Annotated in this window: 55 protein-coding genes, 1 tRNA gene and 2 riboswitches (2 of these 58 cut by a window edge); of the genes, 3 read left to right on the top strand and 53 right to left on the bottom strand. The window is 38.8% G+C overall.

Translation table 11 applies throughout. The features are described 5' to 3' along the window. The 7 genes from rpoN to ACFSUL_RS01395 all read right to left on the bottom strand — a co-directional run. Positions 1 to 40: the 5' end (the start) of an RNA polymerase factor sigma-54 gene (rpoN, locus tag ACFSUL_RS01425; RefSeq protein WP_377932010.1), read on the bottom strand. The gene continues 1,298 nt to the left of window position 1, outside the view; only the first 40 of its 1,338 coding nucleotides appear in the window; the start codon lies at positions 38 to 40; its stop codon lies off the left edge, out of view. A 482-nt stretch (positions 41 to 522) separates the two neighbouring features. After that, a complete protein-coding gene (locus ACFSUL_RS01420) occupies positions 523 to 2,070 on the bottom strand; it encodes a polyamine aminopropyltransferase (protein ID WP_377932008.1) in 1,548 nt (515 codons plus the stop codon). Positions 2,071 to 2,095: 25 nt separating this feature from the next. Beyond that, on the bottom strand, positions 2,096 to 2,491 hold the full coding sequence (locus ACFSUL_RS01415) for a DUF350 domain-containing protein (protein WP_377932006.1): 396 nt from the start codon (positions 2,489 to 2,491) through the stop codon (positions 2,096 to 2,098). A gap of 17 nt (positions 2,492 to 2,508) precedes the next feature. Beyond that, positions 2,509 to 3,111: a DUF4247 domain-containing protein gene (locus ACFSUL_RS01410; protein ID WP_377932004.1), complete on the bottom strand. Its 603-nt coding sequence runs from the start codon at positions 3,109 to 3,111 to the stop codon at positions 2,509 to 2,511. 60 nt (positions 3,112 to 3,171) lie between these two features. Beyond that, a complete protein-coding gene (locus ACFSUL_RS01405; RefSeq protein ID WP_377932002.1) occupies positions 3,172 to 3,849 on the bottom strand; it encodes a PspA/IM30 family protein in 678 nt (225 codons plus the stop codon). A gap of 23 nt (positions 3,850 to 3,872) precedes the next feature. Continuing rightward, positions 3,873 to 4,382 carry a DUF4178 domain-containing protein gene (locus ACFSUL_RS01400; protein WP_377932000.1) on the bottom strand — a complete coding sequence of 170 codons (510 nt, stop codon included), beginning with the start codon at positions 4,380 to 4,382 and terminating at the stop codon, positions 3,873 to 3,875. A gap of 588 nt (positions 4,383 to 4,970) precedes the next feature. Next, positions 4,971 to 5,042 (bottom strand) — tRNA-Arg (locus tag ACFSUL_RS01395). Positions 5,043 to 5,592: 550 nt separating this feature from the next. Between ACFSUL_RS01395 and clpP the strand changes: the two genes are divergently transcribed. Then, complete coding sequence (gene clpP, locus ACFSUL_RS01390; protein WP_377931998.1) at positions 5,593 to 6,189, top strand: ATP-dependent Clp endopeptidase proteolytic subunit ClpP; 597 nt, start codon at positions 5,593 to 5,595, stop codon at positions 6,187 to 6,189. Positions 6,190 to 6,438: 249 nt separating this feature from the next. On the opposite strand, the gene ACFSUL_RS01385 is transcribed toward clpP, so the two are convergent. From ACFSUL_RS01385 to ACFSUL_RS01355, 7 genes are all read right to left on the bottom strand, one after another. Beyond that, on the bottom strand, positions 6,439 to 6,696 hold the full coding sequence (locus ACFSUL_RS01385) for an HPr family phosphocarrier protein (protein ID WP_377931996.1): 258 nt from the start codon (positions 6,694 to 6,696) through the stop codon (positions 6,439 to 6,441). A 187-nt stretch (positions 6,697 to 6,883) separates the two neighbouring features. Beyond that, positions 6,884 to 7,828, bottom strand: coding sequence for a DNA-binding protein WhiA (whiA, locus tag ACFSUL_RS01380; RefSeq protein WP_377931994.1), 945 nt, complete (start codon positions 7,826 to 7,828; stop codon positions 6,884 to 6,886). Between the two features lie 42 nt (positions 7,829 to 7,870). Continuing rightward, a complete protein-coding gene (locus ACFSUL_RS01375) occupies positions 7,871 to 8,830 on the bottom strand; it encodes a gluconeogenesis factor YvcK family protein (RefSeq protein WP_377931993.1) in 960 nt (319 codons plus the stop codon). After that, a complete protein-coding gene (rapZ, locus tag ACFSUL_RS01370) occupies positions 8,827 to 9,723 on the bottom strand; it encodes an RNase adapter RapZ (protein WP_377931991.1) in 897 nt (298 codons plus the stop codon). Before rapZ ends, ACFSUL_RS01375 begins: the two co-directional genes overlap by 4 nt. 29 nt (positions 9,724 to 9,752) lie before the next feature. Then, entirely contained in the window at positions 9,753 to 10,211 is a 459-nt protein-coding gene (locus tag ACFSUL_RS01365) for an 8-oxo-dGTP diphosphatase (RefSeq protein WP_377931990.1), read from the bottom strand. A gap of 539 nt (positions 10,212 to 10,750) precedes the next feature. Further along, positions 10,751 to 11,656, bottom strand: coding sequence for an SDR family oxidoreductase (locus ACFSUL_RS01360; RefSeq protein WP_377931989.1), 906 nt, complete (start codon positions 11,654 to 11,656; stop codon positions 10,751 to 10,753). 66 nt (positions 11,657 to 11,722) lie between these two features. Continuing rightward, on the bottom strand, positions 11,723 to 12,043 hold the full coding sequence (locus tag ACFSUL_RS01355; protein ID WP_071410780.1) for a MerR family transcriptional regulator: 321 nt from the start codon (positions 12,041 to 12,043) through the stop codon (positions 11,723 to 11,725). A gap of 191 nt (positions 12,044 to 12,234) precedes the next feature. Here ACFSUL_RS01355 and ACFSUL_RS01350 point away from each other — a divergent pair, with 191 nt between their 5' ends. Then, a complete protein-coding gene (locus ACFSUL_RS01350) occupies positions 12,235 to 12,393 on the top strand; it encodes a Fur-regulated basic protein FbpA (RefSeq protein WP_377931987.1) in 159 nt (52 codons plus the stop codon). Positions 12,394 to 12,772: 379 nt separating this feature from the next. Here the strand turns inward: ACFSUL_RS01350 and trxB are convergent, their stop codons facing one another. From trxB to hprK, 15 genes are all read right to left on the bottom strand, one after another. Next, complete coding sequence (trxB, locus tag ACFSUL_RS01345) at positions 12,773 to 13,717, bottom strand: thioredoxin-disulfide reductase (protein ID WP_377931985.1); 945 nt, start codon at positions 13,715 to 13,717, stop codon at positions 12,773 to 12,775. Positions 13,718 to 13,878: 161 nt separating this feature from the next. Then, positions 13,879 to 15,390 (bottom strand): tetratricopeptide repeat protein, encoded by a 1,512-nt coding sequence (locus ACFSUL_RS01340; RefSeq protein WP_377931983.1) that lies wholly within the window; start codon positions 15,388 to 15,390, stop codon positions 13,879 to 13,881. Between the two features lie 204 nt (positions 15,391 to 15,594). Continuing rightward, positions 15,595 to 16,251, bottom strand: a complete 657-nt coding sequence (gene hisIE / locus ACFSUL_RS01335; protein WP_377931981.1) for a bifunctional phosphoribosyl-AMP cyclohydrolase/phosphoribosyl-ATP diphosphatase HisIE — start codon at positions 16,249 to 16,251, stop codon at positions 15,595 to 15,597. Continuing rightward, positions 16,248 to 17,006, bottom strand: coding sequence for an imidazole glycerol phosphate synthase subunit HisF (gene hisF, locus ACFSUL_RS01330; RefSeq protein WP_377931979.1), 759 nt, complete (start codon positions 17,004 to 17,006; stop codon positions 16,248 to 16,250). The genes hisIE and hisF overlap by 4 nt, the downstream gene beginning before the upstream one ends. Further along, entirely contained in the window at positions 17,000 to 17,734 is a 735-nt protein-coding gene (gene hisA / locus ACFSUL_RS01325; protein ID WP_377931978.1) for a 1-(5-phosphoribosyl)-5-[(5-phosphoribosylamino)methylideneamino]imidazole-4-carboxamide isomerase, read from the bottom strand. The genes hisF and hisA overlap by 7 nt, the downstream gene beginning before the upstream one ends. Beyond that, positions 17,731 to 18,372 carry an imidazole glycerol phosphate synthase subunit HisH gene (gene hisH, locus ACFSUL_RS01320; protein WP_377931976.1) on the bottom strand — a complete coding sequence of 214 codons (642 nt, stop codon included), beginning with the start codon at positions 18,370 to 18,372 and terminating at the stop codon, positions 17,731 to 17,733. Before hisH ends, hisA begins: the two co-directional genes overlap by 4 nt. A 3-nt stretch (positions 18,373 to 18,375) precedes the next feature. Further along, the gene (gene hisB, locus ACFSUL_RS01315; RefSeq protein ID WP_377931974.1) at positions 18,376 to 18,963 is read right to left on the bottom strand and encodes an imidazoleglycerol-phosphate dehydratase HisB; all 588 of its coding nucleotides are present in this window, start codon (positions 18,961 to 18,963) and stop codon (positions 18,376 to 18,378) included. Between the two features lie 99 nt (positions 18,964 to 19,062). Continuing rightward, the gene (gene hisD, locus ACFSUL_RS01310) at positions 19,063 to 20,340 is read right to left on the bottom strand and encodes a histidinol dehydrogenase (RefSeq protein ID WP_377931972.1); all 1,278 of its coding nucleotides are present in this window, start codon (positions 20,338 to 20,340) and stop codon (positions 19,063 to 19,065) included. Between the two features lie 116 nt (positions 20,341 to 20,456). Next, positions 20,457 to 21,086, bottom strand: a complete 630-nt coding sequence (hisG, locus tag ACFSUL_RS01305; RefSeq protein WP_377931970.1) for an ATP phosphoribosyltransferase — start codon at positions 21,084 to 21,086, stop codon at positions 20,457 to 20,459. After that, positions 21,083 to 22,276: an ATP phosphoribosyltransferase regulatory subunit gene (locus tag ACFSUL_RS01300; RefSeq protein WP_377931968.1), complete on the bottom strand. Its 1,194-nt coding sequence runs from the start codon at positions 22,274 to 22,276 to the stop codon at positions 21,083 to 21,085. Before ACFSUL_RS01300 ends, hisG begins: the two co-directional genes overlap by 4 nt. Before the next feature lie 340 nt (positions 22,277 to 22,616). Then, a complete protein-coding gene (locus ACFSUL_RS01295) occupies positions 22,617 to 23,171 on the bottom strand; it encodes an acyltransferase (protein WP_377931966.1) in 555 nt (184 codons plus the stop codon). Beyond that, entirely contained in the window at positions 23,168 to 23,818 is a 651-nt protein-coding gene (gene ppaX, locus ACFSUL_RS01290; protein WP_377931964.1) for a pyrophosphatase PpaX, read from the bottom strand. The genes ACFSUL_RS01295 and ppaX overlap by 4 nt, the downstream gene beginning before the upstream one ends. After that, positions 23,815 to 24,756 (bottom strand): nucleoside recognition domain-containing protein, encoded by a 942-nt coding sequence (locus ACFSUL_RS01285; protein ID WP_377931962.1) that lies wholly within the window; start codon positions 24,754 to 24,756, stop codon positions 23,815 to 23,817. Before ACFSUL_RS01285 ends, ppaX begins: the two co-directional genes overlap by 4 nt. Before the next feature lie 107 nt (positions 24,757 to 24,863). Next, positions 24,864 to 25,682, bottom strand: a complete 819-nt coding sequence (lgt, locus tag ACFSUL_RS01280; RefSeq protein WP_377931960.1) for a prolipoprotein diacylglyceryl transferase — start codon at positions 25,680 to 25,682, stop codon at positions 24,864 to 24,866. 48 nt (positions 25,683 to 25,730) lie between these two features. Next, entirely contained in the window at positions 25,731 to 26,669 is a 939-nt protein-coding gene (gene hprK, locus ACFSUL_RS01275) for an HPr(Ser) kinase/phosphatase (RefSeq protein ID WP_377931958.1), read from the bottom strand. Between the two features lie 468 nt (positions 26,670 to 27,137). Here hprK and ACFSUL_RS01270 point away from each other — a divergent pair, with 468 nt between their 5' ends. After that, on the top strand, positions 27,138 to 27,827 hold the full coding sequence (locus ACFSUL_RS01270; RefSeq protein WP_377931956.1) for an N-acetylmuramoyl-L-alanine amidase: 690 nt from the start codon (positions 27,138 to 27,140) through the stop codon (positions 27,825 to 27,827). 76 nt (positions 27,828 to 27,903) lie between these two features. On the opposite strand, the gene ACFSUL_RS01265 is transcribed toward ACFSUL_RS01270, so the two are convergent. The 24 genes from ACFSUL_RS01265 to secA form a co-directional block, all read right to left on the bottom strand. Then, positions 27,904 to 28,257 carry a phage holin family protein gene (locus ACFSUL_RS01265; protein WP_377931954.1) on the bottom strand — a complete coding sequence of 118 codons (354 nt, stop codon included), beginning with the start codon at positions 28,255 to 28,257 and terminating at the stop codon, positions 27,904 to 27,906. Continuing rightward, on the bottom strand, positions 28,257 to 28,457 hold the full coding sequence (locus ACFSUL_RS01260; RefSeq protein ID WP_071410763.1) for a PspC domain-containing protein: 201 nt from the start codon (positions 28,455 to 28,457) through the stop codon (positions 28,257 to 28,259). The genes ACFSUL_RS01265 and ACFSUL_RS01260 overlap by 1 nt, the downstream gene beginning before the upstream one ends. A gap of 170 nt (positions 28,458 to 28,627) precedes the next feature. Next, positions 28,628 to 29,725, bottom strand: a complete 1,098-nt coding sequence (locus tag ACFSUL_RS01255; RefSeq protein WP_377931951.1) for a DUF4097 family beta strand repeat-containing protein — start codon at positions 29,723 to 29,725, stop codon at positions 28,628 to 28,630. 930 nt (positions 29,726 to 30,655) lie between these two features. Continuing rightward, positions 30,656 to 33,529, bottom strand: coding sequence for an excinuclease ABC subunit UvrA (gene uvrA / locus ACFSUL_RS01250; RefSeq protein ID WP_377931949.1), 2,874 nt, complete (start codon positions 33,527 to 33,529; stop codon positions 30,656 to 30,658). Positions 33,530 to 33,535: 6 nt separating this feature from the next. Beyond that, positions 33,536 to 35,518: an excinuclease ABC subunit UvrB gene (uvrB, locus tag ACFSUL_RS01245; RefSeq protein ID WP_377931947.1), complete on the bottom strand. Its 1,983-nt coding sequence runs from the start codon at positions 35,516 to 35,518 to the stop codon at positions 33,536 to 33,538. Between the two features lie 560 nt (positions 35,519 to 36,078). Further along, entirely contained in the window at positions 36,079 to 36,312 is a 234-nt protein-coding gene (locus ACFSUL_RS01240; RefSeq protein WP_071410758.1) for a CsbA family protein, read from the bottom strand. A 288-nt stretch (positions 36,313 to 36,600) separates the two neighbouring features. Then, entirely contained in the window at positions 36,601 to 37,275 is a 675-nt protein-coding gene (locus ACFSUL_RS01235) for an HD domain-containing protein (protein WP_377931945.1), read from the bottom strand. Between the two features lie 45 nt (positions 37,276 to 37,320). Beyond that, positions 37,321 to 38,082, bottom strand: coding sequence for an alpha/beta fold hydrolase (locus ACFSUL_RS01230; protein WP_377931943.1), 762 nt, complete (start codon positions 38,080 to 38,082; stop codon positions 37,321 to 37,323). A 192-nt stretch (positions 38,083 to 38,274) separates the two neighbouring features. Then, positions 38,275 to 39,450: a phosphoglycerate dehydrogenase gene (locus ACFSUL_RS01225; RefSeq protein ID WP_377931941.1), complete on the bottom strand. Its 1,176-nt coding sequence runs from the start codon at positions 39,448 to 39,450 to the stop codon at positions 38,275 to 38,277. 45 nt (positions 39,451 to 39,495) lie between these two features. After that, complete coding sequence (gene serC, locus ACFSUL_RS01220; RefSeq protein WP_377931940.1) at positions 39,496 to 40,569, bottom strand: 3-phosphoserine/phosphohydroxythreonine transaminase; 1,074 nt, start codon at positions 40,567 to 40,569, stop codon at positions 39,496 to 39,498. A 390-nt stretch (positions 40,570 to 40,959) separates the two neighbouring features. Beyond that, entirely contained in the window at positions 40,960 to 41,616 is a 657-nt protein-coding gene (locus ACFSUL_RS01215; RefSeq protein WP_377931938.1) for a potassium channel family protein, read from the bottom strand. Positions 41,617 to 41,923: 307 nt separating this feature from the next. Beyond that, positions 41,924 to 42,054, bottom strand: a riboswitch (cyclic di-AMP (ydaO/yuaA leader). Between the two features lie 113 nt (positions 42,055 to 42,167). Continuing rightward, entirely contained in the window at positions 42,168 to 42,302 is a 135-nt protein-coding gene (locus ACFSUL_RS01210) for a hypothetical protein (RefSeq protein ID WP_377931937.1), read from the bottom strand. Between the two features lie 184 nt (positions 42,303 to 42,486). Continuing rightward, on the bottom strand, positions 42,487 to 43,680 hold the full coding sequence (locus tag ACFSUL_RS01205) for a PDZ domain-containing protein (RefSeq protein WP_377931935.1): 1,194 nt from the start codon (positions 43,678 to 43,680) through the stop codon (positions 42,487 to 42,489). A gap of 377 nt (positions 43,681 to 44,057) precedes the next feature. Continuing rightward, the gene (locus ACFSUL_RS01200) at positions 44,058 to 45,515 is read right to left on the bottom strand and encodes a S41 family peptidase (protein ID WP_377931933.1); all 1,458 of its coding nucleotides are present in this window, start codon (positions 45,513 to 45,515) and stop codon (positions 44,058 to 44,060) included. A 698-nt stretch (positions 45,516 to 46,213) separates the two neighbouring features. After that, positions 46,214 to 47,293: a homoserine O-acetyltransferase MetX gene (gene metX, locus ACFSUL_RS01195; protein WP_377931931.1), complete on the bottom strand. Its 1,080-nt coding sequence runs from the start codon at positions 47,291 to 47,293 to the stop codon at positions 46,214 to 46,216. Between the two features lie 41 nt (positions 47,294 to 47,334). Continuing rightward, the gene (locus tag ACFSUL_RS01190) at positions 47,335 to 48,630 is read right to left on the bottom strand and encodes an O-acetylhomoserine aminocarboxypropyltransferase/cysteine synthase family protein (protein WP_377931929.1); all 1,296 of its coding nucleotides are present in this window, start codon (positions 48,628 to 48,630) and stop codon (positions 47,335 to 47,337) included. Positions 48,631 to 48,875: 245 nt separating this feature from the next. Continuing rightward, positions 48,876 to 48,996, bottom strand: a riboswitch (SAM riboswitch). 240 nt (positions 48,997 to 49,236) lie between these two features. Further along, entirely contained in the window at positions 49,237 to 50,376 is a 1,140-nt protein-coding gene (locus tag ACFSUL_RS01185; RefSeq protein WP_377931927.1) for a trans-sulfuration enzyme family protein, read from the bottom strand. Between the two features lie 394 nt (positions 50,377 to 50,770). Further along, positions 50,771 to 52,069 (bottom strand): murein hydrolase activator EnvC family protein, encoded by a 1,299-nt coding sequence (locus ACFSUL_RS01180; RefSeq protein WP_377931925.1) that lies wholly within the window; start codon positions 52,067 to 52,069, stop codon positions 50,771 to 50,773. 37 nt (positions 52,070 to 52,106) lie between these two features. After that, on the bottom strand, positions 52,107 to 52,991 hold the full coding sequence (gene ftsX, locus ACFSUL_RS01175) for a permease-like cell division protein FtsX (RefSeq protein WP_377931923.1): 885 nt from the start codon (positions 52,989 to 52,991) through the stop codon (positions 52,107 to 52,109). Beyond that, positions 52,981 to 53,667: a cell division ATP-binding protein FtsE gene (gene ftsE / locus ACFSUL_RS01170; RefSeq protein ID WP_071410745.1), complete on the bottom strand. Its 687-nt coding sequence runs from the start codon at positions 53,665 to 53,667 to the stop codon at positions 52,981 to 52,983. The genes ftsX and ftsE overlap by 11 nt, the downstream gene beginning before the upstream one ends. A 521-nt stretch (positions 53,668 to 54,188) precedes the next feature. Continuing rightward, entirely contained in the window at positions 54,189 to 54,509 is a 321-nt protein-coding gene (gene cccB / locus ACFSUL_RS01165) for a cytochrome c551 (RefSeq protein WP_377931920.1), read from the bottom strand. Positions 54,510 to 54,587: 78 nt separating this feature from the next. Beyond that, positions 54,588 to 55,460 carry a YitT family protein gene (locus ACFSUL_RS01160; protein ID WP_377931918.1) on the bottom strand — a complete coding sequence of 291 codons (873 nt, stop codon included), beginning with the start codon at positions 55,458 to 55,460 and terminating at the stop codon, positions 54,588 to 54,590. 549 nt (positions 55,461 to 56,009) lie between these two features. Beyond that, positions 56,010 to 57,111 (bottom strand): peptide chain release factor 2 gene (gene prfB, locus ACFSUL_RS01155; RefSeq protein ID WP_377931916.1). Its coding sequence is split into 2 segments (ribosomal slippage): positions 56,010 to 57,038 and positions 57,040 to 57,111, totalling 1,101 coding nucleotides; the frame shifts between segments, so codons are not numbered across the junction. A 301-nt stretch (positions 57,112 to 57,412) separates the two neighbouring features. Then, positions 57,413 to 57,671: the 3' portion of a preprotein translocase subunit SecA gene (gene secA / locus ACFSUL_RS01150; protein WP_377931914.1), read on the bottom strand. It continues 2,255 nt past the right edge of the window; the window shows 259 of its 2,514 coding nt (coding positions 2,256–2,514); the start codon falls outside the window, past its right edge; it ends in the stop codon at positions 57,413 to 57,415.

Below are 57,671 nucleotides of genomic sequence, written 5' to 3'. Positions count from 1 at the left end.
CACTTTGTTGTTGCCATAAACCAGCCTTTAAATTCATCATAATTTCCCTCCCTATTTTTCATTTTACACGAAATAGAACTTGTCGTTAATGGTAATTAAGTGAAATGATATTCCATGTCGACAGTTTATGTCTGATCATCAATTTCTACATATCGCAAGTCGAAATTTACGGTAGCGATCACTGTTTTATTAGAAAATATATGTAAAAAGAAAGGAATTAAAACTGATAGAGGCAGAAAGGATATAAAAAGAAGTTTGCACCTACGTAGGAATTACCGAGCTACAACTCAAGAACCAGAATCTCTATTACCTAGTGGAAGCATAACTGCAATACTGCAAAATCGACCTTAGCGTTATTTCTATATTAGTGGAACGTAGGAAACTTTGTCAACGGTCGTTTTTTACGGTATATTGACAACCACTTCCTACTAGCAAAACGCTCGTTCGTTATGGATGACTCCCTGTAAAATAAAAATGGAGAAGCCACATTAAAAATAATGTAACTTCTCACAAACTCTCACTTTAATAATGCTTCCACGCTTCATTATATTTTTTAATTAAAATTGGATCCATTAAGGTGTTAACCTCTAATGGAATCTTCTCTCCATCCTTCTTAATGTTTCTATCAATATCTTTCCCAAAACTTCTTAAGCTTGCAAGAGTCTCTTCATCTAAAAATTTCGTCCCTTGAGGAAGTTGCACCCCGCCCCACTCGATAGGCTCTCGCTTTGCAAGTACGAATCCCCAGTCACCGAAGCTTGGAATATCCACATGTAAGTTTGTAGTCTCTAACCCTGTTGCTCGAATTGTGTTATCAATTGTCCAATAAACTTCTGTCGCAAATGTTGGACTTGTCGCTTGGATCATCACACTTCCACCAGGGTTTAAGTGGTTTCTTACTAGTTGATAAAACTCCAACGTATAAAGCTTATTCAATGATTCATTATTCGGGTCAGGCAAATCGACGAGAATAACATCGTAAAGTTTTTCCGCCTTTTCTAAAAAAACAAACGCATCCTTATGTATCGCCTTGACTCGCGGATCATCAAAAGCATGATCATTGAGGTCCACAATATCATGATGATTCTTTGCCAGTTCTACCATTTCCGGATCTAAATCAACAAGCGTGATTGTTTCTATTTCATCATATTGCTTCAATTCGCGAACAGCCAATCCATCTCCACCACCGAGAATCAGTACATCCCGTTTCTTATCAGACATCGCCATCGCTGGATGAACGAGCGTCTCATGGTATCGGTATTCATCTGTAGAACTAAACTGAAGCTGTCCATCTAGAAATAACCGCAAATCGCCTTGCTCTTTTGTTAAAATAATCTGTTGATACTTTGTTTGGTCATAGTGAACAATTGGATCACGATACAGCTTTTGCTCTAATGAAAAAGCTAATTCTTCTCCAACAAGTACCCCAGCTACTAAAATGACTAATATCGTTATCCCTGCTGCAGCGTGACGTTTAATTTTTTTTATTTCATCCCGAAAGTAAAAAAGAAACCATAAAGCAACCGCGACATTAATCATGGCGATAACAAATGCTGATTTCACTAAACCTAGTTCAGGGCGTAAAAGATACACAAATAAAAGACCACCTATTAACCCACCTGCATAGTCGGAAAACAGAACTCTTGCAGCACTTCGGTTTAATGTTTCTCCAATTTCATTTGCTTTCCGAATCAATATTGGCAACTCCACCCCAGTCAACGTTCCCACTAAGAGGGTAATAGAATATAAAAACAAGGCATCTGTTCCTTCTCCTATGTATGCTGTCACTCCGAAGAGAAGAAAAACGGATAGTCCTCCTAAAAGGCCAATTAAATATTCAATCCAGACAAAGGAGAGAATCAGATTCTTCGTCACCTTTTCGCTTATCGATGCTCCTATCCCCATTCCTGTAAGAAAGAGGGAGATGGTTAGCGTATACTGCTTTACTCCATCTCCCAAAATATAAGATCCTGCTGCACCAAAAAGCACTTCAAATATGATGCCACAGATTGATACAATTCCTGATGCCCAATATATCGCCTTTGTTTTCTTTATTTTTTGTTCCTGCATGTTTATGATTCCCTTCTTCAACGCCTTACGTAACGGATGCTCCTATTACAAAAGCTAATCCAACAGACACAGCAAAGCTAATGATCCCTACTGAAATATTTCCTTTTAGTAATTGCTCTTCGACAGAAAACTTTCTTGTCAGGAGTTCAAAAATTAAATAGGCAATCATTTGAAGAACAACACCAAACGCTCCCCAGATAAGGGTATCCACCAATTCTGAACTATGATAAATAGAGAAAGCTAGGATAATACAAATCCCAATAATTTTTCCACTAATAGAGAGAGCAACGGCATTATTCCCGTTTAAAACCTCATCCCAATCTTTATATTTTTTTGTCAGCAATTCAAAAATGACTAATCCAATAACAACAATAATAATAGATAATGCAAAATACATAAGTGTTAATAAAAATGGTTGCATTCTCTTACTCCCTTCATCTATTTTCCTGAACCCGGTCCTCCACCTCGTACTGACGAAGACCCGCCTCTAATAGTTGGTGTTTTATTTAATCCTTTAAAGCTTCCACCAGATGCCCCGTAACCACCATAACAATTATTAGGGTTTCGCTGACATTTTAATCTTTGTTTTTTCCCCCAGTCATCCACATCTAATACTTCATCCAATACCCAAAGTAAAAGCAAACCATCAAAGAAGCTGGGACTATAATTATTTCGAACAAATTCGTCATTAGCAACTTCAATAGTAGTATTTGCACTATCTTCCTTATCTTTTGTCAAAATAACAAAAAGGGTGTCATACACGAGAACCTGCTTATCATCTTTCACCTCGCTTTTTTCAACTGGCTCCATATGACTACTTATATTCGATGCCACTTCTTCAATTGACTGGTTCTCTGCTATGTATATTTCAGAAAAATTAGAGCTATTCGAGGCACTTGAAACGGTATCATAAAGGGTATATTCATTATTAATAAACTCTGCTATTCCTTCTTTAAATAGCGAACCGCTCCCAGCATTCGAACCACAAGCTGCTAACAATAGAACGACAGAGAGAAGAAGGGGGAGAAGTCGTTTTTTCATTTATTCACCCACTTTCCATTCAAAACTAACGGGACTGAATATTAGTCAGCCCCACCTGCTTTATTCTTTTTCTTTTCCGATTTGCTTTTTCAAAGCCGCTAGCTCATCATCTACACTATTCTTTTTGTCTAAAGCGTCTAACTCATCATCTAAGCTTCGACTAGAAGAACGCATATCATCACTTGTCTCTGCCTCCGCTTCGAATTGTAAAACCTTTTCTTCCATACGTTCAAATCCTTTTCTGGACTGGTCTCCACCAATACCAGACATTGCACGGTTCATTTTTGTTCTTGTTTTTGCCGATTCTGCTCTTGCTTTGAGAGAATCTTTTTTCAGTTTCATTTCGTTGTATTCGCTCTTCATTTCATCAAGCTTTGTTCTAAGCGTATCAGCATCTTCTTTTGCACGAATATAGGATTCATGTAATGTATCCGCTTGGGATTGATACGTTTTTTTATCCTCTAATGCTCTGCGTGCTAAATCCTCATTCTCTGCTTCCAGTGCTTTAACGGCTTGTTCTTGTCGTTTCGTTGCCATCTTCTCCGCATCTTCATATTTCTTCTGAAGCATTTTTTCGTTAGCGATTTGTTTTGCAACAGCAGCCTCCGCATCACGAATATCCGCTTCCATCTCACGCATGAACTGATCTAACATTTTTACCGGATCTTCTGCTTTATCAAGCATTGCATTTAATTCTGAACCTACCACTGTTTTCATTCGTTTAAAAAATTGGAACAAATAAATCTCCTCCTAATTAATAGTTATTTACCAGCAATAATTTTTATTTCATATTCTTCAATTTCATATCCATAGCTTACTTCAATTTCTGAACCCCAAACCTCTACAGATAGAAATTGTTCCTCTTCCTCATCACAATAATCATAGTACTTACACTGAATGTTGTTAACATTTTTCCCTCGACCTTCACCACGAACAGTCGCTACACCAGATTCGTCTAAGGTAAAATTGATTCCGTCGTGTTGAAGCTTTTTCGGAAGTGGCTCTTGAAGCTTCAACTTTATTTTTTCATAGACTCCTAAATAAAGTTCATCATCCATTTCCGCACTTAGCCAAAGCGTCTTAGCTGGACTTTGAAGTTGGTAAGCAATCCACTCAAATCCATGGTCGTTATACGTTAATTTCCCTACCACTTGATAATCCTCGAGATCGTAGGAAATAATATCCCCCACCTCTATTGATAAGACATCGCGTTTTTTCACTTCAGGAATCTGCTTTTCCTTTTTCCCAAATAGTTTATTCAAAAAGCCCATACAACACCTCCGTTCTGCTCACATATATTATGTACGTGTAACCGTAGTGATAAGTTTCATTTTATAATAATTTTTTCTACTTTTAGTTTACCCCTGCTGATTGCTATCAAAAACAAATAAAGTTAGAGATAATTCGGAGATTAACGTAAAAACTGTTATAAGTCATTTTAGATATGTTATTAAAAAAATGAAGACTGCTTGTATGAAAAAATATTTTTACGCACCGTAAAGTCGTTTAGGATAATCAAAATGAATCGATTCTAAACCCCTTTGGCACTAAATTTACTTTTTTATAGTAGCTGGTGGCGGCTTCGTTTCAGCCACCGTGTAAGTTTTTCGTAAATATTATTGCTTTTAACGGAATTTAAGTTAGACCTACTGAGTTGATTGGAGCGGAGGGCACTTGATTCCTGCGGGAAGAGAGGGAAGTGGGAGACCCCACAGGCGAAGCCGAAGGGTCTTGTTCCCGTAGCGGAAATCAACGGGCAAAATTCATAAGCAAAAACAACAATCTGTGAGAAAACAGCCAAAATAAAAAAGGTGTATTTGCGTTTACTAAATCGCAAATACACCTTTTTTATAACTTTACGCCCTCGGAGGGAATCGAACCCCCATTTCAAGAACCGGAATCTTACGTGTTATCCGTTACACCACGAGGGCTTGTGTCATAAAAGGTTTAATAGCCTCGTACAAATGTATATTATAATAAAAAAAATACCGAATTGCAATAAGAAAAGCGGAGGCGGCTTGATCAGCCCCGACAAGCATAAGACGATTATCCCAGAAAGGCGCTTTTTGCCTTTTGGGGATACTTGACTTATGACCTCGAGGGGCTAAACGCTGAAGCTGGACAGATAGAAAAGCGGAGGCGGCTCGTTCAGCCCCGACAAGCATAAGACCAGCATCCTGGAAAGGCGCTTTTTGCCTTTTTGGGATGCTGGTCTTATGACCTCGAGGGGCTAGCCGCTGGAGCTGGACAGACAGAAAAGTGGAGGCAGCTCGTTCAACTCGTGAATTTTATAGTACCCTTCCTATTAACATTTCCCCTGTTTAAAAAAGGAATCAATGGGTATGATGTAGAAAGGATTGTATTAGGAAATTGAAAAGCAAAGAGTTTGACCTTAATTGACCAACAGTGTATGATTACAGTACATAGTAAATATGGTTTTACAAAGAATTGATCAATATATATTAGAGGAGGAAAAAAAGCATGAACTTAATTCCTACAGTTATTGAACAAACAAATCGTGGTGAGCGAGCTTACGATATTTATTCTCGCCTTTTAAAAGACCGCGTCATTATGCTAGGAAGTGCTATTGATGACAATGTAGCAAACTCCATTGTAGCACAGCTTCTATTCTTAGAATCCGAAAATCCTGAGAAAGACATTTCTATTTACATCAATTCACCAGGTGGTAGTATTACTGCTGGTATGGCTATTTACGATACAATTCAATACATTAAACCAGATGTTCAAACAATTTGTATCGGAATGGCAGCATCTATGGGTGCTTTCCTATTAGCAGCAGGTGCAGAAGGCAAACGTCTTGCTCTTCCAAATGCAGAGGTTATGATTCACCAACCGCTAGGCGGAGCACAAGGTCAAGCAACGGAAATTGAAATTGCTGCAAAACGCATTCTTTTCTTGCGTGAAAAACTAAACCAAATTCTCTCTGATCGTACTGGTCAACCATTAGATGTTATCGCAAAAGATACAGACCGCGACAACTTCATGACTGCTGAAAGAGCAAAAGAATACGGTTTAATTGACCGCATCATTACTCGCAATGACATGAACAATAAATAATAACAAAATCGAAAGTACAAACGGCTCATTAAGAGTCGCCAAACTTTCTCGGAAAAACAGCTGAGATCTTTCTTGATCTCAGCTGTTTTTATGAAAGCAACCTCAGACAAGCTTGCAAATAGAAAAGCGGAAGCGGATTATTCAGCTTGCGAAGAAAATAAGAAAAGCGAAAGCGTATCGTTTACAAAAAACAACAAAAGAGTTATTTGAGGAAAACTCCCTCAAATAACTCTCTTTTCTATTAAATTACTATCCTTCCTTCTGAACAAAATCAACTAGTGCCCCGACCGCTTCCTCTTCATCATTACCATCTGCAATCAGTGTAATCGCAGTACCCGTACTAATAGCTAAGCTCATTAATCCCATAATACTTTTAGCATTCACTTTCTTTCCATCTCTCTCTAAAAAAATATCAGAAGAAAAACGATTTGCCTCCTGCACAAATAACGCTGCCGGACGAGCCTGCAATCCCGTTTTCAGTGTAACTTCCGTTTGCTTTTCTACCATAGGTCCTCTCTCCCTTATCAAATTTTATCTATGATTATATATTATTTCCTGCCCTCTAAAAATATAGCGCTTACATAAGTGGATATTTTTAAAGTTTAATGAACCATTCAAAAGGATTCCCTTTTCAAGTGATTCACTAAACTTACTTTGACTTTACATAACACCATCAAATGATGGAAGTTTCCATTCACTGTACTTTTTCCCCACTGCGTAGTCTGTCCGCAATTTGATCAATTTTACGTAAGCGGTGATTGATACCAGATTTACTTATCGTTGCCCCAGAAACCATTTCACCTAATTCTTTTAATGTAACATCTTGATAAGTAACTCGTAATTCCGCTATCTCCCGCAACTTATCTGGAAGTACACCGAGTCCAACAGTCTGCTCAATTAGCCGAATGTTCTCCACTTGTCTAAGTGCCGCTCCAATTGTTTTATTTAAATTAGCCGTTTCACAATTTACTAACCTGTTAACTGAATTTCTCATGTCTCTAACTATCCGAACATCCTCAAAGCGAAGCAATGAACGATGAGCACCGACGATATTAAGAAATTCGGTTATCTTTTCCGCCTCTTTTAGATATGTTATGAAACCTTTTTTTCGTTCTAATGTTTTACTGTTTAATCCAAACGAATTCATCAGTTCAGACAATGCTTGGTTATGCTCTTGATAAAGGGAGGCCACTTCTAGATGATAAGAAGAAGTTTCTGGATTATTTACAGATCCTCCCGCAAGAAACGCTCCCCTTAAATACGACCTTTTGCAACATTTCTTCTTAATCAAGCTTGGAGCGATATTATGGACAAATGTAAATCCATCACCTAAGATTTGCAAGTCTTCTAGAATCTCTTTTGTATCCTCTTTAATTCGAACAATATAGACGTTATTTTTCTTTAAACGCATCTTTTTGCGGACAAGAAGTTCAACAGGAGTGTCATAGCTTTTTTTAATTAGCGTATAAATTCTTCTTGCAATCGCTGCGTTCTCCGTCTGAATATTAACGACCAACATTTGATTAGAAAACGACAATGATCCATTCATACGAATTAATGCAGACAGTTCCGCACTGGAACAACAATCTTTAATTTCAATATTCGTTAACTCTTTTTTCGTTTCTGACGCAAATGACATCCCATCGTCACCCCCTAAAGCAAACGCTCGCATTCCTATTTGCTATTTTTGTAAAAAATTATATATAATCTCCGCCACCCGTTCAGTATTATGACGAATTACTCCATTTTTATAAGAAATGACTTCATCAAAAATGACGTCTAATCCCATATTCTGAAGAGCATCTACATCAAAAACTACCGGTTTGGCAAGTTCTTCATCATAACGAGACTGAATTTCCTGTGGGACCGGCTCATTATTAACAAGGATAGCATCAATAAATGGCTGATCTAAATGATCATAAATAGCCTTTACATGATCACTCGCAGTGTAATGAAGCGTTTCTCCTGCTTGTGTCATAATATTGCAGACATATAATTTTTTTGCTTGTGATTTACAAACTTCCTTGCCAATTTGCGGAACTAAAAGATTTGGCAAAATGCTTGTATAAAGACTTCCAGGTCCCATTACAATCAAATCGGCATCCTGTACGGCCTTTACTGTCTCCCATAAAGGTTGTACGGGTTCAGGAGTAAGAAAAACGCGTTTAATTTTTTTACCAGAAAACGGAATTTTCGATTCACCTGAAACGACTGTACCATCGTCCATTTCAGCGTTCAATACAACACTTTGATTCGCTGCTGGCAGTACCGTCCCTTTTACATTTAACACCCTGCTCATCTCTTGAATAGCGTGACCAAAGTCACCTGTAATAGAGGTTAATGCAGCAATTATTAAGTTCCCCAGAGAATGTCCTGATAGTTCATTAGTTGTATTGAAGCGATGTTGAAACATTTGCTCTATAAGTGGTTCCACTTCAGAAAGTGCTGCAAGGACATTCCTGACATCACCGGGAGGAGGTACTTGCAAACTGTCTCTCAAGCGTCCTGAACTCCCTCCATCATCTGCCACCGTCACGATAGCAGCAATGTCGACTGGATATTTTTTTAAGCCACGAAGTAAGACTGGGAGGCCTGTTCCTCCTCCGATGATAACGACCTTAGGCAGCTCGGTTTTTGTCATGTTGTTGTCGAATCCTTTCTCTTCTTAATATCTCGATGAGAAATCTTCGTATGATAATCTTTTTCAAAGAAATGACCGATATATTCCGACAATGCAACCGAACGGTGTTGTCCACCAGTACAGCCAATTGCCACCACTAATTGGCTTTTCCCTTCCCTTTTATAGTGAGGAAGCATAAAGCCTAGTAAATCGGTCACCTTTTCAAGAAATTTCTGTGTTTCATTCCACTTTAGTACATAGGTCGAAACATCTTCATCAAGTCCCGTTTGCGGGCGCATATGATCGATATAATGTGGGTTGGGAAGGAAACGAACATCAAACACAAGATCTGCATCAATCGGAATTCCGTGTTTAAAACCGAAAGAAGTCACATTCACCGTAAAAATAGACTGTTTATTCATAGAAAATTCCGTAAGAATTTTTTCCCTTAACTCTCTCGGTTTCATGGTAGAAGTATTATAAATTTGTTTTGCTCTACCCTTAAGTTCCTCCAAAAGCTCCCTTTCTTGACTAATTCCTTCGAGAGGAAGACCTGATTGCGCAAGCGGGTGGGAACGTCGCGTTTCTTTGTACCGTCGCACAAGTGCAGAATCATCCGCATCTAGAAATAAAATCTGCGGAGTAAGCCACGAAGTTTCCGCAAGATCATCTAATGCTTGAAAAAGATGATCAAAAAATTCTCTTCCTCTTAAATCCATTACTAATGCAACTTTATTCATTTTATTCCCTGATTCTTTCATCAGTTCCAAAAATTTGGGAAGGAGCGTAGGAGGTAAATTATCCACACAGAAGAATCCTAAATCTTCGAAACTCTGAATTGCGACGGTTTTCCCAGCTCCGGACATACCTGTAATTATGACTAATTGAATATCATTACTAGAACCTGTGCTCATTGTCTTCCCTCACTTACTCTGGATTTTTATTAACTAGGATCTAACCGATATGCTAATAATTTGAAATCAGGCGTATACGTGAACGTTCCATAGATTGTACCATTGCCATGCAATAAATATTCTAAAATATGGCGATCACCTTCCGCCATTGGAAGTTCCTTGATTTCCTCTAAAGGGTGCCATTTCAACAGCCCCTCCTCAGATTCCAAAACATTAACACCGTCTGCTTCTGTTGCAAAGAAGGAGAACATCATCCATTCGGATACTATTTTATCGCCTTCTTTTATAATAAAAGTGAAAACACCTTTTAACGCAGGATTTTTTAAGTAAATTCCTGTTTCTTCACGATACTCTCTAATGACAGCATCTTTGATGGACTCTCCTGCCTCCATCTTACCACCTGGGGCGACCCACCAGTTTCTTCTTGGTTTTTGTAGAAGAAGCACGTCGTCTCCTTTTCGATATAAACAATTTGTGACACGTTGCAAGCCATTCACCTCAAAATCATTGCTGTCATTAAACAGCTTGTTCAGTCTTTCTCATTCTCTACATTATACTATGATTAGGGATGGTCTACAATGTTTGCGATTGAACGTACTTTGTTAAGAGAAATGATTTCTTTGGGAGTATCGGCAAATTTTTGAAACTGTTATATATAGTAATAATTAAGGGAATGTTCAAGTATGAGGACGCTATGCATCTGAAGCGAGTAGCACGTCCTAGCATTCGCGGTGAGGTTCAACAGTTTTTGGGGCACCTTCTAAAAAAGTAAAAAAATAGACACAGGCGATTCCTGTGTCGTTAATGGGATTTATTACTTAAAAAGGGGGTCAATTTCTTAACCCCAATAATACTTGATAAATGTTTCACTACTGTTACAGCAGATTTAAAAGGTGATTACGGAATTATTAAGTCACCTCAATAATTCTCGTGAACTCTCCACAACACAGCGATTAAGTTTCTACTATATGTTTACTTACTTTATTTATACCCAAAACAAAAAACTAGCCACTAACCAAATTCCGTTTTAAGAGCTTACCATCGTACCACCATTTACATGGATAACCTGCCCTGTCACATAACGGGAATCATCTGAAGCAAGGTATACATAAGCAGGGGCTAGTTCAAAAGGTTGCCCTGCCCTTTTCATCGGTACATCCAACCCAAATGTCTCCACCTTTTCAGCTGAAAAACTAGATGGAATAAGCGGTGTCCAGATTGGTCCGGGCGCTACCGCATTAACACGAATATCGTCCTCTACAACATTTTGCGAAAGCGCTCTTGTAAAGCCAATTATCGCTCCTTTTGTTGCAGTGTAATCGATCAGTTGCTTATTTCCTTCATACGCAACTACAGAAGCAGTATTGATAATAGTATCCCCCTTTGTCAGATATGGGAGAACAGCTCTAGTCATATAAAAATAACCATAAATATTCGTTTTAAACGTTTTATCCCATTGTTCATCCGTTATATCCGTCAACTTAGCTTGCGTATATTGAACGGCGTGATTATTAACAAGAATATTGATTTTCCCAAAATATTTCAGCGTTTGTTCTACAACATATTTACTTTGTCTTCGGTCACCTAAGTCCCCCGTAATTAATAGGCATCTTCTCCCTAACGCTTCTATCCTGTTCTTTGTCCTAAACGCATCAGCATTTTCATATTCAGAATAATAGGGAATAACAATATCTGCTCCCTCTTTTGCAAATGCAATTGCTGTCGCCGCACCTATCCCACTGTCACCACCAGTAATAATAGCTACTTTATCTTTTAGCTTGTTACTGCCTGTGTAATTCGGATTCTCCACTATCGGCCTAGGGTTCATTAATGTTTCAAGGCCAGGCTGGCGCAATTGATGCTGAGGCGGAAAAGAAAGGGGCTTCTGTTCGCACTTTGTTGTTGTTGTGTAATAAGGATATTGCGGATACATCCCTTTACCTCCTTACTAAACTATTCTCATTAGCCTATTCAAAAGGGATGCAGAAGTGAGGAAATATTATTTTTTATGCGTACCAAATTGGGCATTAATTTGACCACTGATCATTTTTTTGTGAAGTTTGCTACCCTTTTTATATTTTTTCTCAAGCTCTTCTTTTATTTCACCAGTCGGAACTCCTTCCTCCCTCTGGTTAGCTATTTCAATTAACGTTTCAACATCTAAAAAAGAATATTTTCGATACCCTTTATTAGACCGTTCTGGGGATAAAAGTTTTTTCTGTTCGTAGTACCTTATTTGTCTTTCTGACAATCCCGTTAATTCGCTAACAACCCCTATACTTATTACTTTTCTTTCCTTGTAGGAAATTTCTTTTGCCACTCCTTACCATCCCTCTCTGTCAGTCGCACCATTTATTTTTATTATACATATAAAAAAAGTGAATTTTCACTCTCTTTGTAAGGTTTTCTAACATAAAAATAAAAAGTATGTAATAAGGCTTAACAAGAAAGTTGAAACATCCATATTGCCTAGCGATAATTTTATTAAAATTCATATAAGGAGTTGGGAAGATGACCTATTTACGAGAGGCGGTTGAGAAGAGGCGACAGTATTTTATCAAATTATTGATTCAAAAAGGGGTATTCCAATCAACAAGTTCATCTATCGAAAAATTGACTTTATCTGAGTTGGAATCTGTATATAAGAAATTTCAAAATAAAAAACCCTGAAATGAACGCTTCATTTCAGGGTTTTTTATTTATCTCGCTGTGAAAAAGGTGATTCCTCTCTAAAGGCCAAAATCGCCTTCAGGGAGAAATCCCTATTTTCTTCGCGAGTTTCCCAAGGCACTTCCGCTTTTGTTTCATCCAGCTCCAGTGCCTAACTCGCTGTGAAAAAGACGATTCCTCCCTAAAGGCAAAAAACACCTTCAGGGAGGAATCCCTATTTTCTTCGCGAGTTTCCCAAGGCACTTCCGCTTTTGTTTCATCCAGCTCCAGTGCCTAACTCGCTGTGAAAAAGACGATTCCTCCCTAAAGGCAAAAAACGCCTTCAGGGAGGAATCCCTATTTTCTTCACGAGTTTCCCAAGGCACTTCCGCTTTTGTTTTTAAGCTTTGATTTTTTCTTTTAATTCTTCTACATAATGTTGTGCAGCTTGTGCCGCGATACTTCCGTCACCAGTTGCTGTTACGATTTGACGAAGTGTTTTTTCACGCACATCTCCAGCGGCAAAAATGCCCTGCACCTTCGTTTCCATTTGGTCATTCGTTTCGATATAGCCCATATCATTTGTAATACCAAGGTTTTCAAATGGTTTTGTTAATGGAACCATACCAATGTAAATGAAGACACCATCTGCTTCAAAATTGCGCTCTTCTCCGTCTTCTGTAGAAACTAATGTCACACTGCCAACTTTAGCGTCTTTATCGTTGATTTCTTTAACCGTGTGATTCCAAATAAAGTCGACTTTGTCATTATCAAACGCACGTTGTTGAAGAATTTTTTGAGCACGAAGCTCGTCACGACGATGAATAATCGTTACCTTGTTGGCAAAACGAGTCAAATATACACCTTCTTCAACAGCAGAGTCTCCTCCACCTACAACGACAAGATCTTTGCCTTTAAAGAATGCACCATCACAAACAGCACAATAAGAAACACCGCGTCCGCCTAATTCTTTTTCACCTGGAACACCAATTTTCTTATATTCAGCACCTGTAGAAATAATAACAGCACGCGTTTTGTATTCTTTTGAGCCTGCTTTTACCGTTTTATATTCTTCGCCGTCTACGATTTCTTTAATATCGCCGTAAGCGTATTCGGCACCGAATTTTTTGGCATGATCGAACATTTTATTTGATAGGTCTGGACCTAAAATATGGTCGAATCCTGGGTAATTTTCTACCTCTTCCGTATTCGCCATTTGCCCACCAGGCACGCCACGCTCAATCATTAATGTAGAAAGATTTGCACGACTTGTGTATACAGCAGCTGTCATTCCTGCTGGTCCAGCACCGATAATAATTACATCATAAATTTTCTCTTCAGACATAGTTCAAGCACTCCTTTCGACCTGATTACTATATCAATACTTTGAGTTCTCCCACTGAGTGAGAAAAAGCGCACAAAGCACGATTTTGCTCATGTCTTTTTATAGTATTTACTTTCTTATCCTATCCTATAAAATTAACAAGCCTTCGTCCAAATTTATGCTCACGGTAGGTAGCTTTCTACTATTCCAATATATTTTGTCAATGTACTTGTAGAAACACCGTATTGTTCACTGATTTCTTTTTTTGTCTTCTTTTCACTTCGAATCCGACGCCACACATATTCGATTGCAGCCGCAAAAGCACTAAGGTTTTTAAATTCTTCGCCTTTTTTTATTCCGCGGTGGGCAGCGTGAAACCATGTTAAAAATAAACCAGAATCGATTGCATCGACAGGCTTGTGATGTTGATACAAAAGATGAGCAATTCCGTGGATATTCTGCACTTCTTTATTCACTTTAATAGAACTGTTCACATTTTTATTTAACACTTCTGCTAAATATAATTTTTCCAATATTGATAAGTCTTCTATATCGCAAAAATCTGCGTGAGATAAAATTTCCTTTTGGAACTGAGATACGGAAACAAGAAATAGGCCAAAAAGTTTTTCCTCACTTGTCTCACTTTGAAGCTTTTTTAGAATAGATGGTATATGGTTTTCAAAACCTTCAGGATTTCTTTCTTCATTCCAAGGTTCTAATCCCTCTTTTTCCGGGTTTACTTCTAATACCTTTTTCCAAGCTGATTCCGCTGTTTGACGATGTCCTGTATGAAAGGCAGAATGAGACAACCAATAATAAAAGCCACCATCGCCCTCAAATCCTTGCTTTTGTAAAGACTTTAACCACTCATATGCTTTATTGTATTTGCCAATTAATGCAAAAGTAGCCCCGAGTTTAAAGCGATGTTCAAATAATAAAGGTCTTACTTTTTCCAAACCTGCCACTAATTCAGCTAGTTCATCATCACGTTTTTGGTAATAATAAAAAACAGCTGTATTACAAAGAGCATGGAGGTTACCTGGATTTTTTTCGAGCACTTCTTCTAATGTAGCTGAAGCTTTCTCCACTTCTCCAAGGTAGAAATAGGCAAGTGCAAGATTATTGTAAGCTGACCAAAACTCTGGATAGTTTTGAATTACTTCTGTTAGCGTATCGACTGCTTTTTGAAAATTACCAGACTCTAGAAGCTCTCTAGCTTTTTCTTGCTTTATAATCAATTCATCGTGCTCATATAATGATTCCATCGTTTCATCGCCATCTAATTCTAGTACCTCTAACAAGTCTTCGGCATCCTCAACAAATTCACCATATTCATCTTGGTCCAAATAGATAGTCACCTGTTCATAGGCTTCTTTAAACAACCCGAGATGTGCATAATTATTGGCAAGAAAATAACGACATTCGACCATCTGAGGGTCCAGTTCATCCACAACTTTATGAAGTTGATCATTCGATTTTTTATATTCACCGAGTTCCGTGTAAACGATGCCTAACTGACAGGCAATCATCGGCTCTAATGGTTCTAATTGAATAGCTCTATTTAAATATTTTAATGCTTTTTTTAATTCCCGACGATGATAGGCTCTCATTCCTTTATTAAAGTAATACTCGCCTGTCGGGACAAAAGATAGCACATTCGTTCTTTCCTTACTTGCTTTTGACCCTTTTCTCATAGAAGTCCTCCGAACGTTCATAGTAACTATCGTAGTATACCATACAATAAAACGTTACTTAAACACCCAAAATAAGTAAACATGTGGGCTGACAGCACTTTAGCAGGGTGAGGGACGGACCTCCTCAGAGGTCCGTCCCTCACCCTGCTAAAACGTTAAAGAAAGTGCGTTTATTCCAACGATCTAGAATAAACGCACTTTCTTTTATTTGTTATGTCTTTCTATTAGTACCTGTAAAACCTCATTTAGAGGAAGTTTTTGTTCGCGGAGAAGGACTAATACATGGTAGAAGAGGTCTGCCACTTCCCATTTTAATTCTTCGCTGTCTCTATTTTTAGCAGCAATAATAACTTCTGATGCCTCTTCTCCAACCTTTTTAAGGATTTTATCTACCCCTTTTTCAAATAGGTAGGTTGTGTATGCTCCGTCAGGTTTTTCTATTTCCCGGTCCGCAATAAGCTTTTCTAGTGTGAAAAGGATTTTTTCAGGATCAAGTGATACTTCACCCAACTCTTCTTTAGTGTTTTCCTCTCTAACAACGGAATCTTCAAAACAGCTTACAGACCCTTTATGGCAAGCCGGACCACTCGGATTAACAAGTAGTAAAATTGCATCTTTGTCACAGTCCCACTTTATCTCCACCACTTCTTGTACATTACCGCTCGTTTCCCCTTTATGCCATAATTGCTGGCGCGAACGGGAATAAAACCATGTTTCATTCGTTTCTAATGTTTTACCCAACGACTCACTATTCATATAAGCTAGTGTAAGTACTTCTTTCGAAGAGGCATCTTGGACAATAGCAGGAACAAGCCCTTTCTCATCATATTTTATAGATTCTATTAGGTCTTTTGTTTTCATCGAACATGTACCTCCATAGCACGTAAATATTTTTTCACTTCATTTACACTTGTTTCTTTATAATGAAAAATTGAGGCTGCTAGTGCTGCATCCGCTTTTCCTTTTACGAAAGCGCCGGCGAAGTGTTCTGCATTTCCTGCTCCTCCAGATGCAATAACAGGAATGGAAACTGCTTCACTAACAGCTTTGGTTAGCTCAATATTAAAACCTTTCTTCTCCCCATCACTATCCATGCTTGTTAACAAGATTTCTCCTGCACCTAATGCGGCTACTTCTTTTGCCCAATCTACTGCATCTTTTTCTGTCACGTTTCTACCACCATGTGTATAAACTTTCCATCCACCTGTTTCTTCGTCAAACTTGGCATCGATCGCCACTACAATACATTGAGACCCAAAGAAATCTGCACCTTCAGTAATAAGCTCCGGACGAAGAATAGCTGCTGTATTAAGGGAGACCTTATCTGCACCTGCACGCAGTATTTTTTTCATATCCTCAACAGAGTTGATTCCACCGCCAACTGTGAATGGAATAGCAAGTTCAGCAGCAACGGATTGAACAACTTCCACCATTGTTTTGCGCCCTTCATGGGATGCTGAAATATCTAGAAAAACTAACTCATCCGCACCTTGTTTATCATAAACTTTTGCAAGTTCAACAGGATCCCCCGCGTCCTTTAAAGAAAGAAACTGAATTCCTTTTACAACACGACCTTCCTTCACATCTAAGCATGGAATGATTCTTTTTGTTAGCATCCTCTCACCTCTTTTACTGCTTCTTTTACTGTGAACTTACCGGTATAAAGAGACTTGCCACATATCGCTCCTGCTACCCCAGCTTTTTCCGATTGCTTCAGTATTCTCAAGTCCTCTAACGAACTAACGCCACCTGAGGCAATGACAGCTTTTTCTGTTTCTTTTGCTAAAAGAGAAACAGCTTCCACGTTCGGTCCCGAGAGCATTCCATCCGTTGCGATATCGGTAAAGATAAATGTTTCTGCGCCTGCTTCTGCTAATTCTTTTCCAAGGTCAACCGCTGTTGTTTTCGACGTTTCAATCCAACCATGTGTTGCAACAAAGCCATCTTTTGCATCCAAACCGATGACGATTTTTTCTTTATAAGTAGATAGCCATGTCTTAACAAGATCAGGATTAGAAACAGCAATACTTCCGATGATGACGCGGTCGACACCATTATTCAAGTAATGTTCAATATCCTTTTCCGTTCGGATACCGCCACCAACCTGAACCTTCGCGGGAAGTTCTTTTGCAACCTTAATAACAAATTTATCATTAATCCTCGAACCTTCTTTTGCACCATCAAGATCAACCATATGAATCCACTCTGCTCCCTCATCAACAAACTGCTTTGCCATGTCAAATGGGGAGTCGCCATACACTGTTTCTTGGTTATAATCTCCTTGAACTAAGCGGACACATTTTCCTCCGCGCATATCAATAGCTGGATAAATCGTAAAACTCATCGAATCACCTCCGATTGTTGAACAAGATCTGTAAAACGTTTAAATAATTTCATTCCCAGTTCACCGCTTTTTTCTGGGTGAAACTGCATCCCCAAAATAGTTCCACTGCCAACGATGGCAGGAATCGTTACACCTGCATATTCTGCCGAACCAACAAGGTTTTCGTTTGGAACATCTTTTATGTAATAGGAATGGACAAAATATACATAGTCTTCTTTTACATTAGCCGTAATAGAAGATGGCGTTTGAAAGGAAACAAAATTCCACCCCATATGAGGTACCTTATACTCTTTTCCTTTATTGTCACGACTTGGGATTCGCACAGCGTCTCCAGAAAGTAGGCCTAGTCCTTCAACTTTTCCATTTTCTTCACTACTTTCGAATAATAACTGCATACCAAGGCAAATCCCAAGTAGCGGCTTGCCTTTCTGAACAAAGCTCTTAATTGTTTCGTCAAGAGATGTTTCTTTTAGCAGTTCCATTGCATCACGGAAAGCCCCAACACCAGGTAAGAGTAAACCGTCTGCCTCTAATAATTTCTCTTTATTATCTGAAATAAAATACGGGACATTTAAGCGTTCTAACGCCTTACTAACGCTAAACAAATTCCCCATACCATAATCAACAATACCGATCACGATCTACAACATTCCTTTCGTCGATGGGATCCCTTTTACACGAGGATCAATCGTTGTTGCCTCATCTAACGCACGTCCTAATGCTTTAAAAATCGCTTCAATAATGTGGTGAGTATTGTGTCCATAATGAACAATGACGTGCAAATTCATTCTTGCTTCAAGAGCAAACTTCCACAGAAATTCATGAACAAGCTCCGTATCAAAGGTCCCAACTTTTTGACTTGGAAGCTCTGCTCGGAATTCAAGGTGAGGGCGGTTACTTAAATCTACCACTACTTGTGCTAGAGCTTCATCCATTGGAACAAAAGCACTCCCATAGCGTTTAATCCCTTTTTTGTCCCCAAGCGCTTTTACTAATGCCTGTCCTAGGCAGATTCCGATATCCTCTGTTGTATGGTGATCATCAACTTCGGTATCCCCTTTCGCATCAATCGTCACATCAAACTGTCCATGCTTCGTAAATAAATCGAGCATATGCGACATAAACGGAACACCCGTCTCAACCGACGAATCCCCCTCTCCATCTACATTCAAATTCAAAGCTATATTCGTCTCATTCGTCTTCCTAACAACCTCTGCACTTCGTACCATCAATACTTCACTCCTTTAAAGTACTGAGGGACGGACCTTTAGCAGGGCTAAAGGTCCGTCCCTCCCATCACGTTACCTCTGCACTGTATTAAATAGATTTTATTTTTTATGGAATCTTGTTTCTACTGCTCTTGCATGGGCTTCAAGTCCTTCCAGTCTTGCTAAGGCAGCTATTTTTTTATAATTATCTTTTAGTGCTGTCTCGCTATACGAGATTACACTCGATTTTTTCATAAAGTCATCAACGTTTAGAGGACTCGAGAATCTTGCTGTTCCGTTTGTCGGCAGTACATGATTCGGTCCAGCAAAATAGTCTCCAACAGGTTCTGAACTGTAACGTCCGAGGAAGATTGCTCCTGCATGACGGATTTTCGCCATCACCTCTAAAGGCTTTTCCGTTACAATTTCCAGATGCTCTGGTGCAAGTTCGTTCACAACATCAATTCCCTGTTCTAATGTCTCTGCAACATAAATAGCACCATAGGAAGCAATCGATTCACGGGCGATTTCCTCTCTCGGAAGTGTCGCAAGCTGAGATTCTACTTCCTGTGAGATACGTTCCGCTAAGGCTAAAGAAGTTGTCACCAACACAGCGGATGCTTGTCTATCATGCTCTGCCTGCGATAAAAGGTCTGCAGCTATTTCTTTAGCCTCACCATTTTCATCGGCTAGTACTACTATTTCACTTGGTCCAGCAATCATATCAATGGCAACATCACCAAACACCTCTCGTTTTGCTAATGCTACAAAGATATTCCCCGGACCAGTTATTTTATCTACAGGAGAAATCATTTCTGTACCGTACGCAAGAGCTGCAATTGCTTGGGCCCCACCTACTTTATAGATTTCTTTTACCCCCGCAATCTTGGCAGCCACCAACACGCCTGCTGGCAGCTTCCCCTCTTTATTCGGCGGGGAAACCATTGCGATTCTCTCAACACCTGCCACTTTAGCAGGCAGAACATTCATTAAAACCGAAGAAGGATAAGCAGCTGTTCCCCCTGGGACATAAACCCCAACAGAATCGAGAGGTGTGAGCTTTTGACCAAGCATTGTACCATTCTCATGTGTTGTAAACCATGAAGATTGCTTTTGCTTTTCATGGAATAAACGAATATTTTCTGCTGCTTCTTCAATAATAGTAATTACTTCGGGTTCCACCGATTCAAAAGCTTCTATAATTTCAGCTTCTGTTACTTTTAAATGATTAAGATGTACACGATCGAATTTCTCTGTGTACGCAACAAGCGCACGATCTCCTTCATCCCGTACAGAGCGAATGATTGACTGAACTGCCTTCCGTTGCTCCTCTGTTCCTTGATCGACTGAGCGTTTGATCGATACATCCTGCAAATCTCTAACAATCTTCACCTTCATCACCAACCTCTGGGATACTTTACTACTGTACTGTGGTGAGGGACGGACCTTTAAATAAAGAAACCCCATTTAAAGGTCCGTCCCTCACTGGTTTAGCGCATTAAAGCACTTAAACATCATTCACTAATGATTTGTGTAAGTCGGGTTACTAGTTCTTCAATAGTGTCATCTTTCATCCGGTAACTAACAGGATTAACGATGAGTCTAGATGTGATTCCGACTATTTTTTCATATTCGACCAGCCCGTTTTCTTTTAATGTTCGACCTGTTGAAACAATATCAACAATCCGATCAGCAAGACCAATTAGTGGTGCTAGCTCAATCGATCCGTTCAATTTAATAATCTCGACTTGTTCCCCTTGCTCTCGAAAATAGGAGGAGGCAACCTTTGGATATTTCGTTGCGATTTTCGGCGCGACATTACTCATCTTCGTATCAGGTAGTCCCGCCACCGCTAAATAGCATTCACTAATTCGTAAATCCAGCAATTCATACACGTTCCGCTCTTCTTCGAGCATAACGTCTTTTCCAGCAATTCCTAAATCTGCAACACCATGTTCTACATAGGTAGGAACATCCATCGGTTTCGCTAAAATAAAGCGTAAGTTCTCTTCTGGCACTTCCAGAATCAGCTTTCTGGAATCATCAAATTCTGGTGGCAAATTATATCCCGCTTTCCGCAAAAGTTCGACCGCTTCTTCAAATATTCTTCCCTTTGGCATGGCAATTGTTAAGTCTGTTGTCATTTTGTCACCTCGCCATTCCCATTTCGTTCTTGACCAACAACATAGTGAACCTCTTCAAATTCTTTTGTAAACTCATCAACATCGTCTACGCCTTTCCAATTTTGAAGCACGACCTTTTTCCCCGTCTCTCGCAATTCCTTCGCTAAAGAAAATGCTTCGCTTCTTCTTTCATCACTAAATAGCACACAATACTGATCTGGATTCGGAGTCTTCACTCCTACTGCTTCAAGAAGATAATCCATTCGTAAACCGAAACCAGTTGCACCAGAGTCCTTTCCAAATTTATGTAAAAGTTTATTGTAGCGACCGCCATTTCCGATAGCGAATCCTACTCTCTCTGCATACACTTCAAACAGAATCCCGGAATAATAGCTCATATGGCTGACTAAACTTAAATCGAATTTTATATATTGCTCTACCCCATAGTCTTTTAAGATATCGTATAACTCTTTTAATTGCGCTAAGGCCTCTCGTCCGCTTTCCCCTTCTAACAAGGAAAGAGCTTCACCGATAACACCTTCATTCCCCCTCAATTTTAAGAAATCCAACAATCGTTGTTTATCTATGGAAGAGAGCGCTAACTCCCCAACATGCTCCCGATACCCTACATAATTTTTTTCATATAAAAACCTTCTTAAAATACTTGCTCTTTCCTCTGTACCAACGATTTGCGTAAAAAGTTCTTGAACAAAACCGATATGTCCGATGGAAATTTTAAAATTTTTCAACCCTGCTTCTTTTAACACCGATACCATTAACGCTATAACCTCAGCATCAGCACTTACCGATGTATCCCCAATGCACTCCATCCCTACTTGTTCAAACTCCGCTGGGCTTCCTCCCTCTCGCTGCTGCGCTCTAAAAACATTGGCTGAGTATGCAAGCCTTAGCGGCGATTTATCTTTTAGCAACTTGGATGCTGCAACTCTAGCTATCGGTGCTGTCATATCAGGCCTAAGCACTAATGTGTGGCCCTGTTGGTCTAACAATTTAAACAGCTGTTGGTCCAAAATAGCTGACGCTTCCCCTACTGTTTCATAATATTCGAGTGTAGGAGTTTCAATAAACCTGTACCCCCATGTTTTCATTACTTCTTCCATTCTCATTTTCGTTGTATTCTTTACTTCATATAAGTTAGGAAATGTGTCTCTCATTCCCAATGGCTTTTCAAACATAAACAGTTTTGACATAGTAACCACCTTCTTTTTTCAGTACAAAATACTATTTCATCTATTATAGACATTATTCTAACTATTTTAAAATCCTTTAGTTCACTAACACACTAACAAAGTGAAGTTATATGTAGTTTATCGCTTAATTTTCTTTCCGTCAATAAAAAACTAGCCTTTTTAACGCTATATGTAGTGATGGTTGATTGGAGAGGGGGAAGCGGAGGTGTGGAGGTGGTAAAGTAAGTCGAATTTTCCCGTTTCGCCGATAAGTTAAAGGTTGCTAACACAATCAGTCACAATAAAGGCTAAAACTACACGCTGAAGTTTATAAAAAAAGCAGACTAGGAGAGTAGATTATCTACTCTCCTAGTCTGCTTTCACGCTGTTTTTCTCCATATATTTCGTCTTGTTTCCATCGTTGTTCTAGTTGTTCCTTCGTGTAAATGACTCTCATTGGATTTCCCCCAACGAAAGCGCCGGGTGGGACATCTTTATGTACAAGTGTTCCGGCTGAAACGATGGCTTTATCACCAATTTCCACTCCGGGCAAAATGGTCGTGTTCGCTCCAATCATTACCTCTGAGCCAATTTTCACTTCTCCAAGCCGGTATTCTTTAATTAAATACTCGTGAGCAAGAACCGTTGTATTATAGCCAATTACCGTGTTTTTTCCAACAGAGATTTTTTCTGGGAACATAACATCAAGCATGACCATTAAAGCGAAGGAGGTTTGGTCACCTACCTTCATTTTTAAAAAATTCCGGTACATCCAATTTTTCAGTCCTAAAAATGGAGTATAACGAGCCAATTGAATGACGATGAAGTTTTTCACCACTTTCCAAAATGGCACCGTTTTATAAACATGCCATAATGAGTTCGCTCCCTCAACCGGATAGCGAGTGGTTCTTCTCATTCTGCCGTTACTCCAACAACAGATAAAATGTCAGGCATGGTGTCTAGCATAAAATCAGGATCATACTTTTCCAGATGCGCTTTTCCTTTTGCACTCCATGCAACACCTGCTGATAGTACGCCAGCATTTTTCCCAGCCAAAATATCATGATGATTATCTCCGACCATTAACGCTTCATCCGCACTTGCACCAAGTTCTTCTAGGGCTTTTTCAATTGGTTCAGGATGCGGTTTTGCATGTTGTACTTCATCAAGGGTGATAACTACTTCAAAGAATTGATCCAAGTTCGTAAGTTTTAATCCCTTTAAAACGGCATTACGGGTTTTTGTCGATACAATTGCTAGTTTCAAACCATTTTCATGTAATGTTTTAATTGTCTCAAAAACACCTTCAAACTCTGTAACAAGCTCATCATGCTTTTCCAGATTATACGTACGATATCTTTCTGTCATTTCTTCTACTCTATCTGGGTCCACCCCCTGAAAGCTTTCTTCTAATGGTGGCCCCATAAATTGCAACACATCTTTTTCTTCATATTGATCTGGATAATAGTGATTTAATGTGTGTAAAAAGGAAGAAATAATTAAATCATTTGTATTAATTAATGTTCCATCTAAATCAAATAGCACTGTCGTAATTTTACTCATAAGGTTACTTCCTTTCCTTTTGCTACTTCTAATCTTTTCCATATAAAAGCTACTGTAACCGTTAAAACAACGGCTGTAACTAACCGAATAATTAACAATGGTAAGACAGGTATCCCAAGTGGAATGAAGACCAATGTATCTTCTACAACAGCATGGCACGCCACTAAGAAAATAAAGGCGATCGTGATGTCTTTTTTACTAACCCCATCTTCCTTAACCGCTTGAATCATCACTCCTGCTCCGTAGGCTAGCCCGATTGTTAATCCAGCCACCATGGTCATCGATGTATTTTCATTCATTCCGAGTGCCCGCGTTACCGGAGACATCCATCTTGAAAATACGTCCAGCCATTTTTTATCCTTCATAATTTGGATGATAATCATTAAAGGAATCACGATTATCGCTAATTGCAGGACACCGATCCCTGCTTTTTCAAGACCTACTAAAAGAATTTCTCCCCATCCATTAGGTTCCGCTTCTTGTGGAGGCATCATTCCATATTGAGCTAATTCTCCTCCACCATTCCACACTAAATTAATAACGAAAGCAGATAAAATAGCTAACCCTACTCTGACTAAAACAATAACCCAAATCTTTACGCCGACTTTTGCTGCAACGGACGATTCTATTAATAGATTATGGGAAAATGATAGCATTACAGCAATAATGAATACTTCTTTTACCGTCAAGTCCAGCGAAAGAATACCACCTATCCCTGCGTAAAGGTTCAAAAAGTTACCGAGTACGAGCGGTATTGCCGCATCCCCAGACAAGCCGAACAAATTCATAACAGGTGATATTTTTTTTATAATCCATGGCAGTACAGGTGTATACTGCAACAAAATAACAAGCAGGGTCACGGGGAATATAATCTTCCCTAGTGACCACGTCGTGTTTAAACCGACAAATGTCCCTTTTTTCACAGATGAAAATAACATTTCCCCTTGCTCCCTTATAAAATTTTTATTTTAACAAGTAAGGTCACTACTTGTTAATATTCATTTGTCTTATTTATCATTAAGAGAATGTCTCTATATTTCTTCTCTTATCCCTGTACATCATATGCTTTATCAGCATGGCCTTTCGTTCTTCTATAGACCCAGATCGCTAGTGCGACTGCAATCAGTACAATAGAAATTACTTGGGCCATTCGTAAATATTCCGTTAACATTAGACTGTCTGTTCTTAATCCTTCAACAAAGAAACGACCGACTGAATACCAAATAACATAGGAAAGGAAAAGCTCTCCTCTACGAATCGGAGCTTTGCGTCTTAATACGAGAAGTAATATCAATCCAGCAATATTCCAAACTGATTCATAAAGGAATGTCGGATGATAGTAGGTACCATTTATGTACATTTGGTTAATAATCCAGTCTGGTAGCATGAGATTTTCCAAAAATCCACGTGTCACTTCGCCACCGTGCGCCTCTTGATTAATAAAATTTCCCCAGCGACCAACGGCCTGCCCAAGAATGAGGCTTGGTGCAGCTAAATCCGCAAGCTTCCAGAACGATATCCCTTTTATTCTTGAAAAAATAACAGCAGTGGCAACAGCACCAATTAACGCTCCATGAATGGCAATTCCACCGTTCCAAATCTTGATAATATCTCCAGGATTCTGAGCGTAGTAGTCCCATTCAAAAATAACGTAGTACGCCCTTGCACATAAAATAGCGATTGGAATCGCCCAAACAAGCAAATCCACAAATGTGTCTGGATGAAGTCCAAGACGCTTACTTTCTCTTATTACCATAAAGAGGCCAATAGCGATTCCAATTCCAATAATAACTCCATACCAATGAACCTGTAGGGCCCCTATTTCAAAAGCAATCGGATCAATCGGGGTGATAGTTTCCTCCATTTTTTCTCTCCTTTATCATTTCATAGATTATAATTTTTTCGCTTTTACTTATTCAAATTCTTCAGGAACACTATCTTCTATAACATTTGCCAATTTACTTGTAAACTGTTCTGCAGCATTTACTCCCATTCGTTTTAAACGGAAATTCATCGCTGCTACTTCGATAATAACAGCAAGGTTTCGTCCAGGTCTAACAGGTATCGTTAATTTTGTAATCTCCGTATCAATTATTTTCATTTTATCTTCTTCAAGACCTAGGCGATCATACTGCTTGGCTTTGTCCCATAATTCAAGGTCAATGCATAATGTGATTCGTTTATTAGTACGTACCGCACCTGCACCAAATAATGTCATCACATTGATAATACCTAACCCTCTAATTTCCAAGAGATGTTCAATCAAATCTGGGGAATTTCCGACGAGAGTATCCATATCCTCTTGTCGAATCTCCACACAATCATCAGCAACTAAACGATGCCCACGTTTAACAAGTTCAAGAGCGGTTTCACTTTTACCAACACCGCTTTTACCAGTAATTAAAACACCAACACCATATATATCAACTAATACACCATGAATGGCAGTAGTTGGTGCAAGCTTACTTTCTAAGTAGTTTGTAAGCCTTGATGAAAAACGTGTCGTTTTCATCGGTGACCTCATCACTGGAACTGCATAGCGATCCGCTGCTTCAACAAACTCATCTGGAATTTCAAGCCCACGTGTAATGATAATCCCAGGCGTGATATCTGCACAAAGTTTTTCCATTCTAGAAAGTCTTTCCGTTTTATCCAATAATTCTAAAAATGACAACTCTGTCTTTCCCAACACTTGTATGCGCTCTGCAGGATAGTAATTGAAATAACCTGCCATCTCTAATCCAGGACGTGAAATATCACTCGTTGTAATGGGACGATGCAATCCTTCTTCTCCACCAACAAGCTCCAAATTAAACTTTTCCATTAAATCTTTCGTACGAACTTTCGCCAAGGGCTTTTCCTCCTTCAACATCGTAAAGACTGACTTACCTATACCCTTCCCCTATTTTAGCAATTAAAAAAGTAAACGGCTAGAGGAACACTTTTTTAAACCTGTAAAGCATTCTGGTACGTTCCTTCATTTTTCTAGGCTGTTTATATGAAAAAAAGTATTTTTAAGCATCATAAAATCATTTAGGATAACCAAAATGAATTAATTCTATACCACTTTGAAGTCAAATTTGCTTTTTAAAAGTAGATGATGGCGGCTTGGTTTCAGCCGCCATGGGGGTTTTTCGTAAAGATTGTTGCTTTTTAACAGAAAACTAAGTTGATTGGAGCGGAAATCAACGGGCTCAATTTATAAGTGAAAACAATAATCTATGAGAATAGAGCCTTTTTTATTTCTAGGTGTCCTCCGGAAGAACATTTCACTATTTAAAGGTTGAAAAGAATTTTTATTTTAAAAAGAAGGTGAAGTATGATGAAAATTGTAGTAGATGCAGGACACGGATTTGAGACAGAAGGAAAACGAACACCTGATGGAATGAGAGAGTATGAGTTTAATCGGGAAGTAGCACGGATAGCGAAAGCAGAACTGCAGCAGTATAAAAACGTGGAAGTTTATTTCACTCATGCAGATGAAAGAGATGTCCCACTATCTATCCGAACAGATCGCGCAAACCAATTAAAGGCAGATGTATTTGTATCAATTCACGCAAATGCTTTTGGGAGTGGTGGCTGGAATCAAGCGAGCGGCATTGAAACATATGTACATCCTACTGCTTCAGCAAAAAACGTGGAACTGGCAAAAGCAGTACAAAAACGACTAGTTACTCTTACCGGACGACGAGATCGTGGTATAAAAACAGCTAACTTTCATGTGTTAAGAGAAACCACTATGCCGACTCTCTTAACAGAATGTGGTTTTATGACAAATCAAGAAGAAGCAACACTGTTGCAAACATCCGCTTATCGAAAAAAATGCGCCCAAGCTATCGTAAGTGGTCTAGTAACCTTTTATAAACTAATGAAAAAAACAAGTAACGCAAATGAACAAGGACTTTATAAAGTTCAAATTGGCGCTTTTTCCAAAAAAGAAAATGCCGAAAAATTGGCAGAGGTATTAGAAAAGGATGGCTATTCTACCTTTATCCATTTTAAAAGTTAGGAACAACTCCTATCAAAAAAAGCACTAAAAATAAAAGGGAGCTTCTTCGTGAGTCAAACTCATTAAGCGGCTCCCTTTATTTTTCCTTCCTTGATTCTACTGCTTTTTGAATAATGAGGTTAACAAGTGAAAGAATAACTGATGCTAAAAGGGCCATTCCAAAACCAGAGATTTCAAAAGCATCTCCCATTAGCCCGTCTGTTAGTAGAAGTGTTACAGCATTTATGACAAATAAAAAAAGTCCAAGTGTCAAGACGGTTACTGGTAACGTTAAAATAATTAATATCGGTTTTACAAGTACATTTAAAATCGACAACACAAAACTCGCAATAACCGCTGCTGCTAGCCCACTTACATTAAACCCTTCAAAGTAACCTGCCATCGCTATAAAAAGTACCGCATTAATCAAAATGCCAATTAGCCATCTCATTATCTTATAGCATCCTCCTCATTCGGAATTACAAATGCTAATAGAGCATACACAATTACAAGTGGAAAGAAACCTGTTGGGAATAGTAAGATGATAAAAGCGATTCTCAAGATTGTCGCGTCTATTCCAATTGTACGTGCCAACCCTCCTAATATTCCAGCCAATTTTCGATTCGATCTTGATCGTGTTAAACTTCTCATTTACAAAACCTCATTTCCATATGATGGTTAGTCCCGTTCTATTATTGCTCAAGCGGGACCTTTACCATCATTTTTTAACATTCTTCTTTACAATACATCTGACATTTCTACTACAAGCAATAACATTAGGCGATGTCCTGAACTAGACATCTAGGGAGTATCTCCTCTTTCTATTTAATAAGAACAGATCCTGATTTCGTTTCAGCAAATATGTGAAGCTTTTTATCTGCTTCTGGATTTTTTGAAAAGCGAATATGCTTTTGGACAATATCATTTTTTTCTTCTACTACATTTATTCCCTCAAGCTCTACTTTAAAACCACCGAGATTTGATTTAGCTTCCCCAACAACAGCATGACCATTAGGTACATAAATATCGATATTTCCTGTTACTGCCTTGCTATGAATAGTATCCGCTTTTTCTCCCGTTAACTTGCACACAATGTTCCCATTCAGAGACTGAACATCACTGTACCGAATATCGCCTTCTACCTCAATTTTCCCGTTTATCGATTCAGCGTCCAAGTTATCCGCTTTGACATCAAGTAGCTGGATAGCCCCATTCGACGTTTCGATTTCTGCCTTTTCACTCGTTATATGCTGAATAAACACTTTTCCGTTTGCTGTTTTTGATTTAAATTCCTCCACAGAAATATTCTCTGCCTTTAACCCTCCATTAAACTGCCTAATAGAGATTTTTTTGTAATGTTTCTTCGGAACATAGACCTTTGTATCTACTTTCATCCATTTTAATTGTGTAGAATAAAACAATCCTGCATTTTCAACCACAAACGATGTATTTTCAAGAAATTGCTTCCTCGCTTCTTCTCTATCTTCAGTTCTATACACCTTTGCTTGGCATTCAAGCCTAACATCCTGCTGGTCCCATGGAATAATTTCTACTTTTCCATTCGCCACATCCATATCAATTTTATCTAAATGTACATCCGCCTGTTGAAACACATGAGAAAGCTCAACGGAATGCTTCCACTGAAAATCAAAATCAAAGTTTTTAATCTTATTAAGAGCAGAATTAACAAAGTCCATTACTTTGTCCTTCGGCTTAGAGGAGGAGTAAAAAGAATCTTTACTGTTCTCCTCTCCTTTTTCCTCATGCACACTCGTAACTAGCTCATTAAAAATTTGCTTTTCTTGATCCTGTTGTGACGCTTGCTTTTTCTCTAATGCCTCTAGTAGCGTCAAGGCCTCCTGTGCAGATATCGTTCCCTTTTCCACCATCTCTAAAATCCGTTTACGCTCTTCACTCATATTTTTCATCTCCCTAAAATAATCTTATCAACTCGGCCTCTTTTATTTGTAAAAAACGAATGAAAATATTGCTTTATTTATAATTCGATTGCATTCTTCCCATACAGTACTTCTTCTAAACCAATATTCGAAGAGAATCTCTTTCCCCTCAGAAAACACTTATACTTTTTACTTACGTTTTTCTCCTTTAAAGGTTTCATGTGTATCATTCTTCTAATTTTATTTTCTCATAAAGCGAAACATTCTTACTCCAACTTGAGACTTACTTGGTGTCGGTATTAGGGTGTGTTTTTTTGCAGGTTTGTTGGATTCGGTACTATGGGGGGTGGGTCATTTTAGGTGGGATGGGTCTGGCGCTTCGGGGTCTGGCACTTTTCACTCGATTTGGGTCTGGCACTCCGGGGTCTGGCTCTTTTCACTCGGGGTGGGTCTGGCACTTCGGGGTCTGGCACTTTTCACTCGATTTGGGTCTGGCACTTCGGGGTCTGGCTCTTTTCACTCGATTTGGGTCTGGCACTCCGGGGTCTGACTCTTTTCACTCGGGGTGGGTCTGGCACCTCGGGGTCTGGCTCTTTTCACTCGATTTGGGTCTGGCACTCCGGGGTCTGACCCTTTTCACTCGGGGTGGGTCTGGCACTCCAGGGTCTGACCCTTTTCACTCGGGGTGGGTCTGGCACTTCGGGGTCTGGCACTTTTCACTCGATTTGGGTCTGGCACTCCGGTGTCTGACCCTTTTCACTCGATTTGGGTCTGGCACCTCGGGGTCTGACCCTTTTCACTCGGGGTGGGTCTGGCACTCCGGGGTCTGGCACTTTTCACTCGATTTGGGTCTGGCACCGAGGGGTCTGGCACCTCAAAGACGATACTCCCTCCGCCAATAAAAAACAGGCTTGTCATCAGAAAACAAGCCTGTTTTTTCACCACGTATATTTAGTTTGTTACCTCTTCCTTTTCTTTCACCCGTTTTTGCATGCGTTGTCTGTCACGTTCTAAAATAGGTTTTAAGTATTTACCAGTATAGGATTCTGGCACTTCTGCCACTTTTTCTGGTGTACCGCTAGCGACGATTGTTCCGCCTTTGTCTCCACCTTCTGGTCCTAAGTCAACGATATAGTCTGCGGCTTTAATGACATCAAGATTATGTTCAATGACAAGTACGGTATCTCCATTTTCGACTAATCTTTGGAGCACAACAAGAAGCCTCGCAATATCATCCACATGTAATCCTGTCGTTGGCTCGTCAAGGATGTACAAACTTTTTCCCGTTGATCTGCGGTGAAGTTCAGACGCTAATTTCACTCTCTGTGCTTCTCCACCTGATAATGTTGTTGCAGGCTGACCTAGTTTTACATAGCCTAGCCCAACATCGGCAAGTGTTTGAAGTTTACGTTTGATTTTAGGAATGTTTTCAAAAAAGTCTAGTGCGACTTCAATTGTCATTTCTAAAACATCCGCAATATTTTTGTCCTTGTACTTCACTTCCAATGTTTCACGATTATACCGTTTACCGTGACACACTTCGCAAGGAACATATACATCCGGAAGGAAATGCATTTCAATTTTTATAATTCCATCTCCGCGGCACGCTTCACAACGTCCACCTTTTACGTTAAAACTAAACCTTCCCTTTTTGTAGCCTCGAACCTTTGCCTCATTTGCTGATGCAAATACATCACGAATATCATCAAACACACCTGTATATGTTGCAGGGTTTGATCTCGGTGTTCGACCGATAGGTGATTGATCGATATCAATTACTTTTTCAAGCTGATCAATACCTTTTATTTCCTTATGCTCACCAGGTTTTGTTTTTGCATTATGAAGCTTTTGTGCTAAAGATTTATGAAGGATCTCATTAATAAGGGTACTTTTCCCTGATCCTGATACACCTGTAACCGCGGTAAATACCCCTAAAGGAATCTTTGCTTTTACATTATTTAAATTGTTTTCTTTTGCTCCAATTACCTCGATGTACCTGCCATCTGGCTTCCTTCTTTCATGTGGGAGAGCAATAAATTTATCTCCTGATAAGTACTTACCTGTCAGCGAATTCGGATCATCCATTACTTCTTGTGGTGTTCCAGCAGAGACAACTTCCCCACCATGAACACCTGCACCAGGACCGATATCAATTAAATAATCCGCTGCAAGCATTGTATCTTCATCATGCTCGACAACAATAAGTGTATTTCCTATATCACGCATATTTTTTAATGTGCCAATCAAGCGGTCATTATCGCGTTGGTGAAGTCCAATAGAAGGTTCATCCAATATGTAGAGTACACCTGTTAAACGAGAACCGATTTGGGTAGCTAAACGAATTCGTTGTGCTTCCCCACCCGATAATGTTCCAGCAGCCCGACTCAATGTTAAATAGTCTAGCCCTACATTAACAAGGAATCCTAGCCGTTCGCGGATTTCACGCAGGATTAAGTTAGCAATTTTCATATCTTTTTCGGATAATTCAAGCGTAGCAAAAAATTGATCTGCTTCTTCAATAGAGTAAGATGTCACTTCCCCAATGTGAAGGGAATTAACCTTTACTGCCAAGGTTTCTTCTTTTAATCGATAACCTTTACAAGTCGGACAAGCTTGTTGTTCCATATACTTTTCCATTTGCTCTCGTATATAGTCAGAACTAGTGTCCCGATATCTTCGCTCTATATTTCTAACTACACCTTCAAATTGGATATAGTTTTCCCGCACTTGACCGAAGTCATTTTCATATCGAAAGTAAATTTCCTCTTTACCTGATCCATAAAGAACTTTATCCATTAAATTTTTTGGAATATCTTTTGCTGGAATATCCATATCAATTCCATAATGGTTACATACTGCTTTAAGAAGCTGTGGATAGTATTGTGAACTTGTCGGTTCCCACGGGGCAATAGCACCATCCTTTAAGGATTTGTTCCAATCTGGGATAACCAACTCTTTGTCAACTTCTAGTTTCGTTCCTAAACCATCACAACTTGTACACGCTCCAAACGGACTATTAAAGGAGAACATCCGTGGCTCTAGTTCACTTATTGAGAATCCACAAAGCGGGCAAGCGTGGTGTTCACTGAACACTAACTCTTCTTCTCCGATAACCTCAATGATAATTCTTCCATCGGCTAGATTTAATGCCGTTTCTAATGAATCTGATAATCGTGCTTCGATCCCTTCTTTCACAACAATCCGATCGATAATCACTTCAATTGAGTGCTTTTTGTTTTTTTCTAACTCAATGTCTTCTCCTAGATCCCGAACTTCCCCATCGACACGAACGCGGACATATCCTTGTTTTTTAATGTCTTCAAATGTTTTCACATGCATTCCTTTTCGTCCTGAAACAACAGGTGCCAATACTTGAAGCTTTGTTCTTTCTGGATATTCCATAATACGGTCCACCATTTGTTGAATTGTTTGCGAAGAAATTTCAGTACCATGTACAGGACAAATTGGTTTACCTACTCTTGCAAACAGAAGTCGGAGATAATCATAAATCTCTGTAACCGTTCCTACTGTAGAACGAGGGTTTTTACTTGTCGTTTTTTGGTCGATTGAAATAGCAGGAGAAAGTCCTTCTATCGAATCTACATCTGGTTTATCCATTTGCCCCAAAAATTGACGAGCATAAGCAGAAAGCGATTCTACGTATCTCCGCTGTCCTTCTGCGTAGATCGTGTCGAAAGCGAGTGAGGATTTTCCAGAACCAGAAAGACCCGTTAATACGACCAGCTTATCTCGTGGAATAGTTATATCAATATTTTTTAAATTATGAGCTCTTGCTCCCTGAACGATAATTTGGTCTTTTGCCATGTACCGTCACCCTTCCGCTTTTAGTTCAAGGATGGAATCGCGAAGCTCGGCAGCACGCTCAAAGTCAAGTGCTTTTGCTGCTTCTTTCATTTCCACCTCTAAGCTTGTAATAAGTTTTTCTCTCTCTTTTTTCGTCAACTTCGATAGTTTCGGTTGATCGTTTTCATACACTGCTGATTCTTCTGCAGCATGTGTCGCACGAATAACATCTCGAACATCTTTTTGGATTGTTTGTGGTGTAATCCCATGTTTTTCATTATATTCTTGTTGAATGATCCGTCTACGTTTCGTTTCATCAAGCGCCTTTTGCATAGAGTCAGTAATCTTATCCGCATACATAATAACATGGCCTTTACTATTTCTGGCAGCACGTCCGATTGTTTGAATAAGAGAACGTTCAGAACGCAGAAACCCTTCTTTATCTGCATCTAGTATAGTTACTAAAGAAACTTCTGGAATATCGAGCCCTTCCCGTAATAAGTTAATTCCAACAAGCACATCATATTTTCCCAATCGCAAATCACGAATAATTTCAATTCTTTCTAGTGTTTTTACCTCTGAATGAAGGTACTGAACTTTAATTCCCATTTCTTTTAAGTAATCAGTTAAATCTTCAGACATTTTTTTCGTTAACGTAGTGACGAGCACACGTTCATTATCTTTAATTCTGTCATGTATTTCCCCAAGAAGATCGTCAATTTGCCCTTCAATTGGGCGCACATCAATCGTTGGGTCTAGTAAACCTGTTGGGCGAATAATTTGCTCCACCATTTCAGGACTATGTTCCATTTCATAAGGACCAGGTGTAGCAGAAACGTAAAGAAGTTGATTTGCTTTCTCTTCAAATTCTTCAAACCGCAGTGGTCTATTATCCATAGCCGACGGAAGCCGAAAACCATGGTCAACAAGTACCTTTTTCCTTGCTTGGTCTCCATTAAACATCCCACGTATTTGCGGAAGTGTAACATGAGACTCATCAATAACAATAAGGAAATCTTCCGGAAAATAATCTAATAAGGTATAAGGCGTAGAGCCAGCAGGTCTTAATGTTAAGTGACGAGAATAGTTTTCAATTCCTGAGCAAAATCCCATTTCCCCCATCATTTCCAAGTCATAACGTGTTCGTTGTTCTAAACGCTGCGCTTCTAATAATCTGTCTTCTGCCTTTAGTGCAGCAAGCTGTTCTTCTAGTTCTTTTTCAATATTTTTAATTGCGACGCGCATTTTTTCTTCTCTTGTTACGAAGTGGGAAGCAGGAAAGATTGCTATATGATCACGGTCTCCCATTATTTCACCTGTTAGTGCATCCACTTCACGAATTCGGTCAATTTCATCACCAAAAAATTCAATTCGCATACAATGTTCATCTCGTGAAGCAGGAAAAATTTCTACAACATCCCCTCGTACACGAAAAGTACCCCTTTGGAAGTCGATATCGTTCCGGTTGTATTGGATATCCACAAGTTTACGCAGCAATTGGTTACGCTCTATTTCCATCCCTACACGAAGAGATAGCACCATCTCACGGTACTCTTCTGGTGAACCCAAACCATAAATACAAGAAACACTAGCGATAATGATGACATCATCTCGCTCAAATAACGAAGATGTCGCCGAATGTCGCAGTTTATCTATTTCATCATTAATACTCGCGTCCTTTTCAATAAACGTGTCTGTTTGGGGGACGTAGGCTTCTGGTTGGTAGTAGTCATAGTAGCTGACAAAATACTCTACAGCATTCTCGGGGAAAAACTCTTTAAATTCACTGTAAAGCTGTCCGGCTAATGTCTTGTTGTGAGCAATAATTAATGTAGGTTTTTTTACTTCTTTTATAACATTGGAAACAGTAAACGTTTTTCCTGTCCCTGTTGCACCCAGCAATGTTTGATGCCGCTTTCCTTCTTTTATTCCAGCTGTAATTTTTTCAATCGCTTTCGGCTGATCTCCCTCTGGCTTGTATTTTGACTTTAACTTAAATTGATCCTCCACTACTTTACCTCCTAGTAAAAAGGATTTTTTATCTTGTTCGGCAGGTATGTCACTACTAATAAAATGTAAATGAAGCAGCAATCACAACCATAATTTTTATGTAAAGTTTGCATCTATTTATACGGAATTTCCGAAAAAAACTGATATAAACATTCTACCACATTTGTTAGAAAAATAACCAGAAAAAAGCGAACAAAAGTTCGGGATTGTTTTATAGGAGTGAAAGAAAAAGATTTATTACTAACAATTTTTCACAGCAAAATAATCCACAATAGTTGTGAATAATAATGTGAATAACTTGTTATTATCCTCATTGATATGTTAACAACCCAATATGTTATCCACATATTATGTAAAACACTGTTAACGAACGTCTTTGTACACGTTTACACCTGTGGATAGTATATTTGAATCAACAGGTTATTCACAATTCTATCCATTTATCCACAAAATAGCCTATTTTTTCAAACTGCAAACTAAATGTACAATCCCCTTAATAAGCAAATGAACTCGGAAGGCTAGACATAAAAAAACCTAAGTATGTGAATTGTCCACAATACTTAGGTACTTGTTTTTGCTTTTTTCATCATTCCATTGGCATACCAAAAACCGAATGTCAGAGAGGCAGCATCGACAACGATAAGTGCCCATGAATCAGTATAGCCTTTGTAAACGGAAGCAGCGATTAACGCCACTGTCAATATCAACCCGATATAATGGTTGTATGTAACCCTAGTAAACAATACCACTAATAACGCAGGAAGAAATATTGCCAAAATAAATTTTGAAACCATTTGCTTTCTCTCCTCTATTTTCTCAGCAAAGCTTGTCGTCTCTCGGCAAGCCGCTTCCACTTTTCTATTTGTCTAGCCCCAGCGGCTCGAGGTATTTTCTAACGGCTACTTTCGCAAAGTTTGTTGCCTTTAAACTACACACTAAGCTTAATTTACGGGCCGAATCTATAAGTAAAAACAACAACCTATGAGAAAGGAGCCTTTCTGATAAAAGGAATACAACCATTCTACCGAAAATCTTGACTTAGCGAAAGTGTTATTTCTAGCCCTTGCTCCCGTTGACTATCCCTATATTTCTTCAGTCGGTGAACCTTGCCTTTCCACATGGTTTGACATATCAATCAACTTATTTGTCCGTTCCGTTAATTCACTGTGTGGAATATATTTCTCTGCCAACATATCAGGTAAAATTTCAGTTAAAAAGTATTGTACACAGTTCATCTTTTTGAATTTCAGTATCGTCGAAAGTGCCTCATAATAGATTTCGAAAAACAATGGTTCTGGATTTCCTTTTTGTATCTCACCGAAAGATTCGTAAAGAAGATCGATTTTATCCGCAACAGAAAGAATCCGTCCTTCCAATGTCTCATCTTTTCCTTCTTCAAACCTGTGTAAGTAGACTTCTTGAAACTCAGGTGGAAACTCGGCATAAATGAACTTTTTCACCATTTCTTCTTCTACTTGACTAAACAGTGTTCGCAATTCATCGGAAGCATATTTTACAGGTGTTTTTATATCTCCTGTAAACAACTCCGCATAATCATGATTTAATGCCTTTTCATAAAGCGATTTCCAGTCTACCTTTTTTCCTTTTTGCTCCTCTACTGTTCCTAAAAATTGAGCTATTTTTGTTACTTTAAAAGAGTGGCTAGCAACATTATGTTCATGGTATTTAAAGCGCCCCGGACACCGATATAAATATTCTAGATCGGATAAACTTTTAAAATAATGATGAATCCCCAATTTAACTCCTCCTTTTTATAAAAACACCTTCTCTTAAAGATTCATTCATGTATATTGGTTTAACTCCTCTACAAGTATCGAGTTAAATGGCTCATAAAAAAGAGTTGGCAATTGGTGACTTGCCTTTGGAATAAATTTCATTTTTTGTTGTTTACAGTCCTCAAACAAGCCAGATTGAGAATTAGCCCAGTCTGATTTCTTACCATAAATCAATAGCAATGGCATGGTTATTCTTTCTATTCTATCTAATCCATCATAGTACAACGACTGCTTGTAAAACTGATACCAAATTTTTGTATTTGCTTTTTCCATATGCTGAATCAATGTTTGTTGAAATTCCTTTTCTTTTGAATGCGCCTTAGCTAAAACTTTTATTAATCGATCAGGTTTATTTTTCACCATTTTCATTCCTAATAGATGCATAAGCTTAAGCGATTGACTTGTTACCTTAGGATAGCCCCCAGCAAGTACTAGAGAAATAACAGCATCCGGGTACCGGTAAACAAACTCCTGGGCGATAATGCCACCCGCAGAATAACCGACGAGGACACAAGATGATATTCCTATATGATCTAGTATCGCTTTAATTTCTTCCACAAATGTCTCGATACTAGCGAAACTTGCAGAATTTATCGAATCCCCGTGTCCTCCTAAGTCAGGTAAAATAATACGGAAAGATTTGGATAGTGACCTCTGATTTTGAAAAACTACTCTTCCCATTCCCGGTGGATGAATAAAAACTACAGCTATCCCGTCTCCGATGTCATCATAGTAAAGATTGCGGTCAAAAAAAGTACAAGTTGGCATTGTGGATCCCCTTCTTTTTAAAAAATATATCTTTCCTGAGTAGGTTATTTCTTACTTACAGTTTTCACCTACTCACAAGGACTTAATCATTTTCCCAGAAGGGTTTCCTTTAAATATAACTGTTTTTTCTATATAGGGCTGCCCCAAAATTAGCATTAATTTTGGGGCAGCCCTAACCTGTTTAATATGCTTTTAAATTAGTCTCGCTGTTACAACCTCTTCAATAAGTTTTAACTCTTCTTCTACCTTTTGCTTGTCTTGAGTGCTAAGCTCTTGATCGACATCAATCATTGTATAAGCCCACGCTTGTTTACTGCGGTTAATCATATCTGCAATGTTTACACCAAATTTTGAAAGAACGGATGTGATAGACCCAACCATATTCGGAACATTTTTATGCATAACGGTTACCCTTGTTTTTCCGCTGTACGGAAGTTCTACATCAGGTAGATTGACAGCATGCTTTATATTCCCTGTTTCAAGAAACGATTTCAGTTGTTTTGTAGCCATCACAGCACAATTTTCTTCGGATTCCACTGTAGATGCCCCGAGATGAGGCACCGCAATAACATTTGGTAACGCAAGGACTTTTTCATTTGGAAAATCGGTAATATAATTTCGGATAATTCCTTCTTCTACAGCCATTGCTAGCCCTTCTTCATCAACAAGCTCTCCTCTTGAAAAGTTCAAAAGGGTCAATCCTTTTTTCATTTTATAAAAACTTTCTCTATTAACATAGTTTGATGTTTTTTCTGTTAACGGGATATGTAAGGTAACAAAATCACATTCTGCCCATACTTCCTCAAGACTCATAGCTCTATTCACTTCACGGGAAAGCCTCCAAGCGGCATCAACGGAAATGAATGGGTCATATGCAACAACGTCCATCCCTAACGCAAGAGCATCGTTAGCAACTAAAACACCTATTGCACCAAGCCCAACGACACCTAACTTTTTCCCTTTCACTTCTGTCCCTACAAAGCTTTTCTTTTCTGCTTCGACGAGCTTCGGAATTCCTTCACCGGCTCCGTTTAGCGTACTAGTCCATTGAACAGCAGAAAATAGATTACGAGAAGAAGTTATTAAACTAGCTAATACTAATTCTTTCACAGCATTTGCGTTCGCACCTGGTGTGTTAAAAACAACAACCCCATTTTCCGTACATGTATCAACAGGGATATTATTAACACCTGCCCCCGCCCTTGCGATTGCTTTTACAGAAGCAGGAATTTCTGTCTCATGAAGATTCATGCTTCGGATAAGCAAGCCATCTGGTGTCGGAGTGTCATTTAGTACATAAGTTTCGTCATCTTGTATAATAGATAAACCTCTTTGAGCAATTGCATTGTACGTATTAATAGAAAGCATTCGTAATTCCTCCTGCTATTATAAGAATATATTTTTTCGTAACTATTACCTATTTTCTTTTTCGAACTGGCTCATAGTATCGATGAGCTTCTGAACACCTTCAAGCGGCATTGCATTGTAAAGACTCGCTCTCATTCCACCAACAGAACGGTGGCCTTTTAAAAACATTAGTCCTTCCTGCTCGGCACGTTTAAGAAATGCCTCATCAAGTTGTTTGGATTCTGTCAGAAATGGGATATTCATGAACGATCTATTTTGTTTAGAGACAGGGTTCTTAAATAACTTGGATTCATCTAAGAAATTGTACAGCATTTGTGCTTTTTCTTTATTTTTCACCTCCATCTCCTTAACGCCACCTTGCTGTTTTACCCACTCTAAAACAAGTTTCATCACATAAATGGCAAACGTAGGAGGCGTGTTGAACAATGATTTATGTTTTACATACGTTTCATAGTTAAGCATTGTCGGACAGTTATCCGAAGCGTTGCCAACAAAATCCTTACGTACAATAACAACCGTTACCCCGGATGGTCCTAAATTTTTTTGTGCTCCAGCGTAGATAAGCCCAAACTTTTTAACATCAATGGAATCGGACAAAATATGGGAGGACATATCCGCAACTAAAGGAATATCCCCTGTTTTTGGATAACGTGAGTACCTCGTTCCTTCTATTGTATTGTTAGAAGTAATGTGAACATATTGCGACGCTGAAGAGAGATCTTGGTGAGTGTAATCTGGTATTATGTATGGATTCTCAGGAGTAATCGTGTTAATCGTTCCTTGTTTACTTGCTTCTGTGACAGCTTTTTTCGACCAGCTGCCAGTAATGATGTAATCTGCCGATTGATGCGGTCGCAACAAATTAAGAGGAATCATCGAGAATTGCAAAGACGCCCCTCCTTGTAAAAATAAAACATGATAATCATCAGGAATAGCGAGAAGTTCACGAAAAAGGGCTTCTGCACTTTCGATAATATTTTCAAAAGCTGCAGACCTGTGACTTAGCTCCATAACAGACATTCCCGTCTGGTCATAATTCAGTAATTCTTCCTGTACTTTCGCCAAAACAGGCTTCGGTAACACAGCTGGTCCGGCAGAAAAATTAAACACTTGTTCCATAGAAAATTCACTCCAGGTTAGTTCAGAATTTTCCCACATTATAATGAAGGCTAACACCCCCGTCAATCTGTCAATTCTGGTAAGAAAACGCTTTTATAGGGCATTTATGCATGTTTCCTACTATGTTTCATCATTAATAGAAGTTTTTGAATTTTTATGAGGTTTAGAGGGAATGGGGATTTTCAACCAAAAGTACCTAGTATCAAATTAAATAATTGTCCAGATACTTTTAGCAAGCGTTGTTGTAAGAATTTATCTCAATGGATGTTTGTAAAAAGTTATTTTCGTAAATTTTATTGTTTTTCAACTACAAACTAGGTTTTAATTGGAGCGGAGGGCACTTGACTCCTGGCGGAAAGAGAGGGAAGTTGGAGAATTGCCAAGTCCCCCTTATACTCCTTCTTTTTCAAAACGATTAATATCCCTGTTGTGACCTATAATAATTAACAAGTCATCTTGTAAAATAACCTCCTCTGCTGAAGGAGACACAATGACATCTTTGCCCCTTTGGATCGCGATAATGTTACAGCCGTATTTGGAACGAGCATCCAATTCTAATAACGATTTATTCGCTACTTTACTTGATGCATATACTTCCACGATACTATGTTCCTCGGACAACTCGATATAATCAATCATTTTATCGGAAGAAATATGATGAGCAATCCGTCTTGCCATATCTCTCTCCGGATGGATAACTTTATCCGCACCAATCCGATCTAACACCTTCTGATGATACAGATTAGAAGCTTTCACCCATACTTTTTGGACACCTAATTCTTTTAATTGCAATGTTGTTAAAATACTAGCTTCAATATTTTCACCGAAGGAAACGATAACATGATCAAAGTTACGAAGACCCAATTGTTTTAAAACTGTCTCATCCATTGCATTCGCTTGAACAGTGTGGGTTGCGATCCCCATATATTTTTCGACTACCTCCGCACTTCGATCTATCGCTAGAACCTCAACACCTAGTCCACTAAGTTCTTGAACTAAATTTCCCCCGAACCGTCCTAAACCTATTACGGCAAATTGCTTTTTCATGATGACTTCCTCCGTTTAACACATATTAATTTTAGCTTATCCCGCTATGTATGAATCATCCATTCACTACCACTATAATGAAAAAAGTGCATTGGTTTATTAGCCACACGAATATAGCCGCAAGTCAAAAGACACTATCCACAAATGACTTCGCCAAAACAGTTATCCACATGTGAATAAAAAATCAAACATTAGCACCTCAGTCACCTCTAATAATAATGCTGCTATCCACATGCAATATTTTCATAACTAAACAACAAAAAAACCACAAGGAACAAGCCTGTGGCCTTGACTAATCAATCACAAGTATACCTCTCTCAAAACGCTTACGAGGTTAGCTAACGGATTCGGATTATGAAAGTAACCCTACCTTTCGAAAGGATTCACCCCGAGTAAAATGGGTCCCCCGCACCTTAACGGATTAAGCGAAAAAGAATATGAATTTCTGATTTTTATATCATACCCCTGTAAACATGACTTGTAAATGATAAAACCCTTAGAAATAACTTGATTACAACAGTTGTTTCTAAGGGCTAATTCAAGCACTACTATTACGCAGGAGTACTCTGGCTAAATATTTGTCCAATCGCATTTTTAATAATGCTTCTCAACCCTGCATTACCCGATAGTCTAGCAATAGCTAAAGCCAAGAACAATAAAAATAACACTAAAACGGTAGCAATCAAGACTACTCCCTCCTTTCTTCCTCTAATTGCGAGAATCTACTCTTACTTTAATAGGATATGAAATAAGGGGGAAGCTTGTCTTACACTGTTACCTATTTTTTATAAAAAGGGGCACTTACTATATTCAAAAAGGCAAAAAGCATGGTGTATACTTTTTGCCTTTTCTTTATTACAATATGTCACATCAAGACACGCGATCACTAGCATCCCTTGCTGCCTGCTCAACAAACAAAATCCCCAATTCATGGTGGTCTCCCTCATACAACGCACCTTGAGTAAAGCGAATTTCATTGTTTGTTCCAATCACTTCAAGTTTGCAGTACGCACCATTTTTTTGCAATGCTCTATAAAAAGCTCGCTCATCATTTACCTCAATTCCATTAACCTTTGTTATAATTTCTCCGGTAACTAGAGCTAACTTTTCAGCAGGAGAATCTTGTAGAATATCAATAACCATTACTCCTTTTGGCTGACGGTTGTAGAAGAATGGCTTCGAGTTTTCCTCAACACGATGACGATAGGAAATCCACACTCTTCCTAAAACCGCTAAAGCCCCGGCAATGACAGAAAATAATGGTGCAAAGAAGCCCGTTATGCCAAGCGTTAAAACTAGTGCTCCTAGCCAAAATACACGATAACCTGTTTGCTTTGTACTTATTTCAGGTAATGTACTCTGTATCAACTGTTGAAAGCCAAATAGAAACGGTACGAGAAATAAAGAATAAGTACCAGATCCAATCGTAAAAACAGGCCACCATTCAAATGGGAGAGTGAATTCTCCAGTCGGTAGTAACACTAGCATTGGTACAAGCCATAATTTCTTTGATTGATGTGCGCCCACTTTTAACCCACGGGGACTTTGAATCAATCTTGGCGAAGTATTTTTTCCACCATTTCTTCTAATTAGTAACCCCTCTATTACCGTAAGAAGTCCCATCAAAATGACAACAGACCTTAGAAACCCAAAATCTATATTATCAAAGTATGTAGAAAGAAACGGTATTTCCCATTGAAAATAGTCTATTCCTATAAGGATAAAATAGGTAGAACCCATTATAATTGCTGGGGACAGAAATTGATAACGAAATGTTAACGCCAATAGAATGGTTAAAATACCGCTCACTAGAATTGCTGCCACTGGGATGACAACACCTGCAACCACTATTGGAATGGAAAACAACAATCCAAACAGTATTCCCTTTGACAATAGCACTCTAGTATCATGGTAGCCATCAAGTAATCTAGTATTAAAATCTCTACGTTCGCTTTTTACTCGAAAATAACCAGTAACTATCGCAAAAATGATTGAAAGGTACAAAATTGGATGCAAAAAAAGTTTCCCAAAACCTTTAAGTATTTCTATAATCCATTGTTCCATGAAGCATTGTCACCACCTTTAGACGCAAAATTATCATTACCTATTATTTTATCAAACTCCTCTCGTAAAGTGAACTTCAATCAGTAACGGTTCTGTTTCATTTCCTAACTAAGAAGAAATTCGTGTGATAACACCCTACACTTAGCTAACTACTATCCCTTGAGGTTAGAACTAATGTGTAGTAACCTTCACCTTTCGTTCTTCAAAGAATATAAACTGCTCGCTATTTCCAACATTTCTTTTAAAAACCCTCTCTAATCGACAGCGTTCCCTTTTTTTCCCGGGAAATGATAAAGAAAATAGTGAAAAATGAAGAAAGGTGCCTACCCCCAAGTCTTAACGCGTTTTTAGCGATTGGGAAAGGCACCAATATCCTTTTAGTTCAATCGTGTCAGGTAATCAAGTGCTGCTTGAAGCTGGAGATCATTGTCTTCGTCTTTTACTGCTTTTACTATTTGTTCTTGAAGGGCTTCTGCTGTTTTTTGATTTATTTCCCCTGTTGCAGGAAGCTTATTTTTTGCCTGGAATGCTTCAACAGCTTTTACTGTTTCTGTACTATAATAACCATCTGTTCTACCTGGTTTGAAGCCAAGTCCTTGCAGCATTTCTTGTGCATTTTTTACTTGTTCATTATTCATTTCCTTTTTTAACGTTTTTTCCACTTGCAAAGGATGTGAGTAGAAATAGTTTGGCTGACGTACTGGAATATCTGGTTTAATACCTTTCTTGTGAATCCAATTTCCATCCGGTGTTAACCATTTAAACATGGTGAGCTTAATGTTACTACCGTCTCCCATTGGAACTGCTTGCTGCACCGTTCCTTTTCCGAAGCTCTTTGTCCCTATAAGTGGATAATCCTCTGCTTCTTGTAACGCTCCCGCTAGTATTTCCGAAGCAGATGCACTTCCTTCATCGATTAATACCGTAATTGGGTATGCTTTTTTCTCTTTCTTTTTTGAATAAGAACGCATGACTTCACCACTTCGTTCTTCAATTTGAACAAATGGCTTATCTGATGTTACGAGCTCATTTGAAATTTTATCGACGCTAGAAAGAAGTCCTCCAGGATTTCCTCGTACATCAATGACTAGCCCTTTAATTCCTTGCTTTTCTAAATCTGCCAACTGTTCTTGAAAGTCTTCAGCAGTGTGTTCCGAGAAAGAAGTGATTTGAATGTAGCCTATATCTTTCCCTTCTTCCTTTTTCACTTCCGAAATAACCGTTTCAACAGGAATTTCATCTCTTTTTACCGATACTTCAATCGGCGTCGTTAATCCCTCTCTCATTACTTGCAGCTTTACTTCCGATCCTTTCTTTCCTCTAATTTTCAAAGTCGCTTCGTATAAGTCTAAGCCTTCTACACTTTCTCCATTCACTTTCACAATTCTGTCATTTGGTTTCAATCCCGCTTCCTCCGCAGGTGAATTTTTAAAAGGAGCAACAATAACTAAATTCCCATCAACAATCGTTACTTCCGCTCCAATTCCTTCAAAGGAGGAATCAAGGGAGTCACTAAATTGGGCAGCAGTTTTCGCATCCATATAAACAGAATATGGATCATTTAACGTTTTTAACATTCCTTCAATCGCACCGGCAACTAACTCACTATTGTCTACATCTTGAAAAAACTTTTCACTGATAAGTTCATAGGCAACTTCTACTTTATGAAGCTTGTCAGGCAGTTTCATTTCCCCGCTCTCTGGATTCAACATCTCGCCATTCTCTTCTGATGCACCAGGCGTTTTCCACCATTCCATCCCGCCATACATTGCTCCTGCTCCCACTAGCATCGCGATAAGGACAATTACGATTAACCTTTTAGAATCCCTCTCCATCTGTTTCCCTCCAACTTGTCTATATTAGCGGCTAAAAAAGGCAGGATAAAACTCCCTCTGCCTCTAGCAGGCTTTTCTGTAATCAAAAAGACACCACACAAAAACGCGCTTAGGCGGTGCGATGTCTTTGCTATTACATATATATGACAGCGAAGGACAAGTTATGTTAGTTGTTTAATTGGAAACAGCTACTCATTTCAGCTTTTCTCTTTTATCATCTTCCGACAGAATACCCCTTCCTCAAGGAATGTGGAGGGCGGTAGCCCAATGAGTAGGGAGGGGATGAATGTCAGTTGACGTTAGCCAAAGTTGTTAAACACCAAGAACATATGTGCTATGTTTTTCTTGTGCAGGTTGTTCTTTGAAAACTGAAGATATAGGGTTATTGCAGGAAAAACGTCTGCAACGTAAAATCTTCAACGTTCAGTCGTCCCACACTCACCGAAGTAGCGAAAACCAAGCAAAAGTAGGGAGTGTGGAGAATTCAACGTACAAGATATTGAGTAATAACCGCAGGAGCTGCGGGGGTAGCCTGCTAAAAAACTGGTGGATACACTAGTGTTCACAGCAATCCCCCACTTCAAGCGTTAGCTAAGTGGGGGTAGTTCAAAACAGTACATAAATCAAGAGCACTTTATCGTTTAACGAAAATGGTTTACTAGCGGTAGCTCGCTTTCTCAGATTCGTTCGTATAGCTGCTAGTATTTAAATACACTAGCTCCCTTTACTTTCAGTTTTGTTAAATGCGATTGTATAATCCCGCCCCACTTTTCAAATTCAACTAAGAACCCATCATGCCCAAAAACTGTTGGTATAAAATAATGAGTGCTATCGGGAATTATTTCCGTTAACACCTTTAACGACGCCTGCTCATAAATAAGGTCGCCATCGTAACTTATTCCGATTAATTCACATGGCAAATTAGCGAGAAGTTCTTTCCAGTCCTCTCGACCTCTTTTAATGTCGTGCGTGTTCATCGCTCTCAATAAAGTGAGATAACTATTTGCGTCAAACCGACTCCGTAATTTATTTCCTTGGTAGTCTAAATAGGACTGCACTTCAAACTGTTGATTGTTTTGACCTCTTGTAAATCGCTCAGCAAAAAGTGCTCCCGTTCTATACGTAACCATTCCAGCCATTCTCGCAATCTCTAATCCTTTTATTTCACAATTCTCTTCGTAATATCCGTTATTCCAATGGGGATCATTTTCAATACTTCTAATCCCAATATGATTAAAAGCAATTCCGTAATCACTTAATTCAGGAGTGACAGCTAATGGAAATATTTTCTGGACAAATTGAGGAAACATTAATCCCCACTCTAATGCTTGCATCCCGCCTAACGATCCACCAATAACAGCTTCAAGCTTTTTAATGCCAAGGGTTTGAAGAGCTGTATGCTGCGCACTCACCATATCTCTAATCGTTATTTCTGGAAAGTCAGGACCATATCTCTTCCCTGTTATAGGGCTAAGGGAGGCAGGTCCCGTAGACCCATCACATCCCCCTAGTACATTGAACGAAATAATTTGAAATTCATTTGTATCAATATAGCAACCTGGACCTACTAACCCTGCCCACCATCCTGGTTGATCATCGTCGCCACTTACAAGATGATTACCTGTTAATGCATGGCAAATCAAAATTACAGGACCGTTTATATTTCCACTTCTTTCATAAACTAAGTTGATATCTTTTAATATTTCTCCACTTTCTAACGTAAGAGCAGGTATTCGGATGGAGCTTACTATGGTGTCTTGAATTTTTTTATTCTCCATATTCGTTACCTCCTCCCGTTTAGATTTTTAATGAGAATTTTTTATACCGGTGATGCCGCTAGAGCTGCCTCAATTGCTTGATCCAATTCGTTAATTAAATCCTGTGGCGATTCGAGACCGATAGATAAACGAACCAAATCTTCCGTAACACCTGTAGACTTTAATTCTTCTGAATTCAGCTGTTGATGTGTCGTCGATGCCGGATGAATGATAAGCGATTTTGCATCACCAACATTTGCAACATGCGACCATAACTTAATATTGTCCACTACTTTACGACCAGCTTCTCTTCCACCTTTAATGCCAAACACTACAATTGAACCCGTTCCGTTTTTGAAATACTTCTGTGCTAAGTGATACGAAGGGTGTTCTCTTAATCCAGGATAAGAAACCCAATTGACTTCACTATGCGCTTGTAAATGCTCCGCAATCTTCACTGCATTTTGATTATGGCGTTCCACTCGCAAATGCAATGTTTCAAGTCCTTGTAAAAGTAAGAAAGCACTTTGTGGACTTAAGCAAGAACCAAAGTCTCTTAAAAGCTGAACCCTTAGTTTTGTAATAAATGCCGCTTCTCCTACATCTGTTGCGTAGCGGATGCCATTATAGCTGCGGTCTGGTTCTGTAAAGCCAGGGAACTTTTCACTATTCCAATCAAATTTCCCACCATCTACAACAATTCCGCCAATCGTTGTGCCGTGCCCACCGATCCACTTTGTTGCTGAGTGGATAACAATATCTGCACCCCATTCAATCGGCTTACATACATACGGAGTAGCAAAAGTATTATCGATGAGTAATGGAATTCCATTTTCATGCGCAATGTCTGCAACTTTTTCAATATCTAAAATATTTAAACTCGGATTACCGATTGTTTCTCCAAATAGCGCTTTCGTTTTCGGTGTGATGGCTTTTCGGAAGTTCTCTGGGTCAGAAGGGTCAACAAATTTTACTGTAATTCCATACTTCGGAAGCGTAACAGAAAATAGATTGTAAGTTCCTCCATAAAGATTCGTTGCTGCAACAATTTCATCACCTGCACCAGCAATATTTAACACTGCAAGTGAAATCGCCGCCATACCAGAAGAAACACCAAGTGCGCCAATTCCTCCTTCTAATAAAGCAAGTCGCTGTTCGAGTACATCGACTGTCGGATTCATAATTCGGGAGTAAATATTCCCTCCCTCTTCTAATCCAAATAACTTCGCTGCATGCTCCGTATTATCAAAAACATAGGAAGTAGTTTGATAGATTGGAACCGCCCTTGAACCTGTTTCCGGATCTGGCTGTTGTCCACCGTGAAGAAGTAACGTGTCAAAATCAAATGAATTTGTCATAAAAAAATTCCTCCTTAAGAAATTTGAGTTTTTATTAATTTTTTCTCTGGTGTTAGTTCAAATGGTGTAACAGTCAAATGCAATCTGTCATAGGTGCGTTCCTGCATTTCGTATAAAGCATTAATAAACGCCCTAATTTGATGCGTAGTGTATTGGGTAGATTCTTGATGAGTTAGGAAGATTTCAAGAGGAAGAATAAGAAAAACCCCCTTCCTAAGAAGAGGGTCTGTTTTTAAGGGATCCTCCTCTTATCTCCCAGGCAGCTTAATTGCCTGTAGGAATTAGCACCTTTTCAAGTACACGCAATCGTACTCGAAGGTTGCCGGGCTTCATCGGGCCTATTCCCTCCACCACTCTCGATAAGAGCATTCAGTTGTAAATAGTTAGTTATTCATGGCTTAAAGTGAATTATAAATTCTTCACTACTAATCGTCAAGAGAAAATTTAGAATTTTTTCATTCTTTCATTTTCCCAGCACAACTGCTAATCGAAATAAGTTGTTTGTTGTCGATTCGCCGATAAGTTGGGATTTTTCTTCGATATCAAAGGACTAGCCGCTCTAACTAGACAAACCATAAACAAGCAATAATCCAATATTATAGAAGACTAAATTTCCAAAGATTCCTTTATTGCTTTTTCAAATACCTGATTAATATCCCCAGCATCCTCAATACCTAGTGATATGCGGACAACATGTCTATTTATTCCGATTTTTTCTTGTGCTTCTTTTGAGAGTGCCCTGTGGGATGTAGTTACTGGATGGGAAACCGTTGTTTCAACACCCGCAAGTGAAGGAATAATTTTCACCCATTGAAGTGATGTAAAAAACTTCTCGATATTACACTTTTGAGAAAGCTCAATGGTAACAATTGCGCCATTCCCTTTGTTCGATAGCTCAGTTGGATAATAAACTTTCTCAATAGCATTATGTTTTTTCAATTGCTCTACCAGAGAATGAGCATTTTCCGTTTGTTTTGCCATTCGAAGCGCAAGAGTTTTCGTACCTCGAACTGTGAGCCATGCCTCAAATGGACTTAAATTCGCACCTAAATTCACTACTCTTTCTCTAGCTTTACTCACTAGATTTTCACTACCTACGAGCACACCTGCCGTTATATCACTGTGTCCTCCTAAATACTTCGTTGCACTGTGAGCTACAAGGTCTATACCTTCTACGTAAGGCTGTCGTAAAAATGGTGTGGCAAATGTGTTATCAATTAATGTAAATAACTTATACTGTTTTGCTATTTCTACCATACCTTTTACATCTTCCACTCTTAAAAAAGGATTGGAAATAGTTTCGCTATATAATAGTTTTGTTTTTGAAGTTATTGCTTGTTCTACCTCTGCTCTCTCTCCAAAATTAACAAAGCTTGTGGAGATTCCAAACATTTTAAGCTCTTCCTTGATCAGATGATAGGTTCCGCCATATAAATCCTCTGCAGCAATAATATGGTCACCCGCTTGCACAACTGATAAAATTCCCGCAAGAATCGCAGAAAGTCCTGAAGAGGTAGCAATCCCACTCGGCGCCCCTTCCATCTTAGCTACCATTGTTCCTAATTCATCTGTATTTGGATTTCCAACCCTTGAGTAAAGATAAGGAGCATTCCCTTCATAAAATCCTTCTAACTCTTCTAAAGAACCGAAAGAAAATGCAGAAGTTTGATAAATTGGCGTCACTTTACTTTTTAATTTCTGATCATGCTTCAACTGATTGTGAACAATACTTGTGGTGAACTTCATAAAAAATCTCCTCTTTCACTTCACTTTTCTATATACGAAATATTATTAATACTTTACTACAATAACTTGTTTATAGGAAGAATTTAAAATGAAAATATCTTTATTCGGGAAATCCGTTTTGAATGATTAGAACCCTCCTCTTTGTTTGTGCCAGGAACAAATCACGGTTTTTGTTCCTGGCACAAATCACCGATTTTGTTCCTGGCACAAACCACCACTTTTGTTCCTGGCACAAACCACCGTTTTTGTTCCTGGCACAAACCACCACTTTTGTTCCTGGCACAAACCACCGATTTTGTTCCTGGCACAAACCAACTCAAACCAACTCTCCCCCCCCTCAACCAAAACAAAAAACACAACTTGTCCATTAAACAAGTTGTGTCTCTATCTTTTATTACAAACTCACATATTGACGTGGGTTTACAGAATTAGATTTGGCTGCATTCCATGCACCTACATGAAGTTCAAAATGTAAATGCTGTCCGAATGAATATCCCGTGTTACCCATCGTACCAATTCGTTGACCTTTTTTCACATATTGCCCTGCACTAACACTAGAACCGGACATATGAGCATATACCGTTGTAAACATTTGTCCGTTGATAGAATGCGTCATATAAACAACATTTCCGTAACTAGAGCTGTAATGGCTTTTAAGTATGACTCCGTCGGCTGCTGCAACAATTGGAACATTTCCACTAGCTGCAATATCAGTACCCCAGTGGTAGCGACTGCTACCGTTTAAGGTATCCCAGCCATACTCTGTCGTAACCCTACCAGAAGCAGGTCTTGTCCACGTTCCAGCACTTACAGCTGGAGTCGCGACACTACCTCCTCCACCGCCGCCAGAGTTAGATGCTTGTTGGCGTTGTGCCTGTGCCTCTTTTTCTTTTTGACGAGCAAGTTCTTGTAATCTCGCTTGTTCTGCTTGAATTTCTCCACCAATTTGTGCTTCAATTGCTTCTAATTCACTAGCGTGAGATTCTAACTTTTCTTTTTCAACTTCTAATGTTGCTTGTTGCTTTTCAAGTTGCTTGAATAACGCTGCTTTTTGTTCTTTTTGGCTATGTAGCTCTTGTTTTAAAGATTCTAGATCTGCTTTTGCATCTTTAAGAGAAGCCAGCTTTTCTTCTACTTCTTTTTGTTTTGATTCCAATGATTCTTTGTCGCTCTTTTGCTCGTCCATAATTTTCTGATCTGCACTCACAATTGTGTTTACTGCTGTAATGCGGTTAAGGAAATCTCCGAAACTTTCAGCACCAAGTAAAACATCAATATAACTAGCTGAACCGCCTTTTTCTTGGATCGCTCTTGCACGTTCCTTTAAAAGTTCATTGCGTTCTTCAATTTTCTTTTTCAGTTCAGCAATTTCTTTTTTTAGTTTCTCCACTTTTGCTGTTGTCTCATTTATTTCCGCAGCTTTTTCTTGTATTTTATTTTCTGTATCTCTCGTTTTTGTATCAATTGCAGCTATTTCGCTTTTGATATCTTTTTGCGTAGAGATATTTTCGTTAATCTCAGACTCTTTAGTAGAGATTTTTTCGTTTACTTCTTTTTTCTCTGAACTAATACTTTCTTTTTTCTCTTTTAACTCAGATAGGGAAGCAGCGTTGGCTGATCCTCCCCATGTTGGTAGTGTTCCGATTGTTAATGCTGCTGCAATAGATAGTGTGATTAAACTTCTTCTTTTCAAGCTGCATGCTCCTTTCGACTTCTATCAACCTATCATTTTATACTCTTAAGAATTTCCGGACAGACATAAAGCTTCCCCATGCACCAATGAGGCAACCCATTAGTATGATTAATAAATTCACTTGTAAAATAAATGGGGTTACTTCTAATATTTGAACAAAATGGTTTGCTAGTTTCGGCTTCAAAAACTCATAGGCATAATAATAGCCTGTTGAGACAAGAGCTATCGGGATAATAGAACCTAAAATTCCTAGCCACAATCCTTCAAGGATAAACGGCCAACGTACAAACCAGTTGGTAGCACCGACTAGTTTCATTATCTCGATTTCCCTTCTTCTAGCAACAATTGTAATTTTTATAGTATTAGAGATTAAAAACATTGCCGTAAATAACAGGCCAATGATTAACACTAAGCCAACATTTCGACTCATTTGCAAAAAGCCAAATAGCTTTTCAATTTTTGCTTCTCCATAAACAGCTTCATTTACATTTTTATACTTATTTATCGTCGTTGCGATTTTTTTGGTGTCTCGTGGATTCTCTGCTTTTACGACGAAGACATCAAAAAGTGGATTATCCTGTTCAAATAGTTTGAAATCTTCTCCAACATCTTTTACTAGATTTTGAAGTTCTTCATCCTTAGAAGAAAACTCTACTGATTCTACACCATCTAAGGCCTTTATCTTTTTCCCTATTTCTTCTACTCCAGCTTTTTCTGTTCCAATATCTACAAGAACCCGGATTTCAACATCTTTTTCAATATCTGTAGCAATTTTATTCATATTTAACATTAAGACGACGAAAACACCGACAAGAAGTAATGTTACGGTGACGGCACTGACAGAGGCAAAGGTCATCCAACCATTACGACCAAGGCTTTTCAAACTTTCGCGAACATGACGACCATACGTTCTAGCTTTCATAACCGTAATCACCTCGATGCTGATCGCGAACAATTCGTCCATTTTCGATGGCAATCACTCGATGCTTAATTGTGTTAACAATTTCGCGATTATGAGTAGCCATTACAACGGTTGTCCCTCGATTATTAATTTCTTCAAAGATGTTCATAATTTCCCAAGATGTTTCGGGATCCAGGTTTCCAGTTGGCTCATCCGCAATGACCACCTTTGGAGTATTGATAATAGAACGAGCAAGCGATACACGTTGCTGTTCTCCTCCCGACAACTCATTCGGAAGCATTCTTGCTTTGTGTTTTAATCCAACAAGATCTAAGACATCCATTACTTTTCTTTTAATATTGCTCGGATGCTCTTCAATTACTTCTAAAGCAAATGCAATATTTTCATAGACCGTTAAAGAGGTTAGGAGTTTAAAATCTTGAAAGACAACTCCTATCTTTCTACGTAAGTATGGGATTCTATTAGTTTTTATAGTGGAAAGATTTATTCCATCTACTATGATATCGCCTTTAGTAGGCTTTTCTTCTCGATATATCATTTTAATGAAGGTTGACTTACCTGCTCCACTTGGCCCAACAACATAAACAAATTCGCCTTGTTTTATACGGATGTCAAATCCATTTGCAGCAGTCACACCATTTTTGTACTGCTTGTACACGTCTTTCATTTCTATCATTATAAACTCACCTTATTTTGTATTATGTGGTTCCCTTCTGGCTGTGTTGTCTATCTATTTAGTCATATTTCACTTATTTTTTCAATTTAGACATAGGATGTCGTAATTACTCGAAATCAAGCTCCCGGAAACATTATACCATTCTAACCTCAGAAGTTAAGGGACAATTATATTACATTTTTATTTCAAAGTAAAAAAAAGGGGAGAAATGTCCCCTTTTTTTCAGTAATAAAGCTATTTTCTTCGATAAAACATGGTTTAAATTTCCTAAAAAAACTTTTTGCATTTTACCGTAACCTACTCTTTATTATATAATGATAGGTTAAAAGAGAAGCATGGTATATTTACAGCTAACACCCGCTAATTGGCTGATATTGTCATAAAATGTGACTAATTCTGTCCTATTCACGTTGGCACTTGTCGACCAGCTATTATCGTTACCGTTGCATTCGATATTTCACTAACCACTATTTTCCTATAAAAAAATCAACAGTTCATGTCAAACTGCTGATTTTTAAAATTTACTTTTTATCTGCTAACCATTTTGCAACAGCCTCTGCCTCTTCACCTTCAATAATATTAGGAGGCATGTTACCTTTCCCCTCTTGGATTGTCGTTAAAATTTGGTCTTTGCTTAGCTCAGCACCTATGTTTTCTAATGCTGGTCCCATTCCACCTTCAAGGTTTCCGCCATGACAGCTCGAACATTTATTACTTACAATTTTTTCTGCATTAATTTCACCAGAACTTGTCTCCTCACTGTCGCCATTGTCGCCGTCTCCGCCACACGCAGCAAGCACAAGTGCTGTTCCAAATAACATAGTCATCAGTAGCTTTTTCATCAATTACTCTCCTTTCTCTGAAAAAATCCATTGGTAATTGCTAACAATTTAGTTCCTTACTAGATTATTATACCAACTTTACGTTTTATTGAAACCTTCCCCCATTACCTCAGAGGCATCCATTGTAACAACAAATGCAGCAGGGTCAATGGTTCTAACCAGTTGTTTCAATTTAGTGAACTCTGTTTGGTCGACAACGCACATAAGAATTGGCCGTTCATCATCTGTGTATCCACCATACGCTGATAGTTTTGTCACACCGCGATCTATTTTATTCAAAATCCCTTCACGAATTTCTTCTTGTCGATTCGTAATAATAAGTGCTGTTTTGGAACGGCTAACTCCAACTTGTACCAAATCAATCGTTTTACTTGTAACGTATAGACCGATTAAAGCATATAACCCCCGTTCAATATCAAATACAACCGCAGCAGATAATACAATCAATCCATCAATCATTGCAACACATGTACCTAGGCTCAAACCGGTAAATTTATTAATAATTTGAGCAAGTAAATCTGTCCCACCAGTCGATGCTTTGCCACGAAAAACGATTCCAAGACCAAGACCAACCCCTATTCCTCCAAATAGCGATCCTAAAAGTGGATCCTGTGTCCACGGCTCCCACGCTTCTGTTAAATAAACAACAAACGGAAGGAAAATAGTCCCAATCGCTGTTTTCACTCCAAACTGAAACCCTAAGAAAATAAGTCCAGCTATAAAAAGCGGTATATTAAAAGCCCATTGAACGTAAGCTGGCTTCCAATCAAAAACACCCTTTAATATAGTAGAAATCCCACTTACGCCACCAGATGCAACCTCGTTCGGAAGCAAAAACACATTAAATGCAATAGCGACAAACGAAGACCCAATTAAAACAAGAACATACTCCAAAAATTTCTCCACTCGTGGACTAAACCGCTGCCCACGACGTCTCTGTTTCGCACCCATCACAGTCAAACTCCTTTAACCTCTATTCAAATAGTATGAGTAAACACTCCCCCAATCATGCACCACAACAATCCGAGCAGCACCTTTCGCACTGTAGTGTGGTCGGGGACGGACCTTTTGATTGACGTCTCCTGCGGGCAATCCTTTCATACGGTAACGCTATAATGTAGGCAGGGACGGACCTCTACGCTTACTCATAGTATTTTGATAGTAATTTTAAATTAAGACATTGCAGTTATACTCCGAAAGCCTGCTCTGTCAACCTTTGAGAGTATAGCATGAGGGTATGGGACTGTAAATAACAGTCCGATAACGCAGTAAAGCATTAATGAAGTGAGATGTCGGGGACTTAGAAATAGCAGGCTAGTAGTATAGCCTGCTGGAGATTTCCTTTTGGCTTGTGTCCTGTTCGTGATCAGGCGGAAAAACGGGTCAAAACAAGTCATTTCTTGTCGTTTCGCCGATAAAATAGACAACGAAGACAAAACAAGAGACGCATTTCCAACCGACAAAAAAACCACACCCCAAAAGGCATGGCTTTTCCTACTATTATTGAATTCGTGAACGTAAATAAGCGTTAATAAACGGATCAATGTCTCCATCCATCACTCCTTGAACATTCCCAGACTCTGTATTGGTACGATGGTCTTTTACCATAGAGTATGGGTGGAAAACGTACGAACGAATTTGGCTTCCCCAGCCAATTTCTTTTTGTTCCCCACGGATTTCAAGAAGCTCTTGCTCTTGTTCTTCAATTCGCTTTTGATATAATTTTGCTTTTAACATCTTCATTGCTTGTTCACGGTTTTTAATCTGAGAACGCTCATTTTGGCATGTTACGATAACATTTGTAGGTAAATGAGTAATCCGTACTGCTGAGTCAGTCGTATTGATATGCTGACCACCAGCACCACTTGCACGATACGTATCAATTTTAAGGTCCTCTGTACGAATATCAATTTCAATTTCTTCATTAAACTCTGGCATTACTTCACAGGATACGAAGGAAGTATGACGGCGGCCAGAAGAATCGAATGGAGAAATACGAACGAGGCGGTGTACACCTTTTTCTGCTTTTAAATAGCCGTATGCATTGTGTCCTTTAATCGCAAGAGTAACACTTTTAATTCCCGCTTCGTCACCAGCAAGGTAATCAAGTGTTTCGACTTTGAAACCTTTTTTCTCTCCCCAGCGCGTGTACATGCGGAGAAGCATTGAGCCCCAGTCTTGCGATTCTGTTCCGCCAGCACCAGGATGAAGTTCTAAAATAGCGTTATTTTTATCGTATTCTTCACTTAATAACAATTGAAGTTCATAATTATTTAAACGTGTGACCAACTCTTCAAGCTCCGTCTCAAGCTCTTTCTGCAACTCCTCATCCTGCTCTTCACGAACAAGTTCGAGCGTTACTTCAAGATTTTCTTGTGACTCTTGCAACTCTTTGTATTCATTAACTAAATCCTTTAATCCATTTCCTTCATTTATAAGTGATTGTGCCTTCTGCTGATCATTCCAGAAGTCAGGATCCACCATAATCTCATCAAGCTCTGCAATTCGTGCCTCTTTGTTTTCTAAGTCAAAGAGACCCCCTAAAGTCAGCTAGCGTTTTAGCTGTTTTTTCTAATTCCACTCTTATTTCTGATAATTCCATGTGTGTTCACCTCTATAGTGTATTTTCTGATATTTATTATAGGCTCTTTTCTCATAGAGTGTTGTTTTCACTTATAAATTCAGCCCGTTGATTTCCGCTACGGGCACTTGCTTTCCGCTCCAACCAACTCAGTAGGTTAAACTTAGTTTTTCGTTAAAAAGCAACAAACTTTACGAAAAGAGCCTTATTATAAAAGATGCTTTTTATAACAAGTATTGTTCACAAAAAAACGGAAAAGTACCTGGCACTGATTTTTTAAAAAGCGTACCAGGTATCTTTGTTTGTATTTCTAAATCATTATTTAAGAAATGCTTCCGTGACAATTTTTATATTTTTTACCGCTTCCGCATGGACAAGGTTCATTACGGCCGACAGATTCCTCTTTTCGAACTGGCTGCTTTTTCTTCGCTTTTTCGCCGTCTTCTTTTGGGTTAACAGCTTGACCTTTCGCGACTTCTTGACGCTCAAGATTGTTGCGGATTTCTGCCTTCATAATGTATTTAGCGGCATCTTCTTCAATTGCCATTACCATGTTCTCAAACATCGCAAATCCTTCATGC

This window comes from Bacillus seohaeanensis (assembly GCF_042684945.1).
Classification (GTDB): Bacteria; Bacillota; Bacilli; order Bacillales; family Bacillaceae_B; genus Rossellomorea; species Rossellomorea seohaeanensis.
Note: the sequence above shows the minus strand (reverse complement) of the source record. Positions and strands in the feature narration are given on the sequence as shown.

Excerpts from the sequence above, each read along its gene's own strand:
- rapZ (WP_377931991.1), bottom strand. The coding sequence starts at position 9,723 with ATGAGCACAGGTTCTAGTAATGATATTCAATTAGTCATAATTACAGGT.
- ACFSUL_RS01160 (WP_377931918.1), bottom strand. The coding sequence starts at position 55,460 with ATGGGTGCGAAACAGAGACGTCGTGGGCAGCGGTTTAGTCCACGAGTG.
- ACFSUL_RS01295 (WP_377931966.1), bottom strand. The coding sequence starts at position 23,171 with ATGAGAAGAACCACTCGCTATCCGGTTGAGGGAGCGAACTCATTATGG.
- ACFSUL_RS01375 (WP_377931993.1), bottom strand. The coding sequence starts at position 8,830 with ATGACAAAAACCGAGCTGCCTAAGGTCGTTATCATCGGAGGAGGAACA.
- ACFSUL_RS01205 (WP_377931935.1), bottom strand. The coding sequence starts at position 43,680 with ATGGAACAATGGATTATAGAAATACTTAAAGGTTTTGGGAAACTTTTT.
- lgt (WP_377931960.1), bottom strand. The coding sequence starts at position 25,682 with ATGGAGGAAACTATCACCCCGATTGATCCGATTGCTTTTGAAATAGGG.
- ACFSUL_RS01415 (WP_377932006.1), bottom strand. The coding sequence starts at position 2,491 with ATGCAACCATTTTTATTAACACTTATGTATTTTGCATTATCTATTATT.
- whiA (WP_377931994.1), bottom strand. The coding sequence starts at position 7,828 with ATGTCATTTGCGTCAGAAACGAAAAAAGAGTTAACGAATATTGAAATT.
- ACFSUL_RS01285 (WP_377931962.1), bottom strand. The coding sequence starts at position 24,756 with ATGTTATTTTCATCTGTGAAAAAAGGGACATTTGTCGGTTTAAACACG.
- ftsE (WP_071410745.1), bottom strand. The coding sequence starts at position 53,667 with ATGATAGAAATGAAAGACGTGTACAAGCAGTACAAAAATGGTGTGACT.
- ACFSUL_RS01230 (WP_377931943.1), bottom strand. The coding sequence starts at position 38,082 with ATGCCAACTTGTACTTTTTTTGACCGCAATCTTTACTATGATGACATC.
- hisF (WP_377931979.1), bottom strand. The coding sequence starts at position 17,006 with ATGCTAACAAAAAGAATCATTCCATGCTTAGATGTGAAGGAAGGTCGT.
- ACFSUL_RS01185 (WP_377931927.1), bottom strand. The coding sequence starts at position 50,376 with ATGAAGTTCACCACAAGTATTGTTCACAATCAGTTGAAGCATGATCAG.
- ftsX (WP_377931923.1), bottom strand. The coding sequence starts at position 52,991 with ATGAAAGCTAGAACGTATGGTCGTCATGTTCGCGAAAGTTTGAAAAGC.
- ACFSUL_RS01200 (WP_377931933.1), bottom strand. The coding sequence starts at position 45,515 with ATGGAGAGGGATTCTAAAAGGTTAATCGTAATTGTCCTTATCGCGATG.
- hisA (WP_377931978.1), bottom strand. The coding sequence starts at position 17,734 with ATGAGTTTTACGATTTATCCAGCTATTGATATGCGCGGAGGAAAATGT.
- ACFSUL_RS01350 (WP_377931987.1), top strand. The coding sequence starts at position 12,235 with ATGACCTATTTACGAGAGGCGGTTGAGAAGAGGCGACAGTATTTTATC.
- hisIE (WP_377931981.1), bottom strand. The coding sequence starts at position 16,251 with ATGAAAACAAAAGACCTAATAGAATCTATAAAATATGATGAGAAAGGG.
- serC (WP_377931940.1), bottom strand. The coding sequence starts at position 40,569 with ATGGAACAAGTGTTTAATTTTTCTGCCGGACCAGCTGTGTTACCGAAG.
- ACFSUL_RS01400 (WP_377932000.1), bottom strand. The coding sequence starts at position 4,382 with ATGGGCTTTTTGAATAAACTATTTGGGAAAAAGGAAAAGCAGATTCCT.
- ACFSUL_RS01270 (WP_377931956.1), top strand. The coding sequence starts at position 27,138 with ATGATGAAAATTGTAGTAGATGCAGGACACGGATTTGAGACAGAAGGA.
- ACFSUL_RS01340 (WP_377931983.1), bottom strand. The coding sequence starts at position 15,390 with ATGAGAAAAGGGTCAAAAGCAAGTAAGGAAAGAACGAATGTGCTATCT.
- ACFSUL_RS01190 (WP_377931929.1), bottom strand. The coding sequence starts at position 48,630 with ATGACAAATTCATTTGATTTTGACACGTTACTTCTTCACGGTGGACAA.
- ACFSUL_RS01385 (WP_377931996.1), bottom strand. The coding sequence starts at position 6,696 with ATGGTAGAAAAGCAAACGGAAGTTACACTGAAAACGGGATTGCAGGCT.
- hisD (WP_377931972.1), bottom strand. The coding sequence starts at position 20,340 with ATGAAGGTGAAGATTGTTAGAGATTTGCAGGATGTATCGATCAAACGC.
- ACFSUL_RS01265 (WP_377931954.1), bottom strand. The coding sequence starts at position 28,257 with ATGAGATGGCTAATTGGCATTTTGATTAATGCGGTACTTTTTATAGCG.
- uvrA (WP_377931949.1), bottom strand. The coding sequence starts at position 33,529 with ATGGCAAAAGACCAAATTATCGTTCAGGGAGCAAGAGCTCATAATTTA.
- trxB (WP_377931985.1), bottom strand. The coding sequence starts at position 13,717 with ATGTCTGAAGAGAAAATTTATGATGTAATTATTATCGGTGCTGGACCA.
- hisB (WP_377931974.1), bottom strand. The coding sequence starts at position 18,963 with ATGGTACGAAGTGCAGAGGTTGTTAGGAAGACGAATGAGACGAATATA.
- ACFSUL_RS01420 (WP_377932008.1), bottom strand. The coding sequence starts at position 2,070 with ATGCAGGAACAAAAAATAAAGAAAACAAAGGCGATATATTGGGCATCA.
- ACFSUL_RS01360 (WP_377931989.1), bottom strand. The coding sequence starts at position 11,656 with ATGTATCCGCAATATCCTTATTACACAACAACAACAAAGTGCGAACAG.
- ACFSUL_RS01300 (WP_377931968.1), bottom strand. The coding sequence starts at position 22,276 with ATGTCAAAACTGTTTATGTTTGAAAAGCCATTGGGAATGAGAGACACA.
- cccB (WP_377931920.1), bottom strand. The coding sequence starts at position 54,509 with ATGAAAAAGCTACTGATGACTATGTTATTTGGAACAGCACTTGTGCTT.
- ACFSUL_RS01260 (WP_071410763.1), bottom strand. The coding sequence starts at position 28,457 with ATGAGAAGTTTAACACGATCAAGATCGAATCGAAAATTGGCTGGAATA.
- metX (WP_377931931.1), bottom strand. The coding sequence starts at position 47,293 with ATGGAGAATAAAAAAATTCAAGACACCATAGTAAGCTCCATCCGAATA.
- ACFSUL_RS01225 (WP_377931941.1), bottom strand. The coding sequence starts at position 39,450 with ATGCTTTCTATTAATACGTACAATGCAATTGCTCAAAGAGGTTTATCT.
- ACFSUL_RS01240 (WP_071410758.1), bottom strand. The coding sequence starts at position 36,312 with ATGGTTTCAAAATTTATTTTGGCAATATTTCTTCCTGCGTTATTAGTG.
- ACFSUL_RS01215 (WP_377931938.1), bottom strand. The coding sequence starts at position 41,616 with ATGAAAAAGCAATTTGCCGTAATAGGTTTAGGACGGTTCGGGGGAAAT.
- hisG (WP_377931970.1), bottom strand. The coding sequence starts at position 21,086 with ATGACAACAGACTTAACAATTGCCATGCCAAAGGGAAGAATATTTGAA.
- ACFSUL_RS01255 (WP_377931951.1), bottom strand. The coding sequence starts at position 29,725 with ATGAGTGAAGAGCGTAAACGGATTTTAGAGATGGTGGAAAAGGGAACG.
- ppaX (WP_377931964.1), bottom strand. The coding sequence starts at position 23,818 with ATGAGTAAAATTACGACAGTGCTATTTGATTTAGATGGAACATTAATT.
- ACFSUL_RS01410 (WP_377932004.1), bottom strand. The coding sequence starts at position 3,111 with ATGAAAAAACGACTTCTCCCCCTTCTTCTCTCTGTCGTTCTATTGTTA.
- clpP (WP_377931998.1), top strand. The coding sequence starts at position 5,593 with ATGAACTTAATTCCTACAGTTATTGAACAAACAAATCGTGGTGAGCGA.